This window comes from Collinsella sp. CLA-AP-H1, assembly GCF_040092945.1.
Classification (GTDB): Bacteria; Actinomycetota; Coriobacteriia; order Coriobacteriales; family Coriobacteriaceae; genus Collinsella.
On record NZ_JBBNKO010000014.1, the window covers coordinates 1 to 57,671 of the forward strand.

The following is a 57,671-nucleotide window of genomic DNA, read 5'->3' on the forward strand; positions in this document are numbered from 1 at the left end:
TCCGTTCGATTCATATGGTTTTAGTATAGGAAAAGGAATTTCTCGGGGCCGCCTCTCGGCGGCCTTGCGAAAAACAAATCCAAGTTAGACCATTTCAAATGGTTCGATGTCTGCCCGGATGCGACACATCTGGTGTGTCCATCCTCGCAGTATCCGGTTCTCAAGGTGCACGCCTGCGCTGGTTCCCGGTTGCACCGGGCCGCGCGGCAAGGAGATATATTGCCAGACCGGAGGGGCCCCGTGGGCGGGAATCTGGGCGTACACATTTCCTACACATCTTGTGATCCGACTAACGTTTGCCAGCCGTTAACTACCGCTCGCCGAGCATCTCTTTATATAAGGCAGTCTCATGGTTAAAGCGGATACGTCCCCCTAGCTAAAGCACAGCCAGCATCGAGCAACTCATCACGTTCTTCCACCGAGAACCCCTCGGCGTAGACGCGCACCACTGGTTCGGTCCCGCTAGGACGGACCAGCAGCCACGTGTCATCCTCAAATGACAGACGCAAGCCATCCATATGACTAACGTTTTGCGGCACCTTGCCACAAATCGACTTGGGGTTTACGCCCGGCAGCAGGGTTCGTAACGTTTCGGCATCTTCGGCCTCAAGGCGCAAATCGCGTCGACCGTAACTCGTCTTACCAAAACTGTCCTCGAGTTGGTCGACCAGAACGCCCAAAGGCGCGTCCGTCTTTGCCATAAGCTCACACAGAATCAGACAGGCGAGGATTCCATCGCGCTCGGGCATATGCGCGGCGATGCCGATACCACCGGCTTCTTCGCCGCCCATGAGGACGCCGCCCTTCTTCATCTCCGCCGCTATATATTTGAAACCGACTGGTTTGACGGTCACGCGGCAGCCAAGCGCCTCGGCAATGCGACGCACGAGCGTCGAGCATGAAAGATTGACGACGACGCGCCCCTCCAAATTGCGAAATTGAACCAAGTCGCCCAAAACGAGCGCCATGATCTGATGCGGATGTATATATCTGCCGCGCTCGTCAACCGCGCCGATACGGTCGGCGTCGCCGTCGGTCACCAGGCCAGCGCAAGCTCCGTCCTCGATAACCGTGCGCTCGCAAGCGTCCACCCACGGTTCAACGGGGTCGGGGCAGATATCTTCTTGGTCAGACGCCTGCCCGGCGTGAATCTCGTGCACCTCAACGCCAAGCTCGCGCAGCAAGTCGGCTAGATAGCCCTGGGCTGCGCCGCCCATGGGATCGACAACCACGCGCAAGTGCGCGGCGCGGATGGCTTCGGCATCGACAAACGATGCCACCGCCTGCATATAGTCAGGAATGATATCCGCGGTGCGATATTGCCCCTCGATCCCCATTGGCTCGGGAGCCATAGTCTCTTCGAGCTCTTCGATGACATCCTGGTTGGCGGTCGAGCCGTCACCCATGCGAATCTTGAGGCACAGATAGCCCTGCGGATGATGGGACCCCGTCACCATGAGCGCGCCGCACGCTTCACCGTCATAAGCCGCCGCCCACGTAAGGGCAGGGGTCGGGACAGGTCGCGAAGCGAGCACGGCGTCTAGCCCGTGCGCTGCTAGCACGCCCGCCGCAAGCTCAGCGAACTCGCGCGCCAGGGGCCGGGTGTCGAACCCTATATATACCGTTTTGCCCGGATTGGTCTTTTGCCACAACTCGCCGACGGCATCGGCGATACGGGCAACGTTATCGGCAGTGAAGTCCTCATCGACGCGAGCGCGCCAACCGTCAGTTCCAAAATGAATTATCGCGCACACGCGCAGACACCTCACAGTGTTTGGATCATGGTACGCATGGGGTATACCCGCAACATGCACTCGGCAACCTGCCGGCACCAGCATTCACCATTTGGGCAAATGCTGCCGAGGACATGCAAGCAATAAAAAAACCGCCCCGTATGGAGCGGTTTGCCCTTTATATATCGAGCGTCTCGGCCATCGCGGCCGTAGTGATTGCCGTGGTTCCACAGCAACTGCCCACCATTGCGGCACCGGCATGTCTCCATTCGATGCATGCGCGCGCGAAAGCTTCGGGGTTCTCGTGCCATACGGGGCCATCCTGAGTCTGGACCGGATCGCCTACGTTGGGACGCACCGTGACGGGAGTAGTCGCCGATGCAACCATCCTGGGCACCGCCGCGTTCGCGGCCGCAAGCGAACAGCAATTAACACCAACCGAATTTGCGCCGTGTTTTTCGGCGTACAAAACGGCTGCCTCGATGTTGAGGCCATCGCCCAACAGGTCGCCTTTATCGTCAACGACAAAACTCACCAGAACAGGCATGCCGTTGGCGGCATCTAGGGCGCCGGCAAGCATGGGCTGCAGATTACGGATAGACGTCACCGTCTCGATCAGCAGACCGTCAACACCAGCATTGAGCAAGGCGTGCGCCTGTTCGCGCGCAATGCCGCGGATTTCACGATACTCGGCAGAGTCCTCGGCAAACCACTCAATACCGATCGGGCCCATCGAGCCTAGCAGCAGCTGAGGGTGCGCCTGGCGGGCATCGTCGACGGCCCCGCGATTGACCTCCGCCACGGACGGCGCAATCTGGTCGTGCTTGAGGGCATAGCTCGATGCCTGAAAGGTGTTGGTAATGAGCACCTGCGCGCCGGCGGCGACATACAAGCGATGGATACGAGAAACGGTCTGCGGCTCTGCCAGATTCCAAAACGCCGGTGGAATGTCGGCGGCATCGTACTCACTCAACAGAACACTGCCCATGGGGCCCTGCGCCAACAAGGTCTCGCTCGACAAGCGGCGCGTAAGTTCCTCGGCACCAAAGCGGTTGTAATAACTCGTATCCATATATATCCCGCTATTCCTCGACGCTGATTCCCTGCTTTTCGAGATAGGCGAGCCAGCGGCTCATCGTGTCCTCGGATAGCGCATGCTCCATCATGCAGGCCTCGGAATCGGCTCGCTCAAATTCGACACCGAGCTCCTGAACCAAAAACGTGCGGATGAGGCGATGACGGTACCAGATAGCCGTGCCAACCTCGCGACCGCGATCGGTCAGGATTACCTTGCCGTAGTGCGATTGCTCGACAAGCTCGGATGCCTTGAGCGCCGAAACCGCTTTATTGACCGATGCCTTGGAGACGCCAAGGCGCTGCGCGATGTCGACCGATCGCACGCCGTTGGTTTCCCCCTCTTCGCTTTCAATGCGAACCATGCACTCCAAGTAGTCTTCGTTCGCCACCGTCAGATGTAGTTCGCGCGAGCTATTTGTCGTATCCATGATCTTCCGTCCCTTCTGCATTCAATGGCTGATTCTACCCCATCCAAGCGTCGTGGTATGCCGTGGCATACCGTGCTAGAGTTCTTGTTGCACACGACGACCAAGATTGGAGCGGTCTTTATGGAAAACACCACCACGAGCCCCGATGTCCTCGAACGCTTTTTGCGCTACGTCCAGATCAACACGCAGTCCGAGGATGCAAACTGCGACCAGGTACCCTCGAGCGCCGTTCAGTTTGACCTTGCCAACGTGCTGGCCGAAGAGCTGCGCGAGCTTGGTGCGGAAGATGCCCACGTGACCGAGCACGCCTATGTCTGCGCGCATATCCCCGCAAGTGCGGGCGCTGAGGACAAGCCCGCCCTGGGCCTGATCGCCCATCTCGACACCACCGAAGTTGCACCGGGCGCCGGCGTGAAGCCGCACATCGTACGCTACGAAGGTGGCGACCTGGTCTGCGGCACGGTTGACGATAAGCCCGTTGCCATGAGTACCGCCAAGCTTCCCGCCCTGAATGACCTAGCGGGTGAGGACCTGGTCTGCAGCGACGGCACCACGCTGCTGGGCGCAGACGACAAGGCAGGCGTCGCCGAGATCATGTCGCTTGTCGCGCGTATCGCTCAGGACCCTTCTCTGCCCCATCCCGCACTCGGCATTTGCTTCTGCCCTGACGAGGAGATCGGCCACGGAGCCGAGCTGTTGGATATCGATACCTTTGGCTGCAAGTACGCCTACACGGTCGACGGCGGCCCCATCGGCGAACTGGAGTGGGAGTGCTTTAACGCCGCCGAGGCGACCGTCCGCTTTGAGGGCCAGTCCATCCACCCGGGCGACGCTAAGGGCCGTATGGTCAACGCAGGCAATCTGTTCTGCGACTTCAACGCGTTGCTCCCCTACGTGCAGCGCCCGGAGTATACGGAAGGCTACGAGGGCTTTTATCACCTTGAGGGTGTATCTGCGACCGTCGATCACGCCACAGCGCGCTATATCGTCCGCGACCATGACGCCGCCAAGTTCCAGCTGAAACTCGACCTTATTGATGCCGCCGCCTCGATGCTCAACCAGCGTCTGGGTGAGGAGCGCGTGACGGTCGAGATTAAGCAGCAGTATCGAAATATGGCCGAGATCGTTCGTGACTATCCCGAGCTTATTGATGTTGCCAAGGAAGCCTACCTTGCCTGCGGCGTTGAGCCCCAAGTGCTGCCGATTCGCGGCGGCACCGACGGCGCCCAGCTGTCGTTCCGCGGTCTGCCCTGCCCCAACCTTTCCACCGGCGGCTATTGCTACCACGGCGTCAACGAGTTCGTCCCGGTCAGTTCGCTCGTCAAGATGACCGACGTGCTCCAGGAGCTCGTCGCCCGCTTTGCATAAGCCTGGCTGCACAAGTCCAAAAGACGAATCGCCCCGTCCTCAAGCAAGAACGGGGCGATTTTTTTGCTGCAATGAGAACAGGTTGACGCACGCCAGCCTCTTAACGCAAGGAGTGTCCCAAACTGCCGGCACAAAAGGAACGTCCCCAAGTGCCAAGTGTTCCGGCAACGCCGATGTTTTGGCGCGGACAGCGAAAACCCGCCAGAGCGAGCAAGGTGCCTTGAAACGAGGCGGCATTGATCTTTTGATCATGCCGCCGAAGTTGAAAGGCAGATTGCCGCTCTGGCGGGTTTGCAGCGTCAACTGGTTACGCGGTTTGGTAAAACCGCGTAACTCTAATAGTTGGCCTCGTAGCCGTTACCGTCGCCGGTGGGCTCTTCGTAGTAGTCCGAATCGCTCGAATCGCTTGAGTCATCGGAATCGTCAGAGCTGACCGATGAGGTTGCGGTACCGTTTGCGTAATCGTCAGACGTGTTGTTGTTCAGGTCGCCGATCGTAGAGCTGGAACCGTCGGAAAGACCCATGGTGTTGGGACCCTTGGGATCCTTGCCGGCATCGACGCGCTCCATCATTTCCTTGAGCTCGTCCTCGTAGACAAAGACGTAGCTCACACCGTCGATCATGGTGCTGTCGTCGGCGTACGAGGGCAGGTTGGCCGAGTAGATACCGTCGACATCCATACCGCGCATGGCGTTGACCGTAGCCACGATATCCTGAACGCTCATATCGGTTACGAGCATATCGGACAGCGAATTAACCAGGCCAAAGATCTTCGTGGCATCGAAGTTATTGAGAATCTGGTTGGCAAGGGCGCCAAGCACCTGACGCTGGTGGCGCATGCGCGTGTAATCGCCGTCGGCATAGGTGTAGCGGCAGCGGGCATAGGTAAGGGCGGTGGCACCGTCCATATGCTGCTGGCCAGCGGTAATCTTAATATCCAGGTGCTCGGGGTCGTCAACATCATCGGTTGCGTTAATGTCGATACCGCCAACCGAATCAATCAGCGCCTGCATACCGTCGAAGCTGACCTCGGCATAGTGGGAAATCTGAACACCGCACAGCTCGTTGACCGCCTCGACCATGGCCTCGGCGCCGCCAACGGTATGGCAGGCGTTGATCTTCATGGTCTCGCCCTTGTACTCGACCTTGGTGTCGCGCGGAACGGAAATGAGCGTCGCCTGCTTTTGCGTGGGGTCGATGCGTGCCAGGATAATCGAGTCGGCACGATACGTATCCTCGCCCGGACGGCCGTCGGTGCCAAGAAGCAGCACGTAGAACGGATCCTTTGCCTCATCGGTGTCAACCAGAACCCGACGCAGATTGTCGGTAATGACATTAGAATCGCCGAGCTTGCCCATAATGGTGGCAAACCACAGGCCGGCAGCGGTAGTGGCACTCAGCAGCACGCCAAGCACGACAATGAGCGCGACGTGACGAATCGTGTGGCTACGACGACGTTGACGAGCGCGCTCGGAATAGCGAGCCACGTTATCGCGACTGTAGATCTTGGCCTGCGCACCAGTTGAGGGTCTTCGGGCGGTGGTATCCGCGAGGGGCTTTTTATTAAACATAGGCAACCTGTATTAGTAGATGACGGGATCGGGGACGGTAGCATGCTCGACATGCGCGCCGAGCGCCTGCAGCTTTTCGACAAACTGCTCGTAGCCGCGCTTGATGTGATGGATGGCCGAAACCTCGGTCGTCCCGTCGGCGATCAAGCCCGCTACGACGAGGGCCGCTCCGCCACGCAGATCGGGCGAGGTAACCTGTGCACCCGAGAAGCCCTTGACGCCATGAATCATGGCATGATGGCTCTCGATACGAATGTCGGCACCCATGCGCACCAGCTCAGAGGCAAACATAAAGCGATTCTCGAAGATGTTTTCGGTAATAACGGAACTGCCGTCGGCAAGGGCGGAGAGCACCATAATCTGCGCCTGCATGTCCGTTGGGAAGCCGGGGAACGGAAGCGTCTGGATGTCGACCGGCTTGATACGCTCGGCACGGTTCACATGGACGCCATCTTCGACGCGCTCGCAGTCGATACCCATGAGCTCCATCTTCTTGAGCACCATGCCCAAGTGAATGGGGCAAAAGCCCGTTACATCGACACCGCGATCGTCGGCCATCAACGCACCGGCAACGATAAAGGTACCGGCCTCGATGCGGTCGCCCACCACGCGATGGGTAACGGGATGGAGCTCTTCCACGCCTTCGATAGTCACGACGGGCGTACCGGCGCCAACAATCTTGGCGCCCATCTCGTTGAGCATGTTAGCGAGATCGACGATCTCGGGCTCGCGCGCGGCATTGTCGATAACCGTGGTGCCCTGTGCGCGCACAGAGGCCATGATGAGGTTCTCGGTCGCACCGACGCTGGCGAACTCGAGCGTGACGGTGGTACCGCGCAGACCTTGGGGCGCATTAGCGTTGATGTAACCGTGGGCGGTATCGAACTCAACGCCCAGGGCCTCAAGACCAAGAATGTGCATATCGATCTTGCGAGCACCCAGGTTGCAGCCGCCCGGCATGGCAATTTTGGCGCGATGGAAGCGGCCCAGCAGGGGTCCCATGACGGCGGTGGAAGCGCGCATCTTGGCAACGAGCTCGTAGGGGGCCTCCCATGAATCGACCTGAGAGGTATCAATCTCGAGCGTGTGTTCGTCGAGAACATCGATCGTAGCGCCCATGCCTTTGAGCACCTTGCCCATCACGTGGACATCGGAAATATCGGGCACGTTCTGCAGCGTCGTCTTGCCCGGCGCCAGAAGCGTTGCCGCCATGAGTTTGAGCGCGGAGTTCTTGGCGCCCGAGACGGGCACGGAGCCTCCGATGGCGTGGCCACCCTCAACGCGGATAATATCCAAGGTCTACCCTTTCAAAAAGCATGCCCGGGGTGGCTGGGCCATCCCGGGCATGATGTGTTCGCAAATGGTCGAACGCTAAATCGTTTGACTATTGGGCAAGCTTGAGCTTACACCATGCGATTTCATTATAGAGGTAGGCGCGGCGTGCATCATCCTCCGACAAATTACCCAGCTTCTCTTCAAAACCTTGAATATCAGCTTTAAGCTTGTCGGCATCGACGGTCGCCAAATCGCAAGCGCGCTCGGCGAGAACGGTCACGACATCGTCCGCAACCTGGGCATAGCCGCCGGCCACGGCAAACGTGTGGTCGACAGTGCCCATGGCCTTATCGGAAACGCGAACGTAACCGCGGTCGATCGTGCAGATCTCGCTGGAGTGAGCAGGCAGAACGCCAAACTCGCCATCCGTGGACGGAATCGACACAAACGCAGCGTCGCCCTCATAGGCGCAGCTCACGGGGCACACGATGCGGATACGCATAACCTACTTCTCCCCCATCTTGCGGGCGCGCTCGCGCACGTCCTCAATCGTGGAAGCATAGCGGAAAGCCTGCTCGGGCAGGTCATCGGCCTTGCCGTCGACAATCTCGGCGAAAGAGCGGACGGTATCCTCGACGCGGACGTAGACACCGGGGTTGCCGGTGAACTTCTCGGCGACGTGGAAGGACTGCGAGAGGAACTGCTGAATCTTACGGGCACGGTTGACCGTAAGGCGCTGCTCCTCGGACAGCTCGTCCATACCCAGAATGGCGATGATGTCCTGAAGGTCGGAGTACTCCTGCAGGAGCTCCTGGACCTTGACGGCGACACGGTAGTGCTCCTCGCCGACGATCGAGGGATCGAGAGCGTCGGAGGAAGATGCGAGCGGGTCGATAGCCGGGAACAGGCCGAGCGACGAAATGCTACGCGAAAGAACCGTGGTGGCGTCGAGGTGCGTAAACGTCGTGGCAGGCGCCGGGTCGGTCAGGTCGTCTGCGGGGACGTAGACAGCCTGGACGGAGGTAATGGAGCCCGTCTTGGTCGAGGTAATGCGCTCCTGGAGGTCGCCCATCTCGGTTGCCAGCGTGGGCTGGTAACCAACGGCGGACGGCATACGGCCCAGCAGTGCGGAAACCTCGGAACCTGCCTGGGAGAAGCGGAAGATGTTGTCGATGAACAGCAGAACGTCCTGGCCGCGATCGCGGAAGTACTCAGCGGTGGTAAGGCCGGCCAGACCGATGCGCAGACGCGCTCCGGGCGGCTCGTTCATCTGACCATAGACCAAGCAGGTCTTGTCGATAACGCCAGACTCGCTCATCTCGAGGAACAGGTCGGTGCCCTCGCGGGTACGCTCGCCGACGCCGGTGAACACCGAGGTGCCGCCGTGCTCCTGGGCGAGGTTGTTGATGAGCTCCTGGATCAGAACGGTCTTGCCGACGCCGGCGCCGCCGAACAGACCTGTCTTGCCGCCGCGGATGTAGGGCTCGAGCAGGTCGACGGCCTTGATGCCGGTCTCGAAGATCTCGGTCTTGGTGGTGAGCTCGTCGAAACGGGGCGCTGCATGGTGGATGGGGTAGAACTCCTCCACCTCGGGCATGGGCTTGCCGTCGACGGGCTTGCCCATGACGTTCCAAATGCGGCCGAGCGTCTTGGGACCAACGGGCATCTTCATGGGCTCACCGGTATCGGTGGCGATGAGGCCGCGCTGCAGGCCGTCGGTCGAGGACATGGCGACCGTGCGGACGACGCCGCCCGGAAGCTGGCTCTCGACCTCGAGGATCGTGCTCAGATGACCGATCGGGGTCTCGGCCTCGACCGTGAGCGCGTTGTAGATCGGGGGCACCGCGCCGTCAAACTTGACGTCGACGACAGGGCCGATGATTCGCACGATGCGACCATCACCGGCAGTCGTCTTCTTGGTGGCTTCCTCGACCGCAAGCTTTACGGTGTTATTAGCCATTACTGTTCCTCCAATGCTGAGGCTCCGCCGACGATCTCGTTAATCTCGGTCGTGATCGAAGCCTGGCGCACGCGACTATACGTGCGGGTAAGGGTCGAGATGATCGCGGTGGCGTTTTCCGTCGCGGAGTGCATGGCCTTGCGGCGTGCACCCTGCTCGGCAGCCGCCGAATCGATCAGGGCCTGGTAGATGACCGTCAGGATATAAGACGGCACAAGCTTGCCGAGAACATGCTCGGGAGAGGGCACGAACTCGAACGTGGACGAGATGCGCTTAGGGGCGTCGGTCTCGTTCTTACGCGGACCGTGGGCCATAGCGATCATCTCGGGGTCGAGCGGCAACAGATGCTCGACGCGAAGCTCCTGATCCACGCGGTTCTTGGCGTGGTGGTAGACAAGCTCGACACGGTCAAGCTCACCGGCACGATACGCATCGCAGATATGAGAGGAGATCATGCGGGCCTGATTGAAATCGGGCTCAGAGGAGTTGCCCTCAAAGTGCATGACAACGTTTGCGCGGTCACGGAAATACGTGGCCGGCTTACGCCCGCACGCGATGATCTCGCATTCGATGCCGTCGTTCGCCCAAGAAGCGGCGAGCTTTTCGGCCGTGCGCTCCACCGTCGTATTGAAACCGCCGGCAAGGCCGCGGTCCGAGGCAACAACGACAATCAGGCCATGCTTGACGCTCTCATGCTTCTGCAGCATGGGATCGGTGCCCGAACAGGAGGCGTCGCCGGCGACCGTCAACATGACGTCGGTCAGCGCCTCCTTATAGGGCTCGGCCTGCTTGGAGCGATCGAGGGCACGACGAATCTTGGCCGTAGAGACCATCTCCATCGTGCGCGTGATCTGCTTGGTCGTGGTAACCGAGGAGATTCGCTTCTTAATGTCGCGAAGGTTGGCCATGGGGCTTAGTTCTCCTCTGATCCAGAAACATCCGAATGGTGCTTGGCCATGAACTGCTGCTTGAAGTCGCCGATGACGCGCAAGAGCTCAGCCTTGGTGTCATCATCGATCTTCTTGGCGCGAACCTTGTCGAGCAGCGAACCAAAGCCATTGTCCATGTACTCGATGAGCTCGGCACGGAAAGGCAGCACGTCGGCGATCTCCAGGTCATCCAGGAAGCCCTCGTTGCCAGCGAACAGCGTAACGATCTGCTCGCCAACCTCAAACGGCTTGTAACGCGGCTGCTTCAGGAGCTCGGTCATGCGAGCACCGTGGGTCAGCTGCTTCTGAGTAGCCTCGTCGAGGTCGGAGCCGAACTGCGTAAAGCCAGCGAGCTCCTGATAGGAAGCGAGGTCCAGACGGAGGTTGCCGGCGACCTGCTTCATGGCCTTGGTCTGCGCATCGCCACCGACGCGGGACACGGAGATACCCACGTCGACTGCCGGGCGCTGACCCTGGAAGAAGAGCTCGGACTGCAGGTAGATCTGACCATCGGTAATGGAAATGACGTTGGTCGGAATGTAGGCCGAGACGTCGCCGTCCTGGGTCTCGATGATCGGCAGTGCCGTCATGGAGCCGTAACCGTTCTTCTTGGACATCTTGACGGCACGCTCGAGCAGACGAGAGTGCAGGTAGAAGATGTCGCCAGGATAGGCCTCGCGTCCGGGCGGACGATGCAGCGTCAGCGACATCTGACGGTAGGCCACAGCCTGCTTGGACAGGTCATCGTAGATGACGAGCACGTGGCCGCCGGGGTTGGTCTCGCTGGCGGGCTTGCCGTCCTCGCCGTTGTACATAAAGAACTCGCCAATAGCGGCACCGGCCATAGGCGCGATGTACTGCATAGGGGCGGAATCGGCAGCGGTGGCCGAAACGATGATGGTGTAGTCGAGCGCACCGTGCTGAGCGAGGGTCTCGCGGATGTTGGCAACCGTGGAGGCCTTCTGGCCGATGGCAACATAGATGCAGACCATGCCCTTGCCGCGCTGGTTGAGGATAGCGTCGATGGCGATGGCGGTCTTACCGGTCTTACGGTCACCGATGATGAGCTCACGCTGACCGCGGCCAATAGGCACCATGGAGTCGATAGCAAGCAGACCGGTCTGAACCGGCTCGCACACCGGGGTACGATCGATGACGCCGGGAGCCTTGAACTCGATGGGGCGACGGTGCGTAGCGACGATGTCGCCCAGGCCGTCGATGGGCTGGCCGAGCGGATTGACGACGCGGCCGAGCATGGCACGGCTCACGGGGATATCCATAACGCGGCCAGTGGTGCGGCACTCGTCGCCTTCCTTGATGGAGTCGACGGCACCGAACAGAACGGCGCCGACCTCGTCACGGTCAAGGTTCTGGGCAAGGCCGAAGACGGTCTCACCGGTATCGGAGCTCTTGAACTCCAGAAGCTCGCCTGCCATGGCGCTCTTGAGGCCGGAGACGCGCGCGATGCCGTCGCCTACCTCATCGACCGTTGAAACCTCATGCGTATCGACCGTCGCGGAGAGGCTCGTGAGCTGCTCCTGCAGTTTCTTGGCGATATCCTGGGCATTGAGGGTTTCGGACATTAGGCTTCACCTCCGTACGAATTAGCAGAGTTTGCGAGGGTCTCCTGCGCGATGCGCAGCTGCGTCTTGACGGAAATGTCACGACGCTCGCCGCGGGCCTCGAGCACCAGGCCGCCCACGATAGACGGGTCGACCTGCTCGATAAGGAATACCTTGCGGCCGAAGTCCTGCTCGCATTTCTTAGTGATGGTTTGACGCAGCTCGTCGTCGAGCGGGATCGCCGTGGTGACGGTCACGCCCACTACATCCTCGTCTTCCTCGGCAACATACTTAAAGGCAGCTGCCACCTTGGGAAGAAGGTCGAGCTGGTCGCGCTTGGACATGGTGTCGAGCACGGCGATGATCTCGGGGCTGGCAGAAGCCAGGCGCTCGATCATCTCGAGGTCCTCAAACACATGGTCCTCGGCCTTAGCGGCTTCCAGAAGGGAGCGCGCGTAGGTCTCGAGCACCTTGTCCTGATAGCGGCTAGTCGGCATTCAGGCTACCTGCTTCCTGGATGTAGCGCTCGATGAGCTTCTTCTGCTCGGCATCGTCCTCGAGTGCCTCGCCCACGATCTTGGTGGCGACGGCAACGGACAGGTCGGCGATGGAGCTCGCGGCACCGGCGTAAATGGACTTGCGCTCGTCCTCGACGGTCGTATGGGCCTTGGCGATGATCTCCTCGGCCTCCTTGTGAGCAGCCTCGATGATACGGGCGCGCTCGGACTCGGCGTCCTTACGGGCCTCGAGAACGATGTCGGCAGCCTGACGACGGGCGTCGGTGACGATCGAGTCGGACTCAGCGCGCTTGGCGATAGCCTCCTGCTTGGTCTTCTCGGCCTCGTCGAGGCTCTCCTCGATCTTCTTGCCGCGCTCCTCCATGGTTTTCATGATGCCCGGCAGGGCGACCTTTGCCAGCACGATCCAGATGATCAGGAAGGCGATAAGCGCCGGGATGAACTCCGCCATCTTAGGGATGAGGATGTCCGCACCGGCAGCGCCGTCCTCGGCGAACGCGGAAACCGGCATGAGCAGCGCGGCCGCGGACGCGGAGAGTGCGATCGCGCTCTTCTGGGATGAAAGATTCATACTTGACGCTCCGTGCTATTTAACGATCAGCGCGACAACGAAGCCGATCAGAGCCAGAGCCTCGCCGAAGGCGGAGCCCATGATGAAGACGGTGAACACGCGGCCCTGGACCTCAGGCTGACGGGCCATAGCACCCGTAGCACCCAGAGCAGACAGGCCGATAGCAAGACCAGCGCCGATAACACCGAGACCGTAACCGATAACTCCCACGATTCCTCCTTTGTCGTGCGTGTCTTATTTCACGCAGGATAACCTTTTTATAACTGCCGGGCTCCATGGGTACGGGCACCGGCGGTTTAACGAATTGCCTTACCTTTAAGGCGCGAACGGAAGATTACTCCTCCTCCGCGACCTCCTCTGCCTCGGAGACATACACGGCGGTAAGGACCGTGAAGACGTAAGCCTGGATGGCGCCGACCACAAGCTCGATCGCATAGATCAGGATGAGGATGGCAAGCCAGGCCAGCGAAGGCAGGGCGCCGACGGCGTGGGCCGCGGAAACCTGCTGAAGCAGCGGCTGCATGAACATGCTCGCCATGATGGCGAACGAGCCCATGACCACGTGTCCTGCGAACATGTTGCAGAACAGACGGACGGCGAGCGTGATGAGGCGCAGGAAGGTCGAGAAAAGCTCGACGACCCACACGAGCACGTTCATCGGGAAGCTCACGCCCTGCGGGGCGAGGCTCTTGATGTAGCCGATCACGCCGTGAGCCTTGCATCCGTAGTAGATGAAGTACACGAAGGCGAAAATGGCGAGTGCGGCGGTGGAGCCGATTGCGCCGGTGCCGGGCTTCATTCCCGGGATCAGGCCGATCATGTTATTGATCAGGATGAACAGGAAAAGCGAGCACAGGAACGGGAAGTGCTTCTTCCAGTTCTCACCCACGACACCCTTGCCGATATCGTTCTCGACGTACTCGATGATGTACTCGAAACCGTTGACGAAGAAGCCCTTGGGAACCAGGGTCTGCTTCTTCTTGAACACGGCCAGGACGATCAGGAGCACGATCGTGGAGACGATCAGCCAAAACGAGTACTGCGTGATGCCGCAGCTCAGATCGCCCACGACAGGGGTGGAGCTGAACTCGCTGACCAGATGATTAATCTCATCAGGCAGCTTTTCAAAAATTTCCACGACTTACCTTTCGACCTCATGAGGATCTCGCAGCGCCTTGGCGACGCGAACCGCGCAGGCGGCCATAAAGGCCACGAAGCCGATCGCCTCGCCCAGGAGGAACATGCGAAATGCCTCTCCGAACAACACAAACACAACCAAGGTAAAGACAAGCAACGCGATTGCCGAGACCGCGAGACTCACCATACCCTTGAGCATGTCCGCATTCTGCTTATCGTCAAGAACCGGCTTGAGCGTAAAGACAAAGGGAAGGAAGGCAATCGCGCCCGCGATGGCACCTGCAACGATAGCGAGCAGATCGGCTATCTGAAACACTGGCGTCCTCACTTTCCTTTTTAACGCCTTACAGAACAGTTCCCGCCAAACATTGGTGACTATTGTACGAGCCAATCGCTAAAGTACAACCGAAAAAGCATCGGTTAATACGCACCTGTTCGTTTTCTTAAGACCTTCTTTATGCCGCAGGTACGGTAATACGTTTTTCTCGAACCCTGCAGGGCAAAACGTCCGTTAACAGGAGTGCGCGTGGTCGTCTTTTGCTCGCCCGCGCGCACCATTTCTTCGTATTTTCGACGTTAGCCGGTATGGCCCAGAGATTACAGCGTGCCGTAGATGCGGTCGCCGGCGTCGCCCAGGCCGGGAACGATGTAGGCAGCTTCGTTGAGATGGTCGTCGATGGCGCAGGTATAGATATGCACATCGGGGTCCTTCTCAGTCAGCGACTTGAGGCCCTCGGGGGCCGCGACGATGCACAGCATGCGGATGTCCTTGACACCGCGCTCGCGCAGGTAGCTGATGGCCATCTCGGCCGAACCGCCCGTGGCGAGCATGGGGTCGACGACCAGGCAGATGCGCTGGTCGATATCCTTGGGCATCTTGCAGTAATACTCATGCGGCTCGTGGGTAACCTCGTCGCGCTCCATACCGATGTGGCCCACGCGAGCGGAGGGTACCAAGTCGAGGATGCCATCGACCATGCCAAGGCCTGCACGCAGAATGGGAACGATGGCGAGCTTTTTGCCGGCGAGCTGCTTAAACGTTGCGGTGGTGATGGGGGTCTCGACTTCGACGTCTTCCATGGGCAGGTCGCGCATGGCCTCGTAGCCGTCAAAAAGTGCGAGTTCGCGCACGAGCTGGCGGAACTGGTTGGTGCCGGTGTTTTTGTCGCGCAGAATCGACAGCTTATGCTGGACGAGCGGGTGATCGACAAGGGTCACACGGGACGTATCGTAGGTGACGGTCATGGGTTGATTGCCCCTTTCGTTGCGGCCGGAAGATGGCCTTGCTGGCAAGGCGCATGGCGATGTTGTTGCCGCGCGCCGTGCATTAGTTTAGCGGTTTGTTGTATCGAGCAGCCCATCGCAGCCCTACTGTGCGGTACTGAGCGAGCGCTTGACTGCATCACACCAGCCCGCAAGGTTTTGTTCGCGGCGCTCGGCGGACATGTGGGGAAGGAAGGTCCTAACGATCTGGGCATTTTGCTCCAGTTCTTCCAGGTCTTCCCAATAGCCGACGGCAAGACCCGCCAAGTACGCGGCACCGATCGCCGTGGTCTCCACCGTCTCGCACTGCAACACGGGGATATCCAGCAGATCGGCCTGGAATTGCATGATGAACTCGTTGCGCGAGGCACCGCCATCGACGGACAGGCGCTCAATCGAAAGTCCCACGTCCTGCTCCATGGCGCGTAGTACGTCATAACTCTGGTAGGCCATGGACTCGCAGGCCGCACGCACAATGGTCGCGCGACTCGAGGCGCCGGTCAGGCCGCACACGATACCGCGAGCATGCGGGTCCCACCAGGGAGCGCCCAGGCCTGCGAAGGCGGGGACGAAGTAGCAGCCCTCGTTGTCGTTAATCGAAGTGGCGAGTTGCGCGGACTCGCTCACGCTCGAGATGATGCCCATGTTGTTACGCAGCCAGTTCATGGTTGAGCCGGCGGCAAAGATAGAGCCCTCGAGCGCATAGCTGATCTTGCCGTCCGCGGCGATACCGATCGTGGAGACCAGACCGTTCTTGGATTCGACGATCTCGTCGCCGGTGTTCATGAGCATAAAGCAACCCGTGCCATAGGTGTTTTTGGTCTGGCCGGGATGGAAGCAGCAGTGGCCGAACAGCGACGCCTGCTGGTCGCCCGCCACACCCATGATGGGTGGCATGTTGGTCATGATGTCGCTCGCGACGCGGCCGTAGTCGCCCGAGCTCCAACGAACCTCGGGCATCATGGAACGCGGGATGTCGAAAAGTGCCAGCAGATCGTCGTCCCAATCGAGCGCATGGATATTAAAGAGCGCGGTGCGGCTGGCATTGGTGTAGTCGGTGGCAAAGACCTGACCGCCGGTGAGGTTGTAGATGAGCCAGGTGTCGATGGTGCCGAACATGAGGTCGCCCGCCGCCGCGCTCTCACGCGCACCGTCGACGTTATCGAGAATCCACTGCACCTTGGAGGCCGAGAAATACGGGTCGAGCGTAAGCCCCGTGCGGGAGCGCACCAGCTCTTCTGCGCCCTGCTCGACCAGCTCGTCGATCAGAGGTGCGGTGCGACGGCATTGCCACACGATGGCGTTATAGATGGGCTGGCCGCTTATGCGGTCCCACACCACCGTGGTCTCGCGCTGGTTGGAGATACCGATGGCGGCAATGCGGTCAGAATGGATGCCGCTCTTAAACTGGACCTCCATCATCACGCCGATCTGGCTGGCAAGCACCTCCGTGGGATCCTGCTCCACCCAGCCGGGGCGCGGGAAGCTGGTTTTGACGCTACGACGCGCCTGGGCGACGATGCAGCCGTACTCGTCGACGATGGTCGCGAGTACCGAGGTAGTGCCGCAGTCGAGCGCCATGATGTAGGAACCGCCAAAGCTAAACGGGGCGTCTTCCATACCCAGGCTACCTAGATTCAACGACATCGCTTAAACCTTTCTATTGCATCGGGTCGGACAGGACCCGTTCGATCTCTGATGCGGGAAGCGCGCCTTGGCGCAGGATCTGGAGCTCGCCGTGCTGAAACGACACGATGGTTGAGGCATCGCGACACGGGGTCTCACCGGCGTCGACGGCCACATCGACCCCCTCCAGGATGCGCTCCTCCACCGTGGCAAAACTTGCCGGCGCGGGCGCTCCATGCGTGTTGGCGCTGGTGCAGGCAAGAGGGCTGCCGCAGGCGCGGATGAGCGCTTGCACCACGGGCGAGGCCGAAGCGCGAAGTGCCACCGTGTCGTCGGCGGCGCGCATAAAGGTCGGCACGCAGGGGGCCGCCTTAACCACGATAGTCAGGGCACCCGGCCAGCATCGTCGGGCGAGCATGCGGGCCTCATGAGGGATATCCACGCCATAGCGGTCGAGCGCCTCGGCATCATCGACCAGCCAGGCAACCGTTTGGGTGAGCTCGCGCTGCTTGAGGGTAAAGATACGACGATAGCCGGTACCGAGCGCGGGGACCGCGGCGCCGTTGACGGTGGCCTGCGGATCGCGCGGCCACGGCAGAGGCTCACTTGTATCTTGTGGAACGGCATCCGAGAAAGCGTTGACCGCCACGGCGACACCGTAGACCGTCTCGGTTGGAATAAGCGCCAGGCCGCCGCGACCGAGTAGCTCGGCCGTGCGCTCGACTGCAAGCCGATGCGGCTCGCGCGCTCCCTCGTATACCCGATAGACCGTCTGCATGTGTATGCCAGCCCCTTACGCCCTGGTGCAAGTTTGTTTACTGTGGGGCATTCTCGCACGAAACGTTCAATCTATTTGCCCAGAGCGCATGTTGGTTTGGTGAGCGGCTCTAGTAGTCGGTGAAAGTGAGGGGGTTATTGGACGGCTACGAACTTCTTGGGTCTTCCGGCGTGACGTTCTTGGGCGGCGTAGCGCTCGATGCTGTCTATCGTTATCATCCGACGGCCATCGACGAGTTCAACATCGAGCTTTCCGGCTTTGACCAGCGCGGTAATCCGCGGAGCGGAGACTTTGAGGTCCAGCGCCGCGTCTTTAAATGTTCGGCACGCCGCTTCTCGAGCGTCCTCGTGGTCGATTTCGACTGAAAGGGCCACGACCTCGGCCGAGCGTTCGTACCCTGCCGGAGTCAAACCGTTGTTGAGGTCGTCGGCCAAAAACGCCATCAGCGCCTCGGTGGCATGGGCAATCGCTTCTTCGCGCGTATCGCCATCGGCAAAGGCACCGGGAATCTGCGGGAAGCTGGCGCAGTAACCGTCGTCTTCTTTTATGAGAACGCAGTCATAGGTAAATCGCTGCCTCATTTTGCCTCCAACTACCATCCAGCTTGGCGACGAATACTTGCCCACGTGCCCTTCTTTGGTCGATCACCACCAGAGCCGTTCACGGTGACAACACGGTCGCCAGAAACATACTTAGCATGACTGCCGACTTGCGCGACCTTCACGAATCCATCGTGCTTGAGTAGGGCAATGATTTCCCGAAAGGTAGGAGGTTGCATGGGCCGACCTCTTTCAGCCGTCCTAATTATAAACTATTTTATAATTTTTGCTAACCAGTTAATAAATATTACTGGCGCTGCTTGGGCTCGGTGACGATGGCTCGGACGATACGGGGACGATCGGTGAGGTCGTGGACGATGCGCACATCCGAAAGGCCCGCTTGACGGCAGAGCTCGGCCGCGGCGTCGAGCGCGCCCTCGTAGAGCTCGCAGGCAAAGAGGCCGCCGGCGCGCAACATGTAGGGCGCCGCGTTGAGCAGACGGCGGAAGATATCGAGGCCGTCGGCACCGCCCTCGAGCGCCAGATCGGGCTCAAAGTCCTTGACCTCGTGCGGCAGCGAGCGCATGACATCGGTGGGAATGTAGGGCGGGTTGGAGACGAGCACGTCAAAGGTGCCCCACTCTTCGCGGGGAATGGAGCTCACCAGGTTGGTGAGGCTAAAGGCGACCTCGTCGGACGTGAGGCCAAGCGCATCGCGGTTTTTGGTAGCAAGGTCGATGGCGCGCGGCTCGATATCGGTAGCAGTGCAGGTGACGTGGCCGCGACGCTCCCAGGCAAGCGAGAGCGAGATGCAGCCCGTGCCGCAGCCGACCTCGAGAACGCGGGCAGTGCGGGGCTCGGCTGGGGCAGGTACGTTGGCCTCGGCGGCATCTTGCACGAGAGTCGTCTGTTGGTCGTTGCCCTCAATGGCGATGCCGTATTCGTCGAGCTCGGGCTCGGGGGTTTCCATGGCCTCTACTTCTGCCGCCTGCGCGGCGGCTTCCTCGGCCTCGCGATCGGCAAGCTCCTCGGCATAGGCGCGGCTACCGAGCACGTCGCTACCCAGCGCAGCCTCATCGGCGGCCGTCAGGTTGGCGGCACGGCGCTCGGCGGTCGCGCGTTCGTCGGCCAGCGCCGCCTCGGCTTTGCGAGCCTGCTCGACCTCATCGTTCCAAGGCAGCTCCACGCGCTGGCGGGCGGCGGCCTCGGGGCTCAGCACCTCGGCATCCAGGTAGTTGAGGACTTCTTCGACGAGCATCTCGGTCTCGGGGCGCGGGATGAGCACGCCGGGGGCGCACGCAACATCGACCATGCGAAACTGCGTGCTACCGGTGATGTACTGCAGCGGCTCGCCCTTCGCGCGACGGACGACCGCCGCGTGCATGGTCTCGAGCTGCGCCGCGTCGAGCGTCTCGTCCATGCGCATATACAAGTCGATACGCGCCAGGCCCGTTGCCGCGCACAGCAGCCACTCGGCAGAAAGACGGGGGTGTTCCTCGCCGCGCTCGGCCAGGTACTCCTTGGTCCACTCGAGACAACGCTTGATGGTCCAGATCTCGTTTGCCATGGGGTCCTCCCCTCTTAAGCGCCGGGCGGCGCACGAATGTCGGAGCAGATTGTACGCGAGGCCAGCGCTTGGCAAGGGACGATTGAAGGCGATTATCGAGAATCAGCCCAGAATTTTGCAACCGGCTCGCTCAAAGTGTTCATTCGCCGACGTCCATATCTGCATCCGTCAAGCTTTTGGCAAGGTTGCCCCAAAACTGACCAATATCTAACCAAATACTTGCCACATCGCTTGACGCGCGACGCATCAAAAATCGCCCCGCGACTTCTTGAACGATTTTTCGAGCATTATTTTTAAAAATGATAAGTAAATTTAAGCAGGTAAACAACTTAATTGCTATTAAAGAAGATTGAATAAACTCACAAAGCAATGTGCCCGACCTAGTCATTGGGGACGTTCTTAAACGACTAGCTGTCAGGGACAGTCTTCGCAGCCAGCCACAAAGAACCGTCCCCATCTGCCAGCCTTTAGGGACAGTCCCCATCTGCCAGCCTTTAGGGACAGTCCCCAACTGCCGGCACAAAAGGAGCGTCCCCAAGTGCCAAGTGCCGCAAGAATGTCCCTTTTGACTAGTCATTTAAGAACGTCCCCAATGACTACCCGAGAGAACGCCGCAGGTAGAAAGCGGACAGCGAGCGACGTCCAGAGCGAACAAGTTGGCATGAAAAAGGCAAGGCATAGACCTTCTGGTCATGCCTTGCCTTTTGAATGACAAATTGTCGCTCTGGGCGGCGCGCAGCGTCAGCTGGTCCGCCGTTCGTTAGAACGGCGGAACCTAAGGGCGCAGCGTCGAGCCGTTACGGCGTTTGGTAAAACGCCGTAACCTAAACTGCCTGTGCCAGCTTCTCGGCTCGCTCGGCGGCGGCAAGCGCCTCGATGACGGTGCCAAGTTGATCGCCCAGAAGGACGCCGTTGTAGGTGGAGTTGAAACCGATACGGTGGTCGGTCACGCGGTCCTGAGGCTGGTTGTAAGTACGAATCTTCTCGGAACGGTTGCCGTGGCCAATCTGGCTCTGGCGCTCGGCGCCGAGCTCGGCCTGCTGTTTCTCGAGTTCCATCTCGTACAGACGGGCACGCAGCATCTGCATGCAGACCTCGCGGTTCTGGATCTGGGAGCGCTGCTCCTGCGACTGCACAACGGTGTTGGTGGGCAGGTGAGTGATGCGTACGGCGGAGTAGGTGGTGTTAACGCACTGACCACCAGGGCCCGAAGCGCAGTAGGTGTCGATGCGCAGGTCGGACTGGTTGATCTGGACGTCGATCTCCTCGGCCTCAGGAAGCACGGCGACGGTTGCCGTTGAGGTCTGGATGCGGCCCTGAGACTCGGTCTTGGGAACGCGCTGTACGCGATGCACGCCGGACTCGAACTTCATGACGGAGTAGACGCGGTCGCCCTCGACCTTGAACTCAATGGACTTAAAGCCGCCGGCCTCGCTGGGGCTGGAGTCGAGCACGGTAGTCTTCCAGCCGCGCGACTCGCAAAAGCGCTGATACATCTTGTACAGGTCGCCGGCGAAGATGGCCGCCTCGTCGCCACCGGCGGCGGAGCGGATCTCGACGATGGTGTTCTTGTCGTCGTTGGGGTCGCTCGGGATGAGCATGTACTTGATGTCTTCCTCGAGCTGGGGAAGCTTGGCCTCGTTTTCGGAGATGTCCATCTGGAGCATCTCCTTCTCATCGGCATCGGTGGTATCGTGCAGCATTTCCTTGGCAGCCTCGATGTCATCGAGCGCGCCGATGTACTCGCGCGAGGCGGCGATGAGGTCGGACTGGTGCGCGTATTCCTTGTTGAGACGCGTGAACTCCTTGATATCGGAGGCGACGGCCGGGTCGGAAAGCTTCTTCTCGAGCTCCTCGTAGGCCTTGATGATCTTTTCGAGCTTGTCGCGCATGACGGGACTCCTTTATGTGCGTGAAGGCGAAAATCGGCAGAGTTGATGGGGCGCGCGGCGCCACTGCGGGGGTAAGCCCAGCTAGAACATGTCGATCTTCAGATACATGCGCATCCCTTCGCGTATGAGGTACATAGTTGCGGTCTAACCCATACATGATAGCGTGCGCAGGCATACCTGCATATAACCCGCACGGAATGCGACAAAGGGTCAGCCTCTTTCCTTGAATACAACTTCATCCGAACGCCTCCCGCATTCATCCGCACATATACGGATAAATTTGGGAATCCGATACCCTGAGGGCCGGATCGGCCGGCCCCGGGAGATCGGAGGACGCCATGTCCGGAAAGGGCGGGAAGGGCGCCGCGAGGGCGGTCCCGAGGACCCACGGCAGGCTCACCGGGTACGAGCGGGACACGGTCCAGAGGATGCTGAAGCGCAGGGTTCGCTCGGCCACTTCCTCGAGAGGTTCAAGGGCGTATCGACCCGCAGGCTCCACAGCTGCCTGATGTGGTTCAGATGGCTGCGCGAGGCCGCACGCGTCGGGGACAGGACGTCGCTCATGCGCGAGCAGCTCGACGACGGGCGCTACGAAAAGATCCGGAAGAAGATGATGGAGCCGGAGTACGAGTTCCATCTGGAGCCGGACGTGCAAACGGCGGGTTAACATAGCCTTTCACCAAAAAGGGCGAGCGGCCGCGCCCTGCGACCACCCGCCCTCAATCAAAGCCCTTCTCGGCCGCCGTAGCTACCGGTTCCGGCGCCGCAGGATAACGCCTGCGGCGATCAGCACCACCGCGCCGCCCGCGATGCCACCCAGGGCCATCGGCGACAAGCTGGTATCGCCCGTATACGGCAGACCCGGCTTCTCCTCCTTCGGCACCGGTGACTTGCTCGGCGGATTGGTGGGCGGCTCCGTCGGCGGGGTGGTCGGCGGCGTGTACGTGTTCTTGAACACCGGCGCCATGGCGCCGTCATAGGTTACCGTCGCCACCAGATGGCCCGCACCGTCGTCCGTCACCGTCACCGTTACCCGGTGCTCGGCCGCGTCGTACGTCACGTTCTTCTGACCGTCGTCCACCTCGGAGATGCTGTAGGCGTACGTTCCGGGCTTGTCGTACGAGATCGCCTCGAAGCCCACCGTGCCGTCCGCCGCGTTCTTTGCGGTCTGCAGCACCTTGCCGTCGGCATCCTTCAGCTGGAAGGAGAACTGCCCTTCCTTCAGGTCCTCGCCGCTCAGCACCTTGGAGGCCCCCAGCTTCACCTCAGTCGCGGCCGGCGCGTAACTGTTGCTGAACACCACCGCATCCGCAGCCTTGCCGCCCTTGCTGTAGGCAACCTGCGCCTCCAGCGCGTGCGTCTCCGCATTCTCCGTCACCGTCACCGTCGCGGTAAAGACCGTCGTGTCGTAGGTGACGCCGTTCGCCGTCGCCCCTGCCCGCTCGGACACGGTGTAGACGTACGTCCCCACCTTGTCCAGCTGCAGCGGCGCGAAGCCGAACGTGCCGTCGGCGCCGTTCTGCACCGTCTGCACCACGTTACCGTCGGCGTCCTTCAGGTCGAAGAAGAACTCACCCTCGGCCAGGTCGCGGCCGGTCAGAGCCTTCGTTCCGGTAATCGTCGCCGTCGTTGCCGTCGGCGTGTAGGTGTTGGTGAAGGTCAGATCCGCAGCCGTCTTGTTCGCCGTCGCGGTCAGCTGGCCGCTGCCGTCATCGGTCACGTTCACCGTTACGTCCAGCACCGCATCGCTGTAAGTGATGGTGCCATCTTGGCCCGCAACCTCCTTCACCTGGTACGCATGCGAACCAGTTGCGGTGTACGAGATGGCCTTGAAGGTAAACGCTTTACCCACGTTCGTGGTCCGGTCGATCTCCTGCCCGGTGGCCACGTCAATCAGCGCGAATGTGAACTCGCCATCGGCGGGCGTCCGCGTGGTGGCCGGGTCGGCATTCTCAAGCATCTTGGTGCCAGAGATCTGGTAGGAGGTCTGACCCGGCTGGTAGCTGTTCGCAAACGTCATGGTATTGGGGGTGACGCCGTTCTCGGTGCCCTCGCTCGGTTTCACCGTAGAGCTCTCTACCACCAGCTTGCCGTCGTTGTTGTCCTTCACCACGTAGGTCAGGGTGTACGTCTTGCCGGTGTAGGTCACGCCCGGCACGCCCGGCGCGCCGTCCGTCGGCTGCACCTCACGGACCGTGAAGGGAAAGGTGCCCGCATGGTCGAAGGTCAGCTCGTTAAAGTAAACCTTGCCCTTGGCGTCGTTCTTCTGGGTCTGGAGCACCGTACCGTCAGACCCCACCAGCTCGAAGGCGAAGTCTCCCGCCTTTAGCTGATAGCTGCCGTCGTGCACGTCAACGCTCTTGGTGAGGGCGATCGCGCCGGAGTTCGTCGCCTTCGCCTTGTAGGCGTTGGTGAAGGTGGGCTTCGTGGCGTCCGCGCCGTCGTAGGCGACGCTCGCCTGCAGCGTGCCGGCATTGTCCACAACCGTCACCGCGGCATGGTGCACCGCGTCGTCGTAGGTCACGTAGGCCAGATCACCCTTCCGCTCCACGATAGTGTACTCGTACGTGCCCGGCTTCGCGTAGGAGAAGGCGTCGAAGTTAACACTTCCGTCCGCGCCGTTGGTCGCGGTCCGGACGGGCTTGGCCCCGGCAAGCTGCTCAGCAGTCATTTTGCCCTCGTACACATCGAAGGTGAACTCGCCGTCCTTGGGGACGATCGGCGTGTTGTCGTCCTTCTTCACATAGCTCTTCTGCGCACCGAGGGCCAGACCGGTCGCGGCCGGCTGGTAGGTGTTGGTGAAGGCATCCGAGCCGGATGCGCTCGTCACGATCGCCTTCGCATTCAGTGCTCCGTTCCCGCCGTCTGTGACCGTCACCGTATAGGTGAGGGCATGATTGTCATAGACCATGCCCGGCTCCGCGCCCGGCTGCTCCACGATGGTGTAGGTGAAGTCCTTGCTCGCGGCGCCGTCCAAGTCGGAGAGCTGGAACTCGCGCGTGAAGCAGACCTTGCCGTTTGCATCGTTCTTCGCGGTGGCGATCACGTTGCCGGCAGCGTCCTTCAGGTCGAAGGTGAACTCGCCGTCCGCAGGCTTCGTCGTGTGATCGAAGCCGTCCGCAACCTTGATGGTCTTGGTCGCCGTCAGCTCCACGGATCCCTTTGCGGTGTAGGTGTTGTTGAAGGTGGGAGCCGTAGCGGTACCGTCATAGGTGACGGTCACCTTCGTCTTGTTGTTGTCGTCCTGGTTCTGCTCTACCTTGACGTGGACCTTGACTTCCTTGGCGTCGTAGGCCACGCCGTCGACGGACTGGCCGGCCTTCTCCTCCTTGAGCGTGTAGTCGTACTCGCCCAGGTTCAGGCCCTTGACGGTCAGCTTGACCTTGCCATTCTTATCGTTGGTGCCGCGAGCGTCCTCATTGCCGTCCTGGTCGTACAAGCCGAAGGTGAACGCATCGGCCGTCAGGTCCTTGCCCGCGAGAACTTTCGCGGCCTCAACGGTGACGTCCGCCGTCGGCTTCGTGTTGGTGAAGGTCGGCACGGCCTTCTCACCGTCGTAGGTGACGGTCGCCTTCAGCTCGCCCTTTTCGTCGGTGACCTTGACGTGGACCTTCACGCCCTTCGCGTCGTAGACGACGGTCGAGTCGGCGCCCTTCACCTCCTTGATGGTGTAGTCGTGGTCGCCCGGCGTAGCGTAGTCGATGGCTGCAAAGGCGACCTTGCCGTCCTTCTCGTTTTGGACAGTCTGGACCACGCTGCCGTCCTTGTCGAGCAGCTGGAACGTGAAGTCACTCCCCGCGAGCTCACCGCCCGTGAAGCGCTTCGTCGCCTTGAGCGTTACCGAGGTCTCCTTCGGGTGGTACGTGTTCGTGATCACCGCAATCTGATCGTCGATCACCTGAGATGTGGCGGTGCCATCATCCTTATAGATCTGCTCCATTTTGACGACTGGCTCGGTCAGATTTCCCTTGCCGTCATCCTTCACCGTTACGGTCACTTTGTATTCGGCGCTGGAGTAGCTGACACCGCCCAGCCAACTGGGATCGCTCTTGGCGGGCGTAGTCTCGGCAATGTAGTAGGTGTACTCGCCAGGCTTCTCATACTTAATCTCTCCGAAGCTAAATTCTTCGGCGCTCGTAACGGTCTTCTCGACCTGCTTCATGCCGGCCACGGGCGCTGCCGTGGCACCATCAGGCATCGGCGTTCCATCGGCGGCGCGCAGGCAAAGCTCGAAGCTGTCGGCGCTAGTCCACTCACGGCCGGTGAACTTCTTCTTCGCCTTGATGCCTGTGAGCGTCACCGAAGACTTCACGCTGTAGCTGTTGGTGAACACCAGCTTGTTGTCTTTGGCCACCGTGCCGTCGGAATTCTGCGGGGCAATCCTGCCCGAGATGCTATTGCCTTCTTCAGTCAGATTCTTGTCACCCTGCTTGCGGCCGGTCAGCTTATAGCCCGCGGGCATCTTGTCTGCGCCGGTCAGCTCCTGCACCGCGTACTGGTCACCCTCGGCGAGACCGTACACGCGGATCGTCTGGTCGGCCGTGATGGTCTGCTCGCGGCCGTTCTCGAGGTCGAACATTTTGCCGACCTGCTTCTCGCTTGCGGCCCCCGCGTTCTCAAACACCGCGGCCTTGTACGTCTTCCCCGCCGTCGTGGGCACGGTGAACTTGAAGGTGAACCCCGCGTCCGGTTTTCCCGTCAGGCCCACTGGCACCATGACCTTCTTCATCACCTCGAGGCTCGCCTCGCGTTCGTTCGCCACGCGCACGCAGGTGGCGCCCGTAAACAGGGCGTTCAGATTCATGTCGCCCAGGTCGGCGCGGGCGCCCTTCGCATTAGCGTCACCAGACACGTCCTGCGTGATGCCCATACGTATCCAGCCCGTCTCGGTCTCCAGGCGGTAAGGTTCGTCCTTCTTGGTGGGCCCATACTGGTAGACACGTCCATTGGCGCCGTACTTAAGATGTACCTCATTCTCGCCGCCCTTGGCGTCATTGTTCCAGGAAAGGTTGCCGTTGCCGTCGAGCGTCCCGTCGGACGTCTGGCGCTGGCCCTTGATCCACGTGAGCGTGTTGTCAATGTCGCCCTCTGCGCCAAACTGGCCCAGGCTCTTCATGAGCGAGCCCACGCCCACGAACGTCGAAACGCCGTCATCAACTGTACCAGCATCGGCGTGGACGCCGTAATCGTCCACAATCACCTTGATGAGCCTGTCATTAAGCAGAAAGCCATTGGGCGCCGAGACCTCCTTTAGGAAGTAGGTACCCTTCACGAGCGGCTCGCTACTGTCGCTCGTAGACGGGAATACGCCCGCCCCTTCGAGCTTGACCGGGCTGGCGACCGACCTCGTCGTCAGGGTGTCGTAGGGGGCCTGGTCGCCATCGAGCACGGCCTTGCCGTTCGCATCCGTAGTCACCTGGGTGGACTTGTAAAGGCCGAACTTCGCCCCGTCAACGGGCTTACCCTCGGTATCGGTCTTCTGCACGAACAGGCGATTCTGGATGTTCGTGACGAGCAGGCGCGTGGCGAACTGCCGCTTGAAGTTCGTGCCGTCTGCGATGTCGTCGCTGTACACGTGGACTGTGTTCTCAGGCGTCGCGTCGCCGATCGAGCTCGCCGTTGTGTGGTAGATGGCCACCGTGTACTCGACATCCTTGCGGGCATCACCGCTCAGCAGGTAGTAGTACTTGGAGATGTCACCGGGCAGATTTTGAATCTCTACCTGGTACTGGCCGCTTGTGTTGAGCGTGAAGGCGTGCAGGTCCTTCTTCGCCGCCTCGATAGCACCGGTCATGCCCGGCTCCTTGGCGAGGGTGTATCCCGCTCCCGTCGATGGGTCGCCCGACACGGCGTACCAATTGCTCGGATCTTTGATACCTGTGCCTGCGCTTTTGTCGCGCTTGAGCACCACAGCGAACAGTATGCCGGAGTCCAGATTGACGGTCTTGTCGGACTTCGTCAGGTCATTCTTTGCCTTGTACACGGTCGACGGCGCGGTGATGACCTCCTTCGCGGCGGCGAACGCACCGGTCTTCCACACGACGCTGCCCGCGTCCATACCGCCGCGGTTGATGATGACGCCGCCCGCGCCGTTCTCAGCGCTCGCGGGCACGTACTCGAGCTGCATGCTACCACCCGTCGCCGCGAGACTCGAGCTGTATCCCTCGGGTACGAACGTCTCCTTCAGGAGGTAGTACTTGTTGTTGTCGTGATCCTTGTTGTAGAGATCGTCGAAGTTGATGACGCCGTTGTCCACGTCGTTCGTGAGCGTTAGGTGGCCGGCCTCGTCCGTGGTACCGGAGCCGATGAGCTCGCCCACGGTCTTGAAGTCCTTGTCGGTCTTATAGAGCTTGAACTCGGCACCCTGTACGAACTTGCCGTCCTGGTCGAACTTGATGATGTCGGACTCGGGCACCGTCACGAGGTTGAACTTGAGCTCCATGTTGGAGTCGGTGGCGCCGCGCTCCAGGTAGAAGAACTTGAGGGTGTGGTTGGTGCCGTCTTTGAAGGTGTTGCCGTCGAAGCCCGAAGTGCCCTTTTTCGCCGCCTGGTACTTGCTCAGCAGCGTGCCGTCGCTTTTGTCGTTCACCTTAATGTCGCCCGTATGAAAGTTGATACTCAGACTCGCACGGCTGTGAATACCGCCGATATCACCCACGAGGACATCATCGATGAACACCCAGACGTCATCATCGCCGGCGAACTCGAAGGTCATGTCCTTCTTATCGTTCGTCAGGCCGCCGTTGGGCTGCACGAATCGCGTGGACATTGAGAGGCCGAAGTGGTGGTTGACGTGGTTACCGGCGTTGTTTGCCGTGATGTCATTTTGGACGAGCCGGCCGCTTTCCTCCTTGAACACCTTGTCTGCCGCATCGAACGGGAAGAACTGACCCCGATGGGACGAATCGCCCACTTTGTCAATGCCCCAGGTGTCATAGACGTCGAAGGCATTCTTGTCAGCGTTGTAGGCTGCGTAGTTTTCGGAGCTGTCATAGACGTAGTAGCCGTCCTGAACCTTGAGGAGGCCCGTCACGCCAAAATGGGACGTCTTGCCGGTCTGGGCAGAGGAATCGAACAGATAGCGGAGGGAGTCGCCGCCATAGGTACCGGAAAGCTGCGGGTAGCCGTCTGAAAGCGTGTTGCTGACAATGCCGGGCTGCGGGTTCGTGTTGCCCGTCCAATGGTTGAGCGGTGCATCACCCTGGCCATCGTTAAACTGGAACCGGTGGCTTGCGTTGATGCCGCCGTTGCCGGAAACCGACAGATGGTTATCCGGATTCACCCAGTAATCAAACAGGTTAATTGTTGTCCCCGAAGGCGAAATCGTCGGAACCGTGTGGTCCGAAATTGCCGCCTCGGCACGAAGCGGCAGGAAGAAACTCGCCGTCAGCGCGATGGCGAGGGCCAGAACAATCGCATATGGCGAGACCGAGCGCAGCCCGCGACGACGGCCACAAGACATGACGGACCACCGCTCGCGCGGCCGGTGTTCACCAGGAAGTTCCCTGCTTAGACACCCCCCCCGGTAGCAATATTCACGAGTCGAGACGTCATCTCTCTGAGCTCCTGCATAATTTCCTCCCCAGTCACACGGCGACCTGCCCGGGCGCTCCCCGGGGGCCGAGGCGGTCTGGCACATGCCCGCGGTCGTTCAAGGAATACCAACCCCAGCATATGTCTCTTAAGATATCTTAGCCTTTTTCTATTACAGTTTTTGTCTCATTACCGATGAAATCGGCTCAGTCCCTTTGTCACATTCTAGAGCGTGCGGAGCAGGGCGATGAGGAAGCGGGTGCCTTGGAGGTAGGCGCGACGGGTGATGCGCTCGTTGGTGCCGTGGACGCCGCGGTCGCATTCGTCATCGTCGACCACAAAGGCGGAGAAGCGGATGCACTCGCGGCAAATGCGCTGGTAGTTGGCGGCATCGGTTGCGCCAATCACGGTCGAGGGCACGATGCTGATCGGCTCTTGGCCCATCGCAGACGATCCGTTTTCCTCCGTCCCCTTGGGATCACGGAAATAGCGGGCGGCGATGGCGCGAACGGCCTCGAGCCCCGGACCGCCCACGCGCGGGGACGGCGAGGGCTCGGAGCTGCCGGGGCCCAGCTCGACCTCGACTCGGCCAGCGAGCCCAGCGGTGGCAACGGCCTCGCGGCAGCAGGCCACGACATCGGCCACGCTCGTGCCCTCGAGCATGCGGAAGTTGATATTGGCCCACATATCCTGCGGCATTACGTTGGCACCGGTACTGCCGCCTTCGATTTGCGTGGGCGCGCAGGTGGTGGTTACAAGCGGGTACAGCTTTTTGCTGGCGAGGCAGTCGCGCACGATGGCATCCTTGCTGGCAGCAATCTCGTCTGCGGTATAAAGCCCCAGCTCGACGAGCTGCGCGGCAAGCAGGTCGGTCACACGCGCCGGCCACTCGATATCGCAAATCGCGGCAATAGCGCGGCTGAGCACTTCGAGCGACGTGCCGCCGTAAGGGTTGGAAGAATGCCCGCCTTCGCTCTTCGTCCTGAGCACGATATCGGCATAGCCCTTCTCGGCAAGATCGGCATGCATAAGCCAACCCTCACCTGCGCTGTACTCGGCAGCCGCAACGATGCGGTAGTCGCCCTCGTCGATCAGGTACTCAAGCTCAACGCCACGCTCCTCGAGCGCGCGACCAATGGCACCCGCGCCGTACTGCGTGGTCTCCTCATCCTGGCCAAAGGCCAGCAGCAGCGTTCGTTCGTGTTGCCAGCCGTGCGCCAGCGCATACTCAACGGCCTCCAAGATGCCCGCAACCTGGTCTTTCATATCGATGGCGCCGCGGCCCCAGATGTAGGTGTCGTCCACGTGCCCGCTAAAGGGGGCGTGCGTCCAGTCGGCCTCGGTACCCGGCACCACGGGAACCACGTCCATGTGACCCATGAGCATAACGGGCTTAAGGGCCGGATCGCTGCCGGCAAGTGCCACCAGCAACGAATGGTCGATAAGCTCGACCTTGCCCGCCGCAAACACGCGCGGCCAGGCCTGCTGCATATAGGCGCGCAGGTCGTCGAAGGGTTGCCAGTCCACCGCCTCGGCATCCATGCTCGAGACGGTCGGAAACGACAGCACGCGGCCCAGGCGTTCGCACGCACCGGCCTCGTCTATATCGGCAAAATCGTCCTCATGCGCAAAGAAGCGCCAAATCTCGGCCATGACATCCTTTCGATTGTGACGACAAAGGCCGCCCCACGGGAGCGGCCCTGCAACGTAAGCGTTTGCGTCGGTTATTTGTCCTCGAGATAGCGAGAGAGGAACTCGCGAGTGCGCTGGTGTTTGGGGTTGCCGAAGAGCTCGGCCGGCGCGGCGTCCTCGAGCACCACGCCCTTGTCCATAAAGACCACGCGGTCGGACACGGTTCGGGCAAAGGCCATCTCGTGCGTGACGACGACCATGGTCATGCCGTCGGCCGCAAGCTTGCGCATGACCTCGAGCACCTCGCCCACGATCTCGGGGTCGAGCGCGGAGGTCGGCTCGTCGAACAGCATGATCTGCGGATTCATGCACAGGGCACGAGCGATGGCCACGCGCTGTTTTTGACCACCGGACAGGCGACCCACGGCGGCGTGCGCGAACTTTTCGAGCCCCACGCTCGTCAGATGCTCCATCGCGACCTTCTCGGCCTCGGCCTTGCTCATCTTTTTGAGCGTGACGGGCGCAAGCGTGCAGTTGTCGAGCACGTCCATGTTGTTGAACAGGTTAAAGCCCTGGAACACCATGCCGATGTCCTCGCGGAGTTTATTGATATTGCAGCGCTCGGCCGTGAGGTCCTGGCCGTGGAACCAGATGTGGCCCGCGTCCGGGGTCTCGAGCAGGTTGAGGCAGCGCAGGAAGGTCGACTTGCCCGAGCCCGAGGCGCCGATAATGGTGACGACCTCGCCGGGGTTAACGGACAGGTCGATGCCCTTGAGCACCTCGAGCGAGCCGAAGCTCTTGCGCAGGCCCTCGACGCGGATGAGCGGCTCATTGGTCTGTGCGGCGGCCGCGGTGCCGGTAGTGGCGGTATCTGCCATGATGATTCTCCTCGTCTTGAGCCTAGTTGGAGCTGGGCAGCGTTGCCGAGGCCTCGGCGCCGAGCTTTTTGCCAAAGGCCTCGAGCAGGCGGCTCGCCACGAGCGTCAGGATCAGGTAGACCACGAGCGCCACGCAGTAGACCTCCATCTGGCGGTAGTACACGCCGGCGACGGTGGTGGTGGCGTACATGAGGTCGAACACGCCGATGACCGAGAGCACCGACGAGTCCTTGATGTTGATGATGAGCTCGTTGGTGAGCGCCGGAATCGCGTTTTTAATGCCCTGGGGGAACACGACCTTGCGCATGGCTTGCCACTGCGAAAGACCCAGCGAGCGCGCTGCCTCGGCCTGGCCGGGGTCGATGGACTCGATGCCGCCGCGCAGGACCTCCATCATGTAGGCGGTGGAGTTGAGCGAGATGGTGACGAGGCCAGCGGTGAAGGTGCTCCAGATCTGGTTGGCCTGGGCGGTCTCGAAGCCCATGCCGCGCAAAACGGTGAAGCCCGCGTAATAGATGAGCAGGCCCTGGACCATCATGGGCGTGCCGCGCACGATGGTGGAGTAGATGGTCGCAAAGCCGCGGCCAATGCTCTTAAAGAAGCGCACCAGGTCGTTGTCCACGCGATCGAAGGTCTGAATACGCAGGAACACAAAGAGCAACGCCAGGAAGAATGCGATGACGGTGCCGAAGGTGGCAAGCGCGATGGTGATCTCGATGCCGCGGATAAAGAAGTCCCCGCTCTTGTAGGTCATGTAGACCAGGCTCGACAAAAAGTCGCTGGGGTTGGAGTCCGAGACGATGCTCACCCGTACCAGGTCGATAAACGACATGACGCAGCGGTCCACGAAAAAGATCGCCGCGATGGCAACCACGACATAGCTGCCCAAGCGTGCGCCACGACGGAAGCGCTCGGATGCGAACGGCGACGTTTCGCGATAGTCATTCCAGTGCATGAGTTTGGTGACGAGCGCCGCCGCCGACACGACGAGCCAGGCCCAAAGGATTGCCCAAAGGCAATCTTGGAACACGCCCGTGGGGGCCAAGAAGCTCAGCGGCGTGGGGTTGCGCTGGCTAAACGCCAGGCCGAGCGCCGCGATAACGCTCGTGCCTAGGTATACATAACGGTGGTCGGCCTTGATAAAGGAGGCCAGGCGATTGATGGTTTTCATGCTGCCTCCCTATGCCGGCTGACGGTCGAGGCACGCGTCCCACATTTGGTCGCGCTCCTCTTGGCTAATGCCCTTGAGTGTCTTGTCGATGAGCTTAAGGAGTTTGTCCGAACCCTTGCGGCAGCCGACGTTTGCCGCGACCTCCTGCTTAAAGCCCTCGCCCTCGGCAAAATGAATGGGAACGATGCCCGGGTTTTGAGCCATATAGCCCTTCTCGTTCTCGGTGTTGTAGGTCACGGCGTCGCAGGTGCCCTGCAGCAGGTTCGAGAACACCGTGGGGACGGAGTCGACCGGGTTTTTGTGCACAACGCCCGGGATCTCGTCGATGACGGTGTCGAGCATGGTGTCCTTTTGGCCGAGCACCGTGGCACCGCTAAAGTCGCTAAGCTTGGTGGCGTTTTGGTAGGGCGAGCCCTCTTTTACGAATAGGCCAAAGTAGCCAATGAAGTACGGGTCGGAGAAGCCGACCGACTCCTCGCGCTCGGGCGTGGCGCTCATGCCGGCGATGATGAGGTCGATCTGGCCGTTGTTGAGCGAATCGATAAGGCCCGAGAAGCTCTGCTTGACGGCAACGGGCTCGCCACCGAGGGCCTTGCAGACGATCTTGGCGATCTGCACGTCGTAGCCATCGGCATAGGCGCCCTGCACGTTGTCGATGGGGATGGTGTACTCACTGGCTTCGGAAACCTGCCAGTTGTACGGGGCGTAGGCCGCTTCCATGCCAATGCGGATCTTGTCCTTGCCGATCACGGAATCGGACAGGTCGTCGCGACCGCCGCCCGTCGTGGGCTGAACCACCTTGAGCGTGGACGGGCGCTGACAGCCGGCGAGCGCGCCGGCGACGACGGAAGCGCTCGCAGCGAGAGCGCTACCCAAAAAGATGCGACGGCTGCATACCGGCTGGGTCTGCATGCCGCGCTGTTGGGGAGAATGCATAATCTGCCTTCCCTGTTGAATCGTATGCTGACGACTTAACAGGATACGCCAGCGACCAGCAGCGCAGCACAAGCTCGAAAAAATAATAGACACACGGTAGTCATTGGGAACGTCGATGTTTTGACAATGCCAGCGAGCGCCACCCAGAGCGAACAAGTTGGCATGAAAAAGGCACGGCATAGACCTTCTGGTCATGCCGTGCCTTTTGAATGACAAATTGTCGCTCTGGGTGGCGCGCAGCGTCGACTGGTCCGCCGTTCGTCAGAACGGCGGAACCTCTAGAGCAAAGTGACGCTAAAGCTGCGGACGTCCGTCTCGCCCGGCGCCAGCGTAATGGTGTTGACCTTGTGCTCAAAGACGTCGTCCTCGGTGTCCATGGTGGTGTGACCGGTCCAGGGCTCGAGCGCCACAAACGGGGCGTCGTTGGCGGCAGACCACACGCCGATGTACTTAAAGCCCTCAAAGTCGATCTTGACGCCGTGGCCCGACTTGCGGCCACGCAGCGTGAGCGTGGAGCCCGGGGTATCGGTGAACATGATGGCATCGTTATCGAAGCTGCGGTGCGTGATGGGCAGCACGTCCGAGTTATCGGGAGCCTTGTGGCTGCCCTCGAACGTCATGAGGCCATCGGGCGTGATGATGGGGGCCTCATTGGTCCAAGCCTCGGTAAATGCCAGCTCGTAATCCTCGAACGTCTCGTCCTCGGCAGCGGGGGCGGGCACGTTAAATGCAGGGTGACCGCCCACCGAGAACGGCAGGTCCACGTCGCCGGTGTTGGTGACGGCAAAGGTCTGCGTGAGCGTGGCGTCGCCGGTTAGGGCATAGGTCATGTTGAGCTTAAAGTGGAAGGGGAAAGCCTTGAGCGACTCAGGCGTGTCGGTGATCTCGTAGGTGACGGACGAGCCGTCCTCGGAGACCTCGACCAGCTTGTGCTCGACGATGCGCGCGAGGCCGTGGCGCGGCATCTCGCAGGCGCCAGCCGCAGACGTCGCCGTGTTGTTGCGCAGTGAGCCCACGATGGGGAACAGGATGGGCGCGTGCTTGCCCCAAAAGGCGGGGTCACCCTGCCACAGATACTCGTTGCCGTTGAGAGCAAGGCTCGTGAGCTGGGCACCCATGGAATCGATGGCCGCGGTAAGGCCGCCGCGCTTGATGGTAGTGACGGTGGACATGCTACTTCCTCCAAAAGTAAACAATAGTGTCGAGGGCTATTGTCCCACTCTTGGCGGCAAGGAGAAGCGGCAGGCGCAGTTATTGAGCGATTGCGTAAAGGTCGAATCCGCCCTGCGGCGTGCTGTCGACCGTATCGGGCGCCTGCGAGTTAAAGCTCACGGGAACCATGCGCTTTGAGGCACGGAAGCGCGTGCCATCGGTGGCGACGGGCGGCTCGTCGACCGTGAGCTCGTAGTCGCCGGGCTTGAGCTCGATGCCGTCGCCAGCGGAGTTGACATATTGATACTCGTCAATCGCCTGCCCCCTGAGTGTGCGGCCCACGATGTGGATGAGCATCTGGCTGTCGCCGCGGGCGGTGTCCCATGTCGCACCGTCCTTGACCTCGACCGACACATGCACCGAGCGCGTGCGGCTGAGCGATTGCTCCACGGACATCTCGACCTTGGCGGCATCTTTGCGCTGTTGCTCCACATGGCTCCAGACATTTCCGATCGCCGAGCAAGCGATGACGCCGGCCATGAAGGCGATGAGGATGGGACCGAGCGGAGAGCGGCGGGCCGCGTCTTCCTCACGAGCTAGGTTGGGGCGATGCGTGGGGGCGGGCGCCTGGGCACCCTGCGCGGGCACGTCGAGAATGCTGAAAGATGCCGTACTGCCGGGATCGATGTTATGGCGCGGCTGCGGGGTCTTGGCCGGCGAGATGGACATGTCGGCTGGCTCGCCGAGCGTGGCCGTAGCGTCGGCCTTAGCCTCGTCGGCCTCGGCCTGGGCCCAAGCCTGCTCAAAGGTCAGGGGCTCGGCGGCATCGGAGGCGGCATCAGGCTCGACAGCGGCATCGTTGCCGGTCTCGTCCTCGTCGCTCGACACGTCACGCGGCGCGGGCTCGTCCCACTCCTCGTCCGGAGCCTCGCCCTCGCTATACCACCATTCAAAGTTATCGATATCCATACGGGGCGCCCCTTAGGCCTCGCAAATAAACACTCGCTAGTCTTATACCCCCAGACGGCACCGAAGCTCACCCGCGCCGGACACGAAAACCGTCACAACATTCGACGTTTTTCCTCGTTTTCGAGATTTTCATCGAATGTTGTGACGGTTTAGGCGGCAGCCACGCCGCGAATGTGACAAAGAGACTGTCCCTTTGTCACATTCTGTTAGAGTTGCAGGGATTGAATCCCGCTTATTCACGCGACATTGGAGTGACAACCTTGACCGCCGCAACCACGCCAAAAAGTAAGTCAACCGCCGCCGCGCTCTCCCCCGCGCGCACCAATCTTTGCCTGGCGCTGCTCGTGCTGTTGGGATTCTCGCTCGGCTGCTCCGAGTTCGTGGTCATCGGCATCGAAAGCGACCTAGCGACGGAACTCGGCGTATCGCTTGCCACCGCAGGCCAACTTATTAGCGTGTTCGCACTGATCTACGCTATCTCGACGCCGGTGCTCGCGCTCAGTACGGGGCGTTTTCGCCGCTACCAGCTGCTCGTGTGCTACAGCATCGTCTTTGTGCTCGGCAACCTGGTCATGGCGTTGGCGCCCAACTTCCAGGTGCTGTTCATCTCGCGCATCATCCTGGGCTCCGTCTCGGGCGCACTGCTCGCCGTGGGCGTGACGTACATCCCCGAGCTTCTGTCTCCGCAGCAAACTTCGCTTGCCATCTCGGTGGTATATGGTGCGTTTTCCGTGGCAATGGTCTTTGTCACTTCGATCGGCAAGTTTGTGGCCGACACGCTCGATTGGCACGTGGCCATGTACGGCACGCTGGCCTTTGCCGTTCTGATCTGCGGAGCGCTCGTGGCGTTTATGCCGCGCGCTGGGCAAACCGACGAGCCTGCCACCTTTCGCGAGCAGGCGGGGCTGCTGCGCGAGCCGAGTATCATCACCGGCATGCTCATCTTCTTGTTTGGCGTGGGCTCGGTCTACGTTTTCTACGGCTACGTGACGCCTTATCTTGAGCAGGTGCTGGGCATGGGCACGGTCGAAGCCAGCACCACGCTCATGGCCTATGGCGTGTTCTGCCTGATCTCGAACATCCTGGGCGGATGGATCGATGCGCGCTTTGGCATGAAGGCGCTACTCGTGACGTTTGTGCTGCAGGCTGCGGCGTTACTCGGGCTGTTTGCCGTGGGCGGCACCATGCCGCTCGCGCTGGTCTTTGTCTTTAGCTTGGCGTTGCTCATGTACCTGTTCTCGGTATCGTGCATCACGCACTTTATGGATGTGGCACGCAGCCGCCATCCCAAGTCGATGGTACTCGCAAGTTCGGTTGAGCCCATGGCGTTTAACGTCGGCATTTCGTTTGGCACCGCGGTGGGCGGCGCCGTGGTAAGCAGCGTTGGCATTGCATATGTAGGCGCAGTGGGTGCCGCGTTCTCGCTTGTGGCCTGGGTGCTTACGCTGGTGACGATTAAGTTGGCTCGCTGGGAACGCAAGAGGGCGATGGCGCAGGCGTAGATGCGATACTCGAGCTCGATGATGGCGATCGAAAGGAAACCGCATATGCAACGTGTACTGTTTATCTGCTATGGAAACATCTGCCGCTCGACGATGGCCGAGTCGGTGTTTACCGAGCTCGTGCGCCGCGCTGGGCGCGAGGCGGAGTTTGCCATCGATTCCGCGGCGACCTCGACCGAGGAGATCGGCAACCCGCCACACCACGGTACCGTTGCCAAGCTACGCGAGGTCGGGATTCCCGTCGTCGCACATCGCGCACGTCAGGTGCGTCGCGCGGAGTATGGCGACTGGGACCACATTGTCTATATGGACGACGAGAACGCCCGCGCCCTGTACCGAATTTTTGGGAAGGACCCCGATGGCAAGATCTCGCGCCTGCTCGATTGGACCGATCGCCCCGGCGACGTGGCCGACCCCTGGTACACCGGCAATTTCGACGCCACCTACCGCGATGTACTCGCCGGTTGCACCGCCATGCTCGAGCAGCTGTAGGCGCTCGGGCGGCGCGGGCACACGGGCCACGCCATCGGCATAAAACGAGCGTAGATTTTCTCCCACTTTGAGCGTTCGAGTGCGCTCTAAACGGGAGAAAATCCACGCTCGTTATCTCGGTGGGAGAAAATCCACACTCATGAATGTGACAAAGGGACTGTCCCTTTGCCACATCCGGGACCGGCCCTAGACCGGCTTGACCTCCAGCTTTATCCCCTCGGCGCAGGAGTCGCCCAAAACATCCGAAAGGGCCCAGGTCGCATATAGCGGCAAATAGAGAACCGCTCCGTTGCGCTCAACGTTGCCTCTCGAGAAAACAATCCCGAGCCTTACGCCATATTCAGCCGTATCAAGCACATGACCGAGCGCAGCGTGCGCGTGGTAATAGGAGCCCGATTTAACCTCGATCGGAACAGCCGTCCCATCCGGTCCGTCGACCACAAAGTCCACTTCACCGCGCTTTTTTGTCTGATAGTAGTAAAGCTGGCGATTTTGGGCAGCCAGCTGCTGGGCCACCACGTTTTCGTAAATGCCGCCCAGATTGGGCTCCTTGCTATCAAGATACGCCGCTTGGGCGACTCCAACGGGGTAGCGCGCCATCAACATGCCCGTATCCGATTGGTATAGCTTGAACTGCGATGGCCGTGCCGTCTTGAGCAGGGGCGACTTTGGCTCGGTTACGATATCGGCTTTGAGAGCAACGCCGGCATCGACAAGCCAGACAAAATCTCGCTGGTACTTCTCATAATGCGCCTTGGGGTCAATGGAATTGAGCACGAAACGCTTGTGTTCGCCCTCAAGCATAATGGGGAGCTGATCGTAGATGCTCTGCACCTGAAGGGCACGCCCGCTTGCATACTTGGAAATATCCCGTCGGTACTGTTCGTTGAGCTCGGACTGTAGCTGACGAACAGAGGCAAGGTCGCCCCGCGTGTCAAGGAAACGCTGCACGACCTCTGGCATTCCGCCGACAACGGTATAGGTCCTGAAGTTTGCCATCATCGTGTCATGAATGTAACCAGGAATGGGCTTCTCGTTGATGCACGCGTCGCGTATCGTTTGGCGAGCCCCCTCGCTCACCCCGGTTGCCCAGCAAAACTCCTCAAAATCGAGCGGGAACATCCTAAGCTCGTGGACATACCCCACGGGATAGGACCTGACACCCTTGAACTGGGTCCCAAGCATTGACCCCGAAAACGCCCAGCGGCACCTCCCGTCCTCAACAAGGAACTTTGCCATCGTCATGATGTCGGGGGCCTCTTGGACCTCATCGATAAACACGAGCGTTTTGCCTGGCGCTATCGGCTTTCCCGAAAGAAGCGTCACCCTGCTGATGAAATCATCGGCATCTCGCGCCTCGAGAAGAGCATCTTTTGCCTGGCGATTTTCCATGAGGTTGAGTTCGATGTAGGTTGCGTGGTTGGCTTTGCCAAACGCGCGAATCGAATAGCTTTTGCCGATCTGGCGAGAACCCGTGATGAATAAGGCCTTTTGCTCGGCAGACTTCAGCCAACGCTCCAGCTCTGCCGCTATTTTCCTGTGCAGCATAGGCTCTCCCCTCAGTGTCATAAAATGAAATGCAAAGTTCTATGCGCTTGATTATCGATGAAATGTATGATTTTTAGAACCTAAAATCGGATGAAATGCAGAGATTTAGGATTATAAGCAGAAAGAAGGGGCAGCCCCGGCGAATGTGACAAAGGGACTGTCCCTTTGTCACATTGCGCTCGACTACTCGTCGACGATCTCGGCAAGCCAGACGTTCAGCGTATCGACCTCGGGGCAGCAGAACTTTGCCGTACCGGGCTCGTTGCCAGGCACGGTTCCGCCATAGCGCAGGATATCGATATAGGGAAAGCCCACATGGCAGGCCATGGCACACATCTTGCCGCGGTCTCGGTCGAAGTCGAAGACGTCACCCGGCTTGTGCCCGTGATGGCAGCGGCATGTGCCCAGCTGGTCCACGCAGCTAATGCGAATACGTGGGCGCCTGCCGCGCGGGGCACCGAGCGGCTTGTTCTCGCCCGCCGCCTCGGTGCTGCTCTCGTCGGCGTTACTCATGGTCAATCACATCCAGGCAGGCCTCGATGGGAAGGCCGGCGGACTTATCCTCCTGGTCGGCATTGCGCTCGATGAGCTCCGCTACCACACGCATGGCATCGATCGTCGCGCGCTGCAGGCTCCAACCGGCCATAACGCGGCCGATAAGCACCGCCGAGAACGTGTCGCCCGTGCCCGGAAAGTAGACCGGAATCAGCTCGAAGGGAATCGTGAAGTACTCCCCCGCCACATGGTCGTAACCGATGACGACATTCGCACCGTCGACCACAGCGCTCGTAATGACCACCGACTTGGCGCCCAGGACACGCACGGCATCCACAAGAGCGCGGCCCTCATCGGGCGTGATTTGCTCGGCAATGGGCGTATCGGTGAGCAGGCAGGCCTCGGTGTAGTTTGGCACCGCATAGTCGGCGCACTCGAGCAGGCTGCGCATGAGACCGATCGTGGACTCGGGCACGCCGGCATAGAGCTTGCCGTTGTCGCCCATGATGGGGTCGACGAACACCTTGGTGCCCTTTTGCGCGCGACGGTGGCAGAAATCCGAAATGATGCGCGTCTCTTCCTCGGTCACGATAAAGCCGGTGGAGATGGCGTCGAACTCAAAGCCGAGCTCCTCCCAAATGGCGAGGCTCTGGCGCACGTACTCGGTGGTGTCATGGATGTAGAACTTGGGATAGCTGAGCGTATCGGACACCAGCGCCGTCGGCAGGTTATGGATACGGTAGCCCATGTGCGACAGCACCGGCAGCATGGCGGAGAGCGCGACCTTGCCGTAGCCGCACATATCGTTGATCAACAGCAGCTGAGTATTCTTCATGAGGGTCTCCCTTGGTTCGGGCACGGCGCGGCAGCGCCACAGTGCGACTAAGTGTAGCGCAGGGAACACGGCAGGCGGGCGCTGGTGCCGTGGAGGTCGAATTGTTGCGGGAAGGTTACGGGAAGGAAGTTAGTCGTTGGGGACGCTCTTAAATGACTAGTCAAACAAGAACGTCCCCAACGACTACCGAAGCGGACCGTGCCGGAATCACAGGTTGAGGACGGACAGCGAAAACGCTCCTAGGCGAGCAAGGTGGCGTGAAAGAGGAGGGCATAGGCCTTGTGGCCATGCCCGACGATTGAACGCCAGATTGCCGCTTAGGAGCGTTTGCAGCGTCGGCCGGTTACGGCGTTTGGTAAAACGCCGTAACTATAAGGTCATGCCGTCGAAGTTGAAAGGCAGATTGCCGCTCTGGCGGGTTTGCAGCGTCGAGCCGTTGCGCGGTTTGGTAAAACCGCGCAACAACTACTTTGGTACCTTGACATTCATTTCTCATGCTCCTAGATTGGTTAGGCACAAAACAATTCCACTACCTAACTAAAGAAAGGAGCAACACTAATTCATGTGCGATGAACCTCTTAACCTTTGTTCGCACGAGCCCGGCGGCGACCCGTCACAGCCGGCGGATGCACCCGAAGCGGTTAGCTCAGAAGACAAGCTTGCCAAGCGAATCCTCAATGGGCTTGGGTTTTGCGGCCATTACATGCATTTTCATGGCGGAGGCGTGTCCGGCAAGGCGCCCATCATCTGCCTGCTGGCCAAGCAACCCGGCGGCGAGATGTCGCAGCAGGAACTCGGCATGCACTTTGACCTCAAGCCGGGGTCGCTTTCCGAGATCCTGTCCAAGCTCGAGCTCAACGGCCTCATCGAGCGCAGCCGTAACCCCAAGGATCGACGGCAGCTCACCATTCGCCTGACCGAAACCGGCCGGGAAAACGCCCGCATCGACCAGGCAGCCCGCATCCGCTTTAGAGAGCAGGCCTTTGGTGCCCTCACCCACGACGAGCGCGAGCAGCTCGCCGAAATGCTCGAGAAAATCCGTGTAACCTGGGAGGAACTGGATGATTAAAACCCTCATGGGCAGCATCCGCGACTATATGAAAGTCACTGTTGCCACGCCATTGCTCGTGCTTGGCGAGGTACTCTGCGAGATGCTGATTCCATTTATCACCGCCAACCTGATCGACGCCATCAAAGACGGCGCCACCGTAGCCGAGATGCTTCCCACCGCGGGCTTTTTGGTGCTCATCGCGCTGACGTCGCTTGCTTTTGGTGCCGCCGCCGGCGTCACCTGCAGCCATGCGAGCTGCGGCTTCGCCAAGAACCTGCGTCACGACCTGTTCTACAAGATCCAGACGTTCAGCTTTGCCAACATCGATGAGTTCTCGAGTTCCTCGCTCGTCACGCGCCTGACCACCGACATCAACAACGTTCAGCAGGCCTTTATGATGATCATCCGCATCGCCGTGCGCGCGCCGCTGGTATTGATCTTCGCCTTTACCATGGCATTTATCATGGGCGGCAGCGTCGCCATGGTCTACCTGGTCATCATTCCGCTGCTGGGCTTTGGGCTGTTCTTTATCATCTTTAAGGTGCGCCCCATCTTCTCGCGCGTGTTCCACAAGTACGACGCCCTTAACGAGTCCGTCGAGGAAAACGTCACCGGCATGCGCGTAGTTAAGAGCTATGTGCGCGAAGACTTTGAGAAGGAGAAGTTCGCGACCGCTGCGCGCGACGTCCAGATGGACTTCACCCGCGCCGAGAAGCTGCTGGCCTTTAACAACCCCATGATGAACATCTGCGTCAACGGCGCGTTTGTCGTCATCATCTACCTGGGCTCCAAGCTCATCATCACGAGCCAGGGCACGCTGTTCGACGTGGGCCAGCTCTCCTCGATCTTTACCTATGGCTTCCAGGTCCTCATGAGCCTGATGCAGCTGTCGATGATCTTTGGCATGGTGACCATGGCCGACGAATCGGCACACCGCATTACCGAGGTGCTTGCCGCCGAGCCCACGATCGCCGATCCCGCCGAGCCCGTGCTCGAGGTTGCCGACGGTTCCATCGACTTTGACCACGTGAGCTTTAAGTATTCCGCGCATGCGAAGCGCCAGGCGCTCGACGATATCGACCTGCACATTAAGAGCGGCGAGACCATCGGCATCATCGGCGGCACCGGCTCGGCCAAGTCCACGCTCGTAAACCTCATCGCCCGCCTGTACGACGCCACCGAGGGCACCGTGCGCGTGGGCGGCATGGACGTGCGCGACTACGACTTGGACGCCCTTCGCCACCAAGTGGCCATGGTGCTGCAGAAAAACGTGCTGTTTAGCGGCACCATCGCCGAGAATCTGCGTTGGGGCGACCCGAACGCCACCGACGAGGAGGTCCGCGAGGCCGCGCATCTGGCCTGCGCCGACGAGTTTGTCGATGGCTTCCCCAAGGGCTATGACACCTGGATCGAACAGGGCGGATCCAATGTTTCCGGCGGTCAGAAGCAGCGCCTGTGCATTGCGCGTGCCCTGCTGCGTCGCCCCAAGATCTTGATCCTGGACGACTCCACCAGCGCCGTCGACACCAAGACCGACGCCAAGATTCGCGCAGGCCTGGTAAGCTATCTGCCCAACACGACCAAGCTCATCATTGCCCAGCGCATCAGCTCCGTGCAGGACGCAGACCGCATCATCGTCATGGAGAGCGGCCGTATCGCTCAGATCGGCAGCCATGATGAGCTGCTTAAGACGAGCGAAATCTACCGCGAGACCTTTACCTCGCAGAACAAGATGTCTGCCGAGGGCGAAGGGGCCGTCGAGGCCGGCACCGAGGCATCTGCAGCACAAGCTCAGACCCAGGAAGGAGGCGAGGCACATGAGTAAGGCAACGACCGCCGAGCGCGCGCTCAACCGCAAGGGCGGCACCATGTCGCGCCTCATCAAGACGCTCTTTGGCTTCTACCCCGTGCTTTTGCCCCTCGTCGTCGTCGGCGTGGTGCTCTGCGCCATCATCAACTCCATCGGCGCGACCTTCCTTCAGAGCGCCCTGCAGATTATTAGCGAATCGTGGCAGTCGGGCGATTGGGAAGCTGCACAGCCCAAGATCGCACAGCTCGTGACCACCCTCGCCTGCATCTACGGCGTCGGCATCCTGTCCTCGCTGTTCTGGAACCGCGCCATGGCCATCGTCACGCAGGGCTCGCTCGAGAAGCTTCGCGAGAAGATGTTCAACCGCATGCAGGACCTGCCGATTCGCTACTTCGACACGCACCAGCGCGGCGACATCATGAGCCACTACACCAACGACATCGACACGCTGCGCCAGATGATCAGCCAGTCGCTGCCCAACCTGCTCATGACGACCATCGTCATCGTCACGGTGTTCTTTATCATGCTGTACTACAGCGTTTGGATGTGCCTGGTCATTGTGGCAGGCGTCGCCTTTATGACCTTTATGACCAAGCTGCTCGGCTCCAACTCCGCGCGCTTCTTTATTGCGCAGCAGACCGAACTCGGCGTGGTCGAGGGCCATATCGAGGAAGTCATGAACGGCCAGAAGGTCGTCAAGGCATTCTGCCACGAGTCTGCCGCCGAGGCCGATTTTGACGAGCGCAATGAAAAGCTCTTCGAGGTCTCGCAGAAGGCCAACATGTACGCCAACATCCTCATGCCCATCCTTATGAACCTGGGAAACCTGCTCTACGTGCTGGTCGCACTGGCAGGCGGCATTTTCCTGGCGCTGGGCGTGCCCAACCTGAGCATCTCGGGCATGGCGCTGTCCATCGCCGTCGTGGTGCCGTTCCTCAACATGACCAAGCAGTTCTGCGGACAGATCGGCCAGATTTCGCAGCAGATCAACGCCGTGGTCATGGGCCTCGCCGGCGCCGACCGTATCTTTGAGCTCATCGACGAGAAGCCCGAGGCCGACGAAGGCTACGTGACGCTCGTCAACGCGCAGGTGAACCCCGAGACCTGGGAGTTCGAGGAGGCCGACCACCACACCGGCATGTGGGCATGGAAACATCCGCACCGCGCAACCGGCGAGATCGAGTACGTACCGCTGCGCGGCGACCTGGTCATGGACAACGTCGACTTTGGCTACACGCCCGACCACGAGGTGTTGCACGGCGTGTCCGTGTTTGCCAAGCCGGGCCAGAAGGTCGCGTTTGTCGGCGCCACCGGTGCCGGTAAGACGACCATCACCAACCTCATCAACCGCTTCTACGACATCGCCGACGGCAAGATCCGCTACGACGGCATCAACGTCAACAAGATCCGCAAGGCCGACCTGCGCCGCTCGCTGGGCGTCGTGCTACAGGACGTGAACCTGTTCACCGGCACTGTGATGGATAACATCCGCTACGGCAACCTGGATGCCACCGACGAGGAGTGCATCGCGGCGGCAAAGCTCGCGGGCGCGGACGACTTTATCACCCGCCTGCCCGACGGCTACGACACCATGCTCACCGGCAACGGCGCACAGCTGTCGCAGGGCCAGCGCCAGCTGATCTCGATCGCACGCGCCGCCGTCGCCGATCCGCCGGCGATGATCCTGGACGAGGCCACGTCGAGCATCGATACCCGCACCGAGGCCATCGTGCAGGCGGGCATGGACAAGCTCATGGAAGGCCGCACGACGTTTGTCATCGCGCACCGCTTGTCCACCGTGCGCAACTCCGACGCAATCATCTGTCTGGACCACGGTCGTATCATCGAGCGCGGCAACCACGACGAGCTGATCGCCAAGCATGGGTACTACTACCAGCTCTATACCGGAGCGTTTGAGCTGGAGTAGTTCGGCTCGCCGAGATGGCCGATTTGCCGCTCATTCGTCGGGCATGACCCTAAGGTCAATGCCCTCCTCTTTCGGGGCAAATCGACTCATCTCAACGACCCAAACACAATGCACCGCAACGAATAAAGCCTCCGCAGCCACACGAGCTGCGGAGGCTTTTTCATGCCGGCCGGAAACCGTATCCCACTTTTCGGGCCCAGAATGGGATGCCGTTTCCCGCTGGACCCCCTCCGGGAAACGGCATCCCATTTCAAGGGGGTAAACCGGGATGTGATTTCCCCTAACGGCACCTTTGGGAAGCCGCATCCCACTCTAGACGCACAAAACGGGATGAGCTTTCCCATGGTGATCCAAGACCAGAAGCATGTCCGATAGCGCGGCCAGGTCAAGAACAACAAGGCAAGCGTCACGCCAATTTGGACGAACGTCTGCTGCAGTTTGAGGCTGCTGGCCCATATGGTAGAGTTAACCACCCATGAATTTCAGCACACTGCGTGCTACCTGTTCTTTTGTCATTTAGGGGAGTGAACTTGTGAATACTTCTGTCGCCAAGAAGGCCGGCCAGGCGGTGCGCCTGCTCATGATGGTGCTCACGGCAGTTCTCATCTTCTTCTTCATCAATGTCATGCTGCTCGTCTCCGATATCCAGGGCACGGCGCGTGTGGTCAACTACGCCGGTCTGGTGCGCGGTACCACGCAGCGCATCGTGAAGCTCGAGGATGCGGGCCAGCCTCAAGATGACCTGCTCAAAGCCGTGGATTCATACATCAACGGTTTGCGTTACGGAAGTGACGACCTCAACCTCGTCCGTCTCGACGACGATGAGTATCAGGCAAAAATGAGCGAGCTTGCAAATTATTTTGATGAGCTTTGCACCGAGATCATCCGCGTGCGCGAAGTCGGCTATGAGAACACCGACATCATCTCCATGAGCGAGGAGTTCTTTGGCATTTGCGACGATGCTACGCGACTCGCAGAGGACTACTCTCAGGAGAAGGCGTCGGCGCTCAACTATCTCGAGGGCCTGGTGATCATCGACATCATGGGCTTGGTGGCGACCTTTGCGGTCGAACTTGTTCGCGCGGTGCGAACTGCCACGCTCAATCGCGAACTGCAGAACAAAGTCTATCTCGACGAAGCCACAGGACTGCCCAACAAGAACAAGTGCGAGGAGGTCTTGGGGCAGGAGCAACCTGTCTCCGCTGAGGCGCCCGTTGCGGTGTGCGTCTTCGACCTTAACAATCTGCATACGGTCAATAACAGCTTCGGCCACGAGAAGGGCGACGAATACATCCGTTCTTTTGCCCAGCAGCTGGGGCGCGTGGCGTCGGAGACCTGCTTTGTGGGCCGCGACGGCGGCGATGAGTTTATCGCGGTGCTGCGAGATACCGATCGAGCTGCCGTGGAGTCCTGTCTCGCTCGGGTTCGCGCGAACGTGAACGAGTATTCCGAGACTCATCCCGACATGCCTATCAGCTATGCGGTGGGCTATGCGCTTTCCAGTGATTTTGATGAACCGCCTACGATGCGCGAGCTCTTTTCCCAGGCCGACAAAAACATGTACATCGACAAGAACCGCGTAAAGACAGCCGAGGCAGCCGGGCCGCAACGCGAGGACCGCTAAACCCGTAGCAAAGGGTAGCTAATTTGGGACGGGACTCTTTTGGCTATTTGAGAAGTTGTGCCATGGCGTTGATGAATTTTTGTACTTGGAGGGTCGGCTCGAGCGGATAGTGCAAAAAGACCGGCACCTCGCGGCCGCACAGGAACGGTACGCCCACAAAGGCCGGGTGCACCCCCGACCATGCGCCGCAGGTGAGCACCGCGTCACCCTTTTCCTCCGCCTCGTTAAAGAGCGCAAAGTCGAAGCTATCCACATCGATCACGTCCACGCCGCCGTCTGCCAAAAGATCGATACGCAGGCTGTCCATAGCGTCGTTGCCGTGGCGGAGCACGCGCAGACGCATACCCTCCAAGTCGGCGACCGTAATGCGATTCTTGCGCGCCAGCGGGCTCGTGCGCGGCAGGTCGATATAAAACGGCACGTTGACAATGCGGAGCTTTTGGCAGGCGTCACCCCAGCGCGGGGTCGAAAAACTCGACTGCACCACATCGACCTCACGACCGAGGCTGCGCATGACGGTCTCGCGCTCGTCATAGAGGTCGCTTACCGGCACGATCTCAAATCGCAGCGACGGTTCCAGCTCGTGTACGCCCGACCACATCGACAGCGTTTGGCGCCCCGGGCACATCATCGACACACCCAGACGCACAGCACCGCCATCGCCCGCCGCGCGTCGGGCGCGGCGCAGCGCGTCCTCGGACTGCCGCATGATCGAGCGCGCGTCGTCCACCAGCAGAGCGCCCGCCGGCGTCACCTTAACACCCGAATGCGAGCGCTCGAACAACGTGATGCCAAACTCGGCCTCGAAACCCGACACCTGTTTGACGAGCGCCGGGGTCGACACGCGCAATTTTGCCGCCGCACGTGAGAAGCTTCCCAGCTCCGCGGCGGCCGATATGGCCTCGAGTCGTCGATCGTACACGTCAATCTCCCGTTTTCGCGCCTGTGAACGCATGGCGCCACAGGGGGTCGTTTTGGCAGGTCACGCGCTCGATTGAGAAAAACTGCATCGCACAGTATAAACCTACGGTTAACGCCATTCTAACAAATATGCAATTCACCTGCGCAAATGCAAAGCATACGATAACCAGCGAAAACCACGTGGGTCGGTTAATGGGAGCGACCCACCGGGAGGCACAAGAAGGGAAGTTCCTATGAGCAATTGGCTTAAGCTCGAGGGCGATGTCTGCGCCGTGACTGGCGCGCTCGGCGGTATGGGCGTCGAGATTTGCCGCGAGTTCGCCCGCAACGGCGCCAACGTCGTCCTGCTCGACCTGGACGAGGAAAAGGTCAAGGCCGCAGCCGCCGACCTCGCCGCCGAGTTTGGCATCCACGCCGAGGGTTACAAGATGAACGCCACCGATGAGGCCGAGGTTCAGGCCGCCGTCGACGCCACCATCACCGACTTCGGCCGCGTCGACGTCCTCGTCAACACCGCCGGCATCCTGCGCTTCGCCGCCATGGAGGACCTGCCGCTCTCCGACTGGGAGCAGGTGCTCAACGTCAACCTCACCGGTTACTTCATCACCTCGCAGCGCTTTGGTCGCGAGATGATCAAGGCCGGCCAGGGCCGCCTGGTGCACATCTCGACCGTTGCCAGCCACTCCCCCGAGACGTTCTCGGGCGTGTACAGCTCCACCAAGGCCGGCGTCAACATGATGTCCAAGATGCTCGCCGCCGAGTGGGGCCCCTACGGCGTCCGCTCCAACTGCGTCGAGCCTTGCTTCGTTAAGACCCCGATGTCGGCCAACTTCTACGCCGACCCCGAGGTCGAAAAGAGCCGCAGCCGCCTGATCGCCACGCGCCGCATCGGCGAGGTCAGCGATATCGCCAACGCCGTCATATTCCTGGCGTCCAAGCGCTCGGACTTTACCACCGGCGACGCCATCAAGGTCGACGGCGGCTTCTCCAACATGATGGGCGACCTCACCGCCAAGCCCGGCGGCCGTCGCGCCTATGCCGACAACTACCTTAAGAACAAGGGTGTCGAGCTCTGGTCCGATGAGTCCGGCGTCGCCAAGCCGACTGACCAGTAAACCAACCCGACAGGGAGGACCCGCAGACACGCCTGTTCCTCCCCCGTATCGATTAGAAAGAGTCCAATGGCTTCCACCAACTCCAACAAGGGTCGCGCCGTCGTGCTTTCCGCCGCGTGCGTCACCATGTTCTTCATCAGCTCCATCGCGCTGTATTCCGTCGTGAGCAAGAACCTGCTCGCCGTCTACCCCGAGTGGTCCAGCGCTCTTACCTGGGCCTTCCCGGTCTTTCAGACCATCATGGCCGTGACGGGCATCTTCGCCGGCCGCATCTCCGATAAGATCGGCCCGCGCAACGTCGTGATCGCCGCCGCCGCGTGCTACGGCCTGGGCTGGTTCATGTCCGGCACCGTCACCGAGCCGTGGCAGTTCTACCTGTGGTTCTCGCTCGTCGCCGCCATCGGCAACGGCCTGGGCTACAACCCCGCGCTCACCACCGGCCAAAAGTGGTTCATCGACAAGAAGGGTCTCGCCTCCGGCATCACCCTGGCCGCTTCGACCGCCGGTCCCGCCGTGCTGTCCCCGGTGCTCGCCTCGCTGCTCATCCCGAGCCTGGGCATCTTTGGCGCCCTTAAGGCGCTCGGCGTCATTTTCTTTGTGACAATCGCCGCCTCCGCCCTGTTCCTGAAGGCCCCCGAGGCCGGCTGGCTGCCCGAGGGCTTCGAGGCCCCCAAGGGTGGCGCACATGCCGGCACCTTCGGCGACCTCACCCCGGGCGAGATGGTCAAGACCCCGCGCTTCTGGGTCCTCATCGTCACCTTCGCCTTTGCCGCCACCGCGGGCACCCTGCTCGTGGGCAAGGTTGCCTCCATCGCCGCCGTCCAGCTCTTCGCCGACCCCACGAGCGCCGCGGCCGTCGCCCTCGGCGGCGTGGTCGTCTCCGTCAACACCTGCGCCAACCTGGTCGGCCGTCTGTCCTTTGGCCAGATCATCGACAAGCTCGGCGCCTATAAGTCGCTGCTCATCAGCCTTGTCGTCACCATCGTCGCACTCGTCATCATGTCGATGAGCTTTACGCAGAGCATGTTCTTTGTGGCGCTCGCCCTGCTCGGCTTTAGCTTTGGCGCTCTGCTCGTCATCTACCCGCCGCTCACCGGTGGCGCCTTTGGCACCAGCAACATCGGCGTCAACTACGGCATCATGTTTTTGGGTTATGCCGCTTCCACCTGGATCAGCCAGCCCATCACCGCCGTGCTGTATCACGCCGAGGCCGGCAGCGCCGCCTACCAGCAGTCCTTCTACGGCGCCATTGTGATCGCCGCCATCGCCGTCGTGCTCACCGTCTACATGATGGTCTCCGACAGCAAGAAGAAGTCCGCCTAGTTTTACCGATGCGACAAAGGGACAGCCCCTTTGTCGCATCCCACCGGTCACCAGTATTAAGGAGTCGAAATGTCTGAGCTCAACCCCGTCCGCATTGCCGTTATCGGCGCCGGCGCCATGGGCCGCAACCACATCCGCTTTGTCACCGAGGAACCCGAGGCCGAACTCGTCGCCATCGCCGACGCCTTTGAGGGCGCTCGCGCCACGGCCGAGGCCGCCGGCGTGCCGTTTTACACCGATCCCGCCCAGATGATGGACGAGGTCAAACCCGAGGCCGTCATTATCGCCACCCCCAACGACTTGCACCTGGGCGTTGCCCGCGAGGCTGTGAAGCGCAATATCGTGCCGTTGATCGAAAAGCCGATCTCCAACGATCTCGAGGATGCCCGGGCCTTCGCCGCCGAGGCCGAGACCGCCGGCGTGCCCGTGCTCGTAGGTCAGCACCGTCGCCACAACCCCTTCGTCAACAAGGCCAAGGAGATCATCGAGTCTGGCGAGCTGGGCAAGCTCACCGTGTCGAGCTTCCACTACATGATCTATAAGAATGACGAGTATTTCGATGTCGAGTGGCGCCGCAAGAAGGGTGCCGGCCCGATCCTGGTCAACCTGGTTCACGACGTCGACCTGCTCCGCTATCTGCTGGGCGAGCCTGTTGCCGTCCAGGGTATGCAGTCCAGCGCCGCCCGCGGTTTTGAGACCGAGGACTCCGCCGTGGTCAACGTCCGTTTTGCCGATGGCGCGCTCGCAAGCATGACCATCTCCGACGCCACCGCCAGCCCCTGGAACTGGGAGGCCACCGCCCGCGAGGATCCGCAGTACCGCCCCTTCGACGCCGACGCCTACTTTATCGGCGGCACTAAGGGCGCCCTGTCGCTGCCCCGCCTGCACCAGTTCTCCTACGACGGCGCCTCTAACTGGCACAAGCCGCTGCAGATGGAGATTCCGGCCGTCGACCCGGCACTGCCGCACAAGATGCAGCTCAAGCACTTTGTGAAGGTTGTCCGCCGCGAGGTCGAGCCCGTCGTGACCCCCGCCGACAACGTTAAGACGCTCACGCTTCTCAACGCTATCAAGGAGGCCGCCGAGACCGGTCAGCTCGTCGAGCTGTAATGCCTTAAGAGCGACCGCGGCAGAAGCCCCATGCCGAACCCTTCGGTCCGCCACCAACAAGCCCCTCTTCTTTGCCCCGCGAGCAGCCTCCTGCCCGCGGGGCATTTTGCTACCTAGCCGACGATTTTTCTGGGGCGGGGGCCATTTTGCGCCTCAGCTTGGTTCGTTCGCCACGAAATGGGCCTATCTACTACGTTTAACTGACCGCCCTCAACCATGCCGAATTTCCTAAAATCAAAAGCGCAGGTAGACGGCTTGCGCGTTCTCGGAAAACCGGGGGATGGTCGACCCATACGGTTCAAACGTAGTAGATAGGTCGTTTTCGTGGCGCGGGCCCAAAACAGTCTTTTGAAACGGGTGGTATCCTTGGTAGCCCTGTGCTGCAAACGCACCTTAAACGCAAGGAGTCCCATGGATCTTATCGCCCAGCTCGCCCACGAGCTCAACCTTAAGGCCGCCAACATCGAGGCAGCCGTCAAGCTCATCGACGAGGGCAACACCATCCCCTTTATCTCGCGCTACCGCAAGGAAGCCACAGGCGGAATGGACGACGTCGCCCTGCGCGCACTCGACGAGCGCCTGTCCTACCTGCGCAATCTTGAACAGCGCAAAGAGGACGTCATTCTGCTCATCGACGCCCAGGGCAAACTTACGCCCGAGCTCGAACAGCAAATTCGCGAGGCCACGCAGCTCCAGCGTGTCGAGGACCTCTACAAGCCCTACCGCAAAAAGCGCATGACCCGCGCACAGAAGGCCCGCGAGGCAGGCCTGGAGCCACTTGCCAACATGGTCATCATGCAGGCCTCGGCCAAGGGCAGCGCGCTCGACGCCGCCGCGGCATACGTCAACGAGGAAGCCGGCTTCGACACGCCCGAGAAGGCGCTCGCCGGCGCGGCGGACATCGTGGCCGAGACGGTGGCCGAGGACCCCGAGAACGTCGCCGACCTGCGTGCCTTTACGCAAAACACCGCAGACATCGTCGTCGAGGCCACCGACCCCACCGAGAAGACCCCCTACGAGCCGTACTACAGCTATGATGAGCCGCTGCGCCGTATACCCAACCACCGCGTGCTGGCTATCGACCGCGGTGAGCGCGAGGGCAAGCTCCGCGTGCGCGTGAACGTCGACGGCGCCGCCGCCACGGCACGCCTCGGCAGCCGTTGGCCCCGACGCCAGGGCGTCTTCGCGCCCGTCTTTGACGCCGCCATCGCCGACGGCTACAAGCGCCTCATGGCCCCCTCGCTGGAGCGCGAGGCCCGCGCCAAACTCACCGTCCGTGCGCAGACCGAGGCCATCAATGTCTTTGCCAAGAATCTCGAGGGCCTGCTCTCGGCACGCCCCGTGCGCGGCGCCCGCGTGCTCGCGCTCGATCCGGGCTACCGCACCGGCTGCAAGGTCGCCGTCATGGACGAGACCGGCAAGCTGCTCGACCACGGCGTGGTCTATCCCACCAAGCCGCGCCACGACGTCGCCGGCACCAAGCGCGAGCTCGCCCGCCTCGTCAAAAAGGACAGCGTCAACACCATCGTCATCGGCAACGGCACCGCCAGCCGCGAGACCGAGGAAGTCGTCTCGGAGTTCATCGCCGAGCAGGCGCCTGAGCTGCGATACACCATCGTCAACGAGGCCGGCGCATCGGTGTACTCCGCCTCCGAGCTCGCCAGCCAGGAGTATCCCGATCTGGACGTCACCGTGCGTGGCGCCATGAGCCTAGGCCGCCGTCTACAGGACCCGCTGGCAGAGCTCGTCAAGATCCCGCCCCAGTCCATCGGCGTTGGCCAGTACCAGCACGACCTTGACCAGGCCGAGCTTTCGCGCACTCTGGGCCACGTGGTGGAGGACGTCGTCAACCGCGTGGGCGTCGACGTGAATACCGCGAGCGCAAGCCTGCTGGGATACGTATCGGGCATCACGCCGAGCGTGGCCAAAAACATCGTGGCCTACCGCGAGGAAAACGGTGCCTTTACCGATCGCCGCCAGCTCAAGAAGGTCCCCAAGCTGGGGCCCAAGGCATACCTCAACGCCGCGGGTTTCCTGCGCATCAGCGGCGGCAAGAACCCGCTCGACGCGACGAGCGTCCACCCCGAGAGCTACGAGGTGGCCACGTCCGTCCTGGAACGCGCCGGCGTTAAAGCCAGCGAGCTCAGCCGCGGCGGCGTGCCCGACATCGAGCGCCGTCTGGGCAGTATCTCGGCGCTGGCAAGTGACCTGAACTGCGGCACCCTCACGCTCATCGACATCGTCAACGAGCTCAAGAAACCCGGCCGCGACCCGCGCGACGACGCGCCCGAGGTGGTCTTTAGCCGCTCGGCGCTTTCCATCGACGACCTGGAACCCGGCATGGAGCTCAAGGGGACGGTGCGCAACGTCGTCGACTTTGGCGCGTTCGTCGACGTGGGCGTGCACCAGGACGGCCTCGTGCATATCTCCAAGCTGGCCAATCGCTTTGTCAAGCACCCGAGCGACGTGGTGCGCGTCGGCGACACGGTCAAGGTGTGGGTAGAAAAGGTCGATCGCGACCGCAAGAAGATCTCGCTCACCATGGTGCAGGGAAAGTAAACCGCCAAAGCAAAGGTACCCCCTGTAGCGATGTGCAAAATCGCGAGTATTCTGCAAATTCCACCGTTCCGGATGCCCCTCAGAGACGAAAAAGCAAAAAACAGCCCCCGTTTTAGCGTCGTCAGAGCCAAAACGGGGGCCGTTCCATGCTTCGGTCAACTGATAAAGACCTTTACCTTGCTGAATACTCTCAATTTTGCACGGCGCAGGCGGGGGTACCTTTGCCCACGGCAGGATATGGAAGCCAATCGCCAACTTGCTGGCAAGCTCGTGCCGGCAGCCCCGGCCTTTCCTTTGCCTAGCGCGACCCTCGCGGAGCGCGTGAGCGATAGGGAAAGGAAAGGCCGGGACGAACAGCCCACGGTACAGTCGGTGTTCGCGCTACGGCAGGATATGGAAACCGAGCGCCGCGATATCCTTGGCAAAACCGCGCACGGTATCGAGCGAGACCTCGTACGGGTCGCGACCAATGTTCTTGCGCTTGGCCAGGATGCTGTTGGGCACCGTAATGATCTGGCAACCGCAGGCCTCGGCCTGGTAAATGTTGATGAGCTCGCGCGTGGACGCCCACAGGACCTCGCAGTTGGGCTTTGCGGCGGCCTTCTTGACCGACTCCGTCATAAACGGAATGGGGTCGACGCCGGTATCGGCGATGCGGCCGGCAAAGAGCGAGATGATGGACGGCGTCTCGGCGTCGACGGCCTCGACCATCTCATCAACCTGCGTAGGCGTAAAGATGGTGGTGACGTTGACCTTAATGCCGTCGGCCGAAAGCTTGCGGACCAGCTCGGCGGTGGACTCGCCCTTGGTGGTCACGCACGGAATCTTGACGTAGACGTTCTCGGCCCAGGTAGCGATCTCGCGCGCCTCGACCTCCATGGTCTCGACGTCATCGGCAAAGACCTCAAACGAGACCGACACATCAGTGATGTGGGCCAGGACCTCTTTGGCAAACGCGCGGTAATCCGTCACGCCGCCCTTCTTCATAAGGGACGGGTTGGTCGTGAAACCCTGAACGTTGCCGTTCTCGTACATGTCGAGCATGCCCTCGAGGTTTGCACCGTCAGCGAACACCTTGATTGCCATCTGCCTGATTCCTTTCGTTAGCATACGGCCGATAAACTGCTAAACACTTTACCTACGTTTATCAAGGCGTGAGCTGCGGTTTTTTATCTTCTCGGCGAACGGTATAAACACCTCAGTGTTTGGATTGATAAATCGATTGAGCATGCAAAAGCGAAGAGTCGCAGTTTGAGCAAACGTCAGAACGCTGGATTCATTAGATGAGGCCGAAATGCCGCATCGCTGTGACGGTGCCATCGTGTGCGACATCGTCGGTCACGTAGTCGGCGAGCGCCTTGACCTCGGGCATGGCGTTGCCCATGGCCACGGCTGTCTCGACGGCGGCGAGCATGCCCAGGTCGTTGCCCGAATCGCCAAAGCCAAAGGTGCGCGCATTTCCCTCACGGCCCAGATACGCCAGCGCTCGCGCCACGCCCACGCCCTTGTCGATGCCCTTGGGGCTCAGCTCGCGATTCTGACCACCTGTGTTGCACAGCTCAAACTCGCGATCGATAAAGCCGTCATCGCCGGTCACGCGAGCCAAACTGGGCACACTGAGGCATACCTTGCCCACGCGCAGACTGCCGTCGACGCGCATCTCCTCGGCGCTGTGCACCACAGACGTGCCGATCAGAGACGACTGCTCAACGCCCACGGGCTCCAGCGCAAAGGTCGCAGCATTGGACTCGAAAAAAACCTCGATGCCGGCATCCACAACGCGACGCGCGAGCTCCTCAACAACGTCCTCGTCAAAGTAGTCCTCATGCACCACGCGGCCCTCGACCTCGAGCGTCGCTCCCGCCATGGCAACGACACCCGCCGGGTTCAGCGCGCGCAGGCCATCGGCAATCAGCCATAAGGGACGACCCGTGCAGATAAATGCCTTGTGCCCTGCGTCGCGCAGGCGATGAAACGCCTCGACGACCGCCTGCGAGGGGCGAACCGCCGAAAAGTCCTTATCGGTCATATCGTCGGGATCGAACGACGTCAGCGTGCCGTCCACGTCAAAAAAGAGCACGGCGGAATCGGGGCACGCATCAATCATATGGGTTCCTTTCGAGAATAAGGGCAAACGAAGCATCCATCATATAATGGAGCGACGCAACCAGAGAGGTCACCCATGGAATTTTACGCAAGCTGCCCCGAGGGCTTTGAGTCCGCACTCGCCGATGAGCTTAAACGCCTCGGACTTTCGCATGTTCGCCGGCTGAAGGGCCGCGCTACATTTGAGGGCGAGCTCGAAGAAGGCTATCGCGCCTGTCTGTGGTCGCGCCTGGCGAGCCGCGTGTTCGTGGTGCTTGGGCGCTTTGAGGCGCAGGATGCCGATGAACTGTACGATAGCGTTTACGACATCGCCTGGGAGAGCATCGTCCGCCCCGGCGCCACCATTGCCATCACCGCCCGCGGCGTGACCGAGCAGCTGCGCAACACGCGTTTCTCGGCCCTGCGCGCCAAAGACGCGCTGTGCGACCGCCTGGCCGAGACCACGGGCCGTCGCGCCGATGTCGATGCCGCCGACCCCGATGTTCACCTACTGCTTTCGCTGCGCCAGCGCCGCGCGAGCATAAGCCTAGACCTTTCGGGCGACCCGCTGTTCAAACGCCTGCCGCCCGCAGCGACCCGCGCCGGCGAGGGCGCGCACGTGCTGCGCCCCGACTACGCTGCCCTGGTGCTGGCGCAGGTCGGCTGGACCGCGCTATGCGAGCGCGAGCTGACGGCCGACGATTACGAAAATGAAGCCCTTCCCACGCTGATCGATGCCTCGTGCGCCGGCGGCGGCCTGCTGCTGGAAGCCGTGAACATTCTGACCGACCGCGCCCCGGGCGCCGCACGCGAGCGCTGGGGCTTTGAGGGCTGGCAGCTGCACGACGCCGCTCTGTGGGAGCAGCTGCTTGCCGAGGCGCGCGAGCGCGAGGCGGCAGCGCGCGAACGCCAGGCGCGCATCGTGGCCGCAGACATCGACCCCGCCGCTCGCAAGACCGCCGAGCGCATGGTCAAGAGCGCTGGCTACAAGCGTTTTGTCGACTTTTGCGCCGCCAAGCCCGCCACCGTGCTGGACCATGCGGGCGCCGTCGCCGGTGCCGCCGTGGTCGCAGACACCACCGAGACCCCGCTTTCGCTCATGCACGACGCCATGACGCTGGTCGGCGAGCTGCGCCGCGCGCCCGAGCTTTCCGCGGCGCCGGTCGCCGCGCTCACCCGCGATGGCCTTATGGCCCGCGCGCTCCATGC

47 protein-coding genes (1 of these 47 running past the window's edge) are annotated in these 57,671 nt (G+C 60.9%); 13 read left to right on the top strand and 34 right to left on the bottom strand.

The genetic code is table 11. The features are described 5' to 3' along the window. Positions 1-353: 353 nt before the first annotated feature. From AAAV44_RS07890 to AAAV44_RS07900, 3 genes are all read right to left on the bottom strand, one after another. On the bottom strand, positions 354-1,754 hold the full coding sequence (locus AAAV44_RS07890) for a phosphoglucomutase/phosphomannomutase family protein (RefSeq protein WP_161145479.1): 1,401 nt from the start codon (positions 1,752-1,754) through the stop codon (positions 354-356). A gap of 157 nt (positions 1,755-1,911) precedes the next feature. After that, positions 1,912-2,805, bottom strand: coding sequence for a homocysteine S-methyltransferase family protein (locus AAAV44_RS07895; RefSeq protein WP_349115269.1), 894 nt, complete (start codon positions 2,803-2,805; stop codon positions 1,912-1,914). Positions 2,806-2,815: 10 nt separating this feature from the next. Continuing rightward, on the bottom strand, positions 2,816-3,238 hold the full coding sequence (locus AAAV44_RS07900; protein ID WP_040359600.1) for a metal-dependent transcriptional regulator: 423 nt from the start codon (positions 3,236-3,238) through the stop codon (positions 2,816-2,818). Between the two features lie 120 nt (positions 3,239-3,358). On the opposite strand from AAAV44_RS07900, the gene pepT reads away from it, so the two are divergent. After that, positions 3,359-4,606: a peptidase T gene (gene pepT / locus AAAV44_RS07905; protein WP_349115270.1), complete on the top strand. Its 1,248-nt coding sequence runs from the start codon at positions 3,359-3,361 to the stop codon at positions 4,604-4,606. Positions 4,607-4,941: 335 nt separating this feature from the next. On the opposite strand, the gene AAAV44_RS07910 is transcribed toward pepT, so the two are convergent. The 25 genes from AAAV44_RS07910 to AAAV44_RS08030 all read right to left on the bottom strand — a co-directional run bounded on the left by AAAV44_RS07910 (position 4,942) and on the right by AAAV44_RS08030 (position 36,065). Beyond that, positions 4,942-6,177, bottom strand: coding sequence for an LCP family protein (locus AAAV44_RS07910; protein ID WP_006235722.1), 1,236 nt, complete (start codon positions 6,175-6,177; stop codon positions 4,942-4,944). Between the two features lie 12 nt (positions 6,178-6,189). Continuing rightward, a complete protein-coding gene (gene murA, locus AAAV44_RS07915) occupies positions 6,190-7,473 on the bottom strand; it encodes a UDP-N-acetylglucosamine 1-carboxyvinyltransferase (RefSeq protein WP_035138796.1) in 1,284 nt (427 codons plus the stop codon). 88 nt (positions 7,474-7,561) lie between these two features. After that, on the bottom strand, positions 7,562-7,954 hold the full coding sequence (gene atpC, locus AAAV44_RS07920) for an ATP synthase F1 subunit epsilon (RefSeq protein WP_006235718.1): 393 nt from the start codon (positions 7,952-7,954) through the stop codon (positions 7,562-7,564). Between the two features lie 3 nt (positions 7,955-7,957). Beyond that, positions 7,958-9,412: a F0F1 ATP synthase subunit beta gene (gene atpD / locus AAAV44_RS07925; protein WP_006235717.1), complete on the bottom strand. Its 1,455-nt coding sequence runs from the start codon at positions 9,410-9,412 to the stop codon at positions 7,958-7,960. After that, positions 9,412-10,320 carry an ATP synthase F1 subunit gamma gene (atpG, locus tag AAAV44_RS07930; protein ID WP_349115271.1) on the bottom strand — a complete coding sequence of 303 codons (909 nt, stop codon included), beginning with the start codon at positions 10,318-10,320 and terminating at the stop codon, positions 9,412-9,414. Before atpG ends, atpD begins: the two co-directional genes overlap by 1 nt. Before the next feature lie 5 nt (positions 10,321-10,325). Beyond that, positions 10,326-11,924: a F0F1 ATP synthase subunit alpha gene (gene atpA / locus AAAV44_RS07935; RefSeq protein WP_006235714.1), complete on the bottom strand. Its 1,599-nt coding sequence runs from the start codon at positions 11,922-11,924 to the stop codon at positions 10,326-10,328. Then, positions 11,924-12,400, bottom strand: a complete 477-nt coding sequence (locus AAAV44_RS07940; protein ID WP_260699621.1) for a F0F1 ATP synthase subunit delta — start codon at positions 12,398-12,400, stop codon at positions 11,924-11,926. Before AAAV44_RS07940 ends, atpA begins: the two co-directional genes overlap by 1 nt. Further along, on the bottom strand, positions 12,390-12,992 hold the full coding sequence (gene atpF / locus AAAV44_RS07945; protein ID WP_006235712.1) for a F0F1 ATP synthase subunit B: 603 nt from the start codon (positions 12,990-12,992) through the stop codon (positions 12,390-12,392). Before atpF ends, AAAV44_RS07940 begins: the two co-directional genes overlap by 11 nt. A gap of 15 nt (positions 12,993-13,007) precedes the next feature. Next, a complete protein-coding gene (locus tag AAAV44_RS07950) occupies positions 13,008-13,202 on the bottom strand; it encodes an ATP synthase subunit C (RefSeq protein ID WP_022094262.1) in 195 nt (64 codons plus the stop codon). 124 nt (positions 13,203-13,326) lie between these two features. Beyond that, positions 13,327-14,130, bottom strand: a complete 804-nt coding sequence (gene atpB, locus AAAV44_RS07955; protein WP_022094263.1) for a F0F1 ATP synthase subunit A — start codon at positions 14,128-14,130, stop codon at positions 13,327-13,329. Positions 14,131-14,133: 3 nt separating this feature from the next. Beyond that, entirely contained in the window at positions 14,134-14,445 is a 312-nt protein-coding gene (locus tag AAAV44_RS07960; RefSeq protein ID WP_035138788.1) for a hypothetical protein, read from the bottom strand. A gap of 281 nt (positions 14,446-14,726) precedes the next feature. Continuing rightward, the gene (gene upp / locus AAAV44_RS07965; protein WP_117746943.1) at positions 14,727-15,374 is read right to left on the bottom strand and encodes a uracil phosphoribosyltransferase; all 648 of its coding nucleotides are present in this window, start codon (positions 15,372-15,374) and stop codon (positions 14,727-14,729) included. A gap of 123 nt (positions 15,375-15,497) precedes the next feature. Further along, a complete protein-coding gene (gene glpK, locus AAAV44_RS07970; RefSeq protein ID WP_349115272.1) occupies positions 15,498-17,039 on the bottom strand; it encodes a glycerol kinase GlpK in 1,542 nt (513 codons plus the stop codon). A gap of 13 nt (positions 17,040-17,052) precedes the next feature. Continuing rightward, positions 17,053-17,796, bottom strand: coding sequence for an L-threonylcarbamoyladenylate synthase (locus tag AAAV44_RS07975; RefSeq protein WP_225093995.1), 744 nt, complete (start codon positions 17,794-17,796; stop codon positions 17,053-17,055). A 134-nt stretch (positions 17,797-17,930) separates the two neighbouring features. Next, complete coding sequence (locus tag AAAV44_RS07980) at positions 17,931-18,377, bottom strand: type II toxin-antitoxin system HicB family antitoxin (RefSeq protein ID WP_118260181.1); 447 nt, start codon at positions 18,375-18,377, stop codon at positions 17,931-17,933. 265 nt (positions 18,378-18,642) lie between these two features. Continuing rightward, the gene (locus AAAV44_RS07985) at positions 18,643-19,902 is read right to left on the bottom strand and encodes a HemK/PrmC family methyltransferase (protein WP_349115273.1); all 1,260 of its coding nucleotides are present in this window, start codon (positions 19,900-19,902) and stop codon (positions 18,643-18,645) included. Positions 19,903-20,041: 139 nt separating this feature from the next. Continuing rightward, positions 20,042-20,386, bottom strand: a complete 345-nt coding sequence (locus tag AAAV44_RS07990; protein WP_349115274.1) for a hypothetical protein — start codon at positions 20,384-20,386, stop codon at positions 20,042-20,044. 340 nt (positions 20,387-20,726) lie between these two features. Further along, a complete protein-coding gene (gene prfA, locus AAAV44_RS07995; protein WP_055252487.1) occupies positions 20,727-21,794 on the bottom strand; it encodes a peptide chain release factor 1 in 1,068 nt (355 codons plus the stop codon). 748 nt (positions 21,795-22,542) lie between these two features. Next, positions 22,543-29,256, bottom strand: coding sequence for an FctA domain-containing protein (locus AAAV44_RS08000; protein WP_349115275.1), 6,714 nt, complete (start codon positions 29,254-29,256; stop codon positions 22,543-22,545). 296 nt (positions 29,257-29,552) lie between these two features. After that, the gene (locus tag AAAV44_RS08005) at positions 29,553-30,980 is read right to left on the bottom strand and encodes a M20/M25/M40 family metallo-hydrolase (protein ID WP_349115276.1); all 1,428 of its coding nucleotides are present in this window, start codon (positions 30,978-30,980) and stop codon (positions 29,553-29,555) included. A 71-nt stretch (positions 30,981-31,051) separates the two neighbouring features. Continuing rightward, positions 31,052-31,837, bottom strand: a complete 786-nt coding sequence (locus AAAV44_RS08010; RefSeq protein ID WP_148346613.1) for an amino acid ABC transporter ATP-binding protein — start codon at positions 31,835-31,837, stop codon at positions 31,052-31,054. 22 nt (positions 31,838-31,859) lie between these two features. Next, positions 31,860-33,008 (bottom strand): amino acid ABC transporter permease, encoded by a 1,149-nt coding sequence (locus AAAV44_RS08015; RefSeq protein WP_349115277.1) that lies wholly within the window; start codon positions 33,006-33,008, stop codon positions 31,860-31,862. Between the two features lie 9 nt (positions 33,009-33,017). Beyond that, entirely contained in the window at positions 33,018-33,944 is a 927-nt protein-coding gene (locus tag AAAV44_RS08020; RefSeq protein WP_349115278.1) for a transporter substrate-binding domain-containing protein, read from the bottom strand. 278 nt (positions 33,945-34,222) lie between these two features. After that, complete coding sequence (locus tag AAAV44_RS08025; RefSeq protein WP_349115279.1) at positions 34,223-35,116, bottom strand: aldose 1-epimerase family protein; 894 nt, start codon at positions 35,114-35,116, stop codon at positions 34,223-34,225. A 79-nt stretch (positions 35,117-35,195) separates the two neighbouring features. Continuing rightward, entirely contained in the window at positions 35,196-36,065 is an 870-nt protein-coding gene (locus AAAV44_RS08030; protein ID WP_349115280.1) for a hypothetical protein, read from the bottom strand. A gap of 251 nt (positions 36,066-36,316) precedes the next feature. Between AAAV44_RS08030 and AAAV44_RS08035 the strand changes: the two genes are divergently transcribed. Together AAAV44_RS08035 and AAAV44_RS08040 are read left to right on the top strand one after the other, a co-directional pair. Next, positions 36,317-37,567, top strand: a complete 1,251-nt coding sequence (locus AAAV44_RS08035; RefSeq protein WP_349115281.1) for an MFS transporter — start codon at positions 36,317-36,319, stop codon at positions 37,565-37,567. A 45-nt stretch (positions 37,568-37,612) separates the two neighbouring features. Then, positions 37,613-38,059, top strand: a complete 447-nt coding sequence (locus AAAV44_RS08040) for a low molecular weight protein-tyrosine-phosphatase (RefSeq protein WP_035138777.1) — start codon at positions 37,613-37,615, stop codon at positions 38,057-38,059. A gap of 186 nt (positions 38,060-38,245) precedes the next feature. On the opposite strand, the gene AAAV44_RS08045 is transcribed toward AAAV44_RS08040, so the two are convergent. Then, a complete protein-coding gene (locus AAAV44_RS08045; RefSeq protein WP_349115282.1) occupies positions 38,246-39,181 on the bottom strand; it encodes a DUF4143 domain-containing protein in 936 nt (311 codons plus the stop codon). A 138-nt stretch (positions 39,182-39,319) separates the two neighbouring features. Here AAAV44_RS08045 and AAAV44_RS08050 point away from each other — a divergent pair, with 138 nt between their 5' ends. Continuing rightward, the gene (locus AAAV44_RS08050; protein ID WP_349115283.1) at positions 39,320-39,544 is read left to right on the top strand and encodes a hypothetical protein; all 225 of its coding nucleotides are present in this window, start codon (positions 39,320-39,322) and stop codon (positions 39,542-39,544) included. Between the two features lie 246 nt (positions 39,545-39,790). Here the strand turns inward: AAAV44_RS08050 and AAAV44_RS08055 are convergent, their stop codons facing one another. Both AAAV44_RS08055 and AAAV44_RS08060 read right to left on the bottom strand, forming a co-directional pair. Next, entirely contained in the window at positions 39,791-40,120 is a 330-nt protein-coding gene (locus tag AAAV44_RS08055; RefSeq protein ID WP_226812458.1) for a TIGR04076 family protein, read from the bottom strand. Continuing rightward, positions 40,113-40,937, bottom strand: a complete 825-nt coding sequence (locus tag AAAV44_RS08060; RefSeq protein ID WP_349115284.1) for a PfkB family carbohydrate kinase — start codon at positions 40,935-40,937, stop codon at positions 40,113-40,115. The genes AAAV44_RS08055 and AAAV44_RS08060 overlap by 8 nt, the downstream gene beginning before the upstream one ends. A 562-nt stretch (positions 40,938-41,499) precedes the next feature. Between AAAV44_RS08060 and AAAV44_RS08065 the strand changes: the two genes are divergently transcribed. The 4 genes from AAAV44_RS08065 to AAAV44_RS08080 all read left to right on the top strand — a co-directional run bounded on the left by AAAV44_RS08065 (position 41,500) and on the right by AAAV44_RS08080 (position 47,349). After that, entirely contained in the window at positions 41,500-42,006 is a 507-nt protein-coding gene (locus AAAV44_RS08065) for a MarR family winged helix-turn-helix transcriptional regulator (RefSeq protein WP_117770394.1), read from the top strand. Continuing rightward, entirely contained in the window at positions 41,999-43,813 is a 1,815-nt protein-coding gene (locus tag AAAV44_RS08070) for an ABC transporter ATP-binding protein (protein WP_349115285.1), read from the top strand. Before AAAV44_RS08065 ends, AAAV44_RS08070 begins: the two co-directional genes overlap by 8 nt. Beyond that, positions 43,806-45,725 (top strand): ABC transporter ATP-binding protein, encoded by a 1,920-nt coding sequence (locus AAAV44_RS08075; RefSeq protein ID WP_349115286.1) that lies wholly within the window; start codon positions 43,806-43,808, stop codon positions 45,723-45,725. The genes AAAV44_RS08070 and AAAV44_RS08075 overlap by 8 nt, the downstream gene beginning before the upstream one ends. Positions 45,726-46,257: 532 nt before the next feature. Then, a complete protein-coding gene (locus AAAV44_RS08080) occupies positions 46,258-47,349 on the top strand; it encodes a GGDEF domain-containing protein (RefSeq protein WP_349115287.1) in 1,092 nt (363 codons plus the stop codon). 43 nt (positions 47,350-47,392) lie between these two features. On the opposite strand, the gene AAAV44_RS08085 is transcribed toward AAAV44_RS08080, so the two are convergent. After that, complete coding sequence (locus AAAV44_RS08085; protein ID WP_349115288.1) at positions 47,393-48,271, bottom strand: LysR family transcriptional regulator; 879 nt, start codon at positions 48,269-48,271, stop codon at positions 47,393-47,395. Positions 48,272-48,503: 232 nt separating this feature from the next. Between AAAV44_RS08085 and AAAV44_RS08090 the strand changes: the two genes are divergently transcribed. The 4 genes from AAAV44_RS08090 (at position 48,504) to AAAV44_RS08105 (ending at position 54,377) form a co-directional block, all read left to right on the top strand. After that, positions 48,504-49,385: an SDR family oxidoreductase gene (locus tag AAAV44_RS08090; protein ID WP_349115289.1), complete on the top strand. Its 882-nt coding sequence runs from the start codon at positions 48,504-48,506 to the stop codon at positions 49,383-49,385. A gap of 66 nt (positions 49,386-49,451) precedes the next feature. Next, positions 49,452-50,708 (top strand): MFS transporter, encoded by a 1,257-nt coding sequence (locus tag AAAV44_RS08095; RefSeq protein WP_260699592.1) that lies wholly within the window; start codon positions 49,452-49,454, stop codon positions 50,706-50,708. 69 nt (positions 50,709-50,777) lie between these two features. Beyond that, a complete protein-coding gene (locus tag AAAV44_RS08100; protein ID WP_349115290.1) occupies positions 50,778-51,818 on the top strand; it encodes a Gfo/Idh/MocA family oxidoreductase in 1,041 nt (346 codons plus the stop codon). Positions 51,819-52,229: 411 nt separating this feature from the next. After that, complete coding sequence (locus tag AAAV44_RS08105; RefSeq protein ID WP_349115291.1) at positions 52,230-54,377, top strand: Tex family protein; 2,148 nt, start codon at positions 52,230-52,232, stop codon at positions 54,375-54,377. Between the two features lie 381 nt (positions 54,378-54,758). On the opposite strand, the gene AAAV44_RS08110 is transcribed toward AAAV44_RS08105, so the two are convergent. Both AAAV44_RS08110 and AAAV44_RS08115 read right to left on the bottom strand, forming a co-directional pair. Further along, the gene (locus AAAV44_RS08110; RefSeq protein WP_196025514.1) at positions 54,759-55,463 is read right to left on the bottom strand and encodes a transaldolase; all 705 of its coding nucleotides are present in this window, start codon (positions 55,461-55,463) and stop codon (positions 54,759-54,761) included. 193 nt (positions 55,464-55,656) lie between these two features. Continuing rightward, entirely contained in the window at positions 55,657-56,484 is an 828-nt protein-coding gene (locus tag AAAV44_RS08115) for an HAD-IIB family hydrolase (protein ID WP_349115292.1), read from the bottom strand. Between the two features lie 75 nt (positions 56,485-56,559). Here AAAV44_RS08115 and rlmKL point away from each other — a divergent pair, with 75 nt between their 5' ends. Continuing rightward, positions 56,560-57,671, top strand: partial view of a bifunctional 23S rRNA (guanine(2069)-N(7))-methyltransferase RlmK/23S rRNA (guanine(2445)-N(2))-methyltransferase RlmL gene (rlmKL, locus tag AAAV44_RS08120; RefSeq protein WP_349115293.1) — the beginning only. 1,411 nt of this gene lie beyond the right edge of the window; 1,112 of the gene's 2,523 nt are visible here — the first part of the coding sequence; it begins with the start codon at positions 56,560-56,562; its stop codon lies beyond the right edge, outside the window.

Bases quoted from the DNA above. Each gene is read 5' to 3' on its own strand.
- AAAV44_RS07895 (WP_349115269.1), bottom strand. From the start codon at position 2,805: ATGGATACGAGTTATTACAACCGCTTTGGTGCCGAGGAACTTACGCGC.
- AAAV44_RS07900 (WP_040359600.1), bottom strand. From the start codon at position 3,238: ATGGATACGACAAATAGCTCGCGCGAACTACATCTGACGGTGGCGAAC.
- pepT (WP_349115270.1), top strand. From the start codon at position 3,359: ATGGAAAACACCACCACGAGCCCCGATGTCCTCGAACGCTTTTTGCGC.
- AAAV44_RS07910 (WP_006235722.1), bottom strand. From the start codon at position 6,177: ATGTTTAATAAAAAGCCCCTCGCGGATACCACCGCCCGAAGACCCTCA.
- atpC (WP_006235718.1), bottom strand. From the start codon at position 7,954: ATGCGTATCCGCATCGTGTGCCCCGTGAGCTGCGCCTATGAGGGCGAC.
- atpD (WP_006235717.1), bottom strand. From the start codon at position 9,412: ATGGCTAATAACACCGTAAAGCTTGCGGTCGAGGAAGCCACCAAGAAG.
- atpG (WP_349115271.1), bottom strand. From the start codon at position 10,320: ATGGCCAACCTTCGCGACATTAAGAAGCGAATCTCCTCGGTTACCACG.
- atpA (WP_006235714.1), bottom strand. From the start codon at position 11,924: ATGTCCGAAACCCTCAATGCCCAGGATATCGCCAAGAAACTGCAGGAG.
- AAAV44_RS07940 (WP_260699621.1), bottom strand. From the start codon at position 12,400: ATGCCGACTAGCCGCTATCAGGACAAGGTGCTCGAGACCTACGCGCGC.
- atpF (WP_006235712.1), bottom strand. From the start codon at position 12,992: ATGAATCTTTCATCCCAGAAGAGCGCGATCGCACTCTCCGCGTCCGCG.
- upp (WP_117746943.1), bottom strand. From the start codon at position 15,374: ATGACCGTCACCTACGATACGTCCCGTGTGACCCTTGTCGATCACCCG.
- glpK (WP_349115272.1), bottom strand. From the start codon at position 17,039: ATGTCGTTGAATCTAGGTAGCCTGGGTATGGAAGACGCCCCGTTTAGC.
- AAAV44_RS07975 (WP_225093995.1), bottom strand. From the start codon at position 17,796: ATGCAGACGGTCTATCGGGTATACGAGGGAGCGCGCGAGCCGCATCGG.
- AAAV44_RS07980 (WP_118260181.1), bottom strand. From the start codon at position 18,377: ATGAGGCAGCGATTTACCTATGACTGCGTTCTCATAAAAGAAGACGAC.
- AAAV44_RS07985 (WP_349115273.1), bottom strand. From the start codon at position 19,902: ATGGCAAACGAGATCTGGACCATCAAGCGTTGTCTCGAGTGGACCAAG.
- AAAV44_RS07990 (WP_349115274.1), bottom strand. From the start codon at position 20,386: ATGGGGACTGTCCCTAAAGGCTGGCAGATGGGGACGGTTCTTTGTGGC.
- prfA (WP_055252487.1), bottom strand. From the start codon at position 21,794: ATGCGCGACAAGCTCGAAAAGATCATCAAGGCCTACGAGGAGCTCGAG.
- AAAV44_RS08000 (WP_349115275.1), bottom strand. From the start codon at position 29,256: ATGTCTTGTGGCCGTCGTCGCGGGCTGCGCTCGGTCTCGCCATATGCG.
- AAAV44_RS08005 (WP_349115276.1), bottom strand. From the start codon at position 30,980: ATGGCCGAGATTTGGCGCTTCTTTGCGCATGAGGACGATTTTGCCGAT.
- AAAV44_RS08010 (WP_148346613.1), bottom strand. From the start codon at position 31,837: ATGGCAGATACCGCCACTACCGGCACCGCGGCCGCCGCACAGACCAAT.
- AAAV44_RS08015 (WP_349115277.1), bottom strand. From the start codon at position 33,008: ATGAAAACCATCAATCGCCTGGCCTCCTTTATCAAGGCCGACCACCGT.
- AAAV44_RS08020 (WP_349115278.1), bottom strand. From the start codon at position 33,944: ATGCATTCTCCCCAACAGCGCGGCATGCAGACCCAGCCGGTATGCAGC.
- AAAV44_RS08025 (WP_349115279.1), bottom strand. From the start codon at position 35,116: ATGTCCACCGTCACTACCATCAAGCGCGGCGGCCTTACCGCGGCCATC.
- AAAV44_RS08030 (WP_349115280.1), bottom strand. From the start codon at position 36,065: ATGGATATCGATAACTTTGAATGGTGGTATAGCGAGGGCGAGGCTCCG.
- AAAV44_RS08040 (WP_035138777.1), top strand. From the start codon at position 37,613: ATGCAACGTGTACTGTTTATCTGCTATGGAAACATCTGCCGCTCGACG.
- AAAV44_RS08045 (WP_349115282.1), bottom strand. From the start codon at position 39,181: ATGTTCCCGCTCGATTTTGAGGAGTTTTGCTGGGCAACCGGGGTGAGC.
- AAAV44_RS08055 (WP_226812458.1), bottom strand. From the start codon at position 40,120: ATGAGTAACGCCGACGAGAGCAGCACCGAGGCGGCGGGCGAGAACAAG.
- AAAV44_RS08060 (WP_349115284.1), bottom strand. From the start codon at position 40,937: ATGAAGAATACTCAGCTGCTGTTGATCAACGATATGTGCGGCTACGGC.
- AAAV44_RS08065 (WP_117770394.1), top strand. From the start codon at position 41,500: ATGTGCGATGAACCTCTTAACCTTTGTTCGCACGAGCCCGGCGGCGAC.
- AAAV44_RS08070 (WP_349115285.1), top strand. From the start codon at position 41,999: ATGATTAAAACCCTCATGGGCAGCATCCGCGACTATATGAAAGTCACT.
- AAAV44_RS08075 (WP_349115286.1), top strand. From the start codon at position 43,806: ATGAGTAAGGCAACGACCGCCGAGCGCGCGCTCAACCGCAAGGGCGGC.
- AAAV44_RS08090 (WP_349115289.1), top strand. From the start codon at position 48,504: ATGAGCAATTGGCTTAAGCTCGAGGGCGATGTCTGCGCCGTGACTGGC.
- AAAV44_RS08095 (WP_260699592.1), top strand. From the start codon at position 49,452: ATGGCTTCCACCAACTCCAACAAGGGTCGCGCCGTCGTGCTTTCCGCC.
- AAAV44_RS08100 (WP_349115290.1), top strand. From the start codon at position 50,778: ATGTCTGAGCTCAACCCCGTCCGCATTGCCGTTATCGGCGCCGGCGCC.
- AAAV44_RS08105 (WP_349115291.1), top strand. From the start codon at position 52,230: ATGGATCTTATCGCCCAGCTCGCCCACGAGCTCAACCTTAAGGCCGCC.
- AAAV44_RS08110 (WP_196025514.1), bottom strand. From the start codon at position 55,463: ATGGCAATCAAGGTGTTCGCTGACGGTGCAAACCTCGAGGGCATGCTC.
- AAAV44_RS08115 (WP_349115292.1), bottom strand. From the start codon at position 56,484: ATGATTGATGCGTGCCCCGATTCCGCCGTGCTCTTTTTTGACGTGGAC.